Genomic DNA, 57,671 nt, shown 5'->3' with positions numbered 1-57,671 from the left:
ACCTTCAGCATGCCGCTGCGGTTTGGTTCCAAGCTTGGAAATAAGGGAAAAGTATCAGCAGTCATAGGTTAAAGATGTAAGTTTGTCTAGATTAGGTTGATTATACCCACAACGGCCCTGATGACATCAATTTGCTATTTGTTTCATGGTTTGCGATCATATTTCTTTTTTTACCAGTATTCGCCATGCCCCTGTCCGACACCAGTACAAATCCAAACTACCCGGATGCTACAGTTCGCATCGGGGTGCCACATCTGAAAGATTACTGGTCACGCATGATGGCTGCACGTCGGGGAGAAAAAATCGACCATGACACGAACTTTCACACGGACCGGCTGATGCTCCACGCCTTGGGCGTGGGTTTGGAACAGGTTACGCAGTTCATCCTGAACGAAACACCTGATTTTGCCCACTTCGAAGCATGGCTGATAGCCACTGCAGGCATGCCTTTGGCAGACAACATGGCACGCATTAACGCCCTGACCCATCAATCTGCTATACCTGTGGGCATCTCGGCGTGGCAAGAGCAACTGGCCAGCATGCCGGATGTGCTGTCCAAGGACGATTTGCAACATTGGGATGAACAGGGTTTTGTGATATTACGAGAAGCCGTGTCTACCCAAGATAGTGCTGCCGCAGCACAAGTGATCTGGGATACCTTGAACGCCAGGGAAGATGATGTTGAATCCTGGTATCACGGCGAACATGCAAACATCATGGTGCAGTTATTTCAGTCTCCGGCATTTGATACCAACCGTCACTCGTTACGTATTCATAAAGCATTTACGCAATTGTGGCAGACAACAGATCTATGGGTCAGCACTGACCGCTGCGGCTTCAATGTTCCAGACAGGCCAGGACACAGCTTTCGCGGGCCAGACTTGCATTGGGATGTGAGCCTGTATCAACCCGTTCCATTTGCCACACAGGGGATTTTGTATTTGACTGATACACCGCCAGAACAAGGCGCACTGACGCTGGTACCCGGCTTTCATCACAGGCTGGATACGTGGCTGTCCAGCCTGCCGGCTGATGCCGACCCACGTGAACAGGACTTGCATGCGCTTGGCTCCATGCCAATTGGGGGTAAGGCTGGTGATTTGGTGATATGGAACCAGTTATTGCCACATGGTAGTCGCCCCAACCGGGGGCTTAAACCACGTCTGGTGCAATACATCAATATGTTGCCCAGCAAACTGCTTATTCAACACATCTGGCGCTGAGCTGACGCTGACTAAGTGAGTCCACCAACAGGTCCTATGCAAACAATGCGCGGTAAGTAGCAAAACCAGCAAAACAGCAAATAATGGAACCGATCAGGTGCACTCCGCTATGCATGAGTGCCCAGCCATAGTCGCCACGATGCAACAAGCTCATGGCTTCGGCTGAAAATGTGGAAAAAGTAGTCAAGCCGCCGAGAAAACCTGTCACCAGAAAAAGGCGCCACTCAGGCGACAACTGTGGATAGGCAGAAAAAAATGCGACGCAAAAACCGATAATGTAACCACCGCCAAGATTGGCTACCAGTGTGCCCAATGGCAATAAGGGATAGGTGGCATTCAGCCATAAACCTAGAACCCAGCGCAACCAGGCACCAAAAGCAGCCCCCAGCCCTACCGCCAATGTCCCCAGCCATGTCATACCTTGTCTCCTATAAGCGTTGCAGTTCCTTGCGTCCATTTTTGTAGAGCCTGGTCGTCGGTTTCCCTGGCATCTACCCAACGTGCACCTTCGGGTGTCTGTTCTTTCTTCCAGAAAGGTGCCTGGGTTTTAAGGTAATCCATGATGAATTCACAAGCGGCAAAAGCCTCGCCACGATGGCGTGACGCTACGATCACCAAAACAATCTGGTCCAGTGGCATCAGCGGCCCCACCCTGTGGATGACCAGTACGTCCATCAATTCCCAGCGTTGCTGTGCCTGTTGAACGATTTGCTCCAGCGATTTTTCCGTCATGCCAGGATAATGTTCAAGCTCCATGGCTTGAACAGGCTGTCCCTCATTCATGTCACGCACGACACCGACAAAACTGACCAGAGCACCGATGGCTGGCTTGCCATGACGCATTTGTGCCATCTCGGCATTCAAATCAAAGTCGTCTGCTTGTACGCGTATTGTCATTTGTCAGCCCCCGGTCACGGGTGGAAAAAAAGCAACCTCTGCCCCTTCGCTGACACGTTGATCAGGTTCACACATTTGCTGGTTGAAGGCCATGCGTAAAGCACGACCAGGTGCCAGCACCTCTGCCCAAACGTCGCCACGCTGTATCAGCCATTGCCGGACATCGCCCACGGTCTGCACTTCTGGCGGTACGTCAACCTGCTGTGAAGACAAACCCAGTTTCTCGCGCACGCTGGCAAAAAATCGTAATTGAATATGCATAATAAACCCGAAAAAGCTTAACCCATCAGGCTGCTGAAAGGAATATAGTTAACCATATCACCAGAGCGTATGCCTTGACCTGGTGCAAGGTCGATTAATCCATCACCCCATACCGTTGAAGTCAGAACGGCAGAACCCTGATTGGCAAACAAATCCAGTCCTCCTTCTGCATTCATGCGGGCGCGTAAAAATTCGTTGCGGCGGTCAGGTTTCAGCCAATCGAAATCAGCACGTACAGAATATGCCTGCGGGCTGACGTTTTGCACACCCTGCATGCGCAACAGGAAAGGACGCACGAATAACAGAAAGGTCACGAAACTGGATACCGGATTGCCAGGAAGGCCAATAAAGAATGCCTTGCCCACTTCGCCAAATGCCAGCGGCTTGCCGGGTTTGATGGCGATCTGCCACATATTCAAGCGACCTTCTGCCTCGACAGCCGGTCTGACATGGTCTTCTTCACCGACAGACACACCGCCTGAAGTGATGATGACATCATGTTCCTGACTGGCTAAACGCAATGTGGAACGAGTGGCGTCCAGTTTGTCCGGCACGATGCCATAATCGGTGACATCGCAGCCCAGGTCTTGCAATAGTGCTGTGAGGGTAAAACGGTTGGAGTTATAAATCGCCCCCGGCTTCAAGGGGTCACCTGGCATGGCCAGTTCATCACCGGTAAAAAACACGGCCACTCTGGGGCGGCGTAATACAGGCAATTGTGCCAGCCCGACCGATGCAACCAAGCCCAGTTCCTGCGCCCTCAGCCGGGTTCCCGCAGTCAAAATAGTGGCCCCGGCAGCGATATCTTCACCTTGCCTGCGTATCCATTCGCCCGCTTTAGGCTGATGCTTAATGGTCACAAATTCACCGTCAGCCACACATTGCTCTTGCATGATGACGGCATCGGCGCCTGCCGGGATGATAGCGCCGGTAAATATGCGTGCAGCTGTACCCGCTTCCAGCGCGTCGCCAATATAACCGGCAGGGATACGCTGACTGACGCGCAGGCGTGTTTCCGCATTGATACAATCAGCAGCGCGCACAGCATAGCCATCCATCTGAGTATTATCCAGCGGTGGCACATTCAGCAGGGAAGTCTGGGGCAGCGCCAACACGCGGCCATTGGCAGACAGTGTAGTGACCGTCTCCGTTTCCTGAATCGGGCGGACAGCGGACAATAAAAATTCCAGCGCCTCAGCCACACTGAGCATAGGTTTCGACATGAAGTATTCCCGGATTGAGCAAATTTGTTATCAGGCGATATTGTAGCCTGTATGCTCACATCCGGTTACCTATGCTGCAGGGCAAAAGCTGAGTCAGGCCCGGCAAAGAATATCTCTCCGGGGAAATTACTCAAGGCGGCATGGATTTAAAGCAATCAGTGCATTACCTAAAAACCAACGTCGTAGCTGGGCTCAAGGTGCAGGCACCAATTGTCCGTTCTGGAAAGTCACCCGGATTCTGTCACCTGTACGGTAGTAATTATTCGGTTCCACCAGCATGGTACGCTGCTCACCATTTTGCAGACGTACTGTCAGTTCCAGCTTGTTTTTAGGTGTTGACGAACGCTCCATTTCATTTCCGACTACACCACCAGCAATCGCACCGCCTATCGTGGCTAAATCGCGGCCACTGCCTTTACCGACCTGATGCCCCAACACACCGCCAATCAGCGCGCCTACCGCTGCACCGGCACCAGAAGAACCGCCACTGCCGACATTGACTTCACGTATGCCGACGATAACAGCAGTATCAACATACACATTTTGATATTGATTCGGATAAGGTGCCTGATTTTGCCCATATGCCGGATACTGGGTCGGATATTGTGTTGGATATTGGTTTTGGGTGTGATCAGGATAACGCTGCACCGCACATCCTGCCATCGAGAAAATGAGGGCGACTGAGGTCAGGATAGTAAGCTTACGCATGATGTGCTCCGAAAAAAAGTAATATGTTCAGTTAACGCGACAACCTGTTGTTTGTTGACGCAGCAAGCGCAAAAACATGGTCTCGTAACAATCCCTTGCATTTTCGAACAATGCCTTTACCAGGCTTTACCAATTTGACGAAATTTCTTTTCACATCACGTTTGATACAAAAAAACCAAAGACCTATATCCGGTCTTTGGTTTTTTTTAAAGATGGCAAGGACTTAATGTTAAGGTTTGCTCAAAGCCCACTGCTGATTAGTAGCACCAGTAGGATTCCACTGTATGATCTGGGCATTTTCTGCTGTGCTGACATTCAATACATCCAGCACCAGGCTGCTCAATGAATTTTTGATCACATAGTAGCCAGCACCGTTACCGGTGAGATTCCATTTTTGCCCCTTGCCCGCCCAATATCCCCACTGCGCAATATTGGTACCGGCAGTTGTGGAATTATTAAAGTTATCCAGACTTAGCAAACTATTGGCATTGATCAGACTATAGTAAGTATCACCATGTCCTATCACATACCATTGCTGATGTTTGCCTGATGCATAGGTTTGCTGCTGTACCAATGCGCCATTGTTGCCAGATGCACCGGCGACTGCCATGACTTTTCCGCTCAATCGGGATTTCAGCGTATACAAGCCATCACTGACACCACCACAACTAGTGATACTGGTGAAATTTCGGGTCATCACGGGCCAGCCACCGCTGTAAGTCATTTTCAGTATATCAAGCTTGGGATTGCCGTTATCTGTCAAATCATAATAATGGGTAGAAACATAGTTGCAGCCATCCTGTTTCAAGACACCGATATGCCCAGGGCCTTTATATTTACCATCGACATTGGGCAATATGGTTCTGGTTCCGGTGTATGGCCCAGTGACGCTGGTTGCCCTTTGTACTTCGATGTAATAAGTGCTGTTGACCCCCTGACAGCATTTGCCACGGTTCACGAACAGGTAGTAGAAATCTCCATCCCGGGTAATATACGGCGCTTCCATATCCTTGCCACCACCGCCCAGTATAGAAGTCACATTACCTGCCAGCTTGCCACTACTCTGGTTGATTTCGGCTACACCTATGCCACCAAAAAAAGAACCATATGACATATAAACTTTACCGTCATGGTCCCTGAATACTGCTGGATCAATCGCATTGATTTCGCCAGCACCGCCAAAGGATTCAACGACGATACCAAGATCAGTCCAGTTCGGATTTGTCAGCGAAGCCGAACGAGCTACACCTATCGCTGACACCGATGTACCAAAAGTTGATACAGAATAGTAGAGATAGTAATTTCCATTCATGTGTATGACATCAGGTGCCCAAAACGAGCCGCTAAAATTGGGGACTTTGTTGGCTATCCATGCCGGGTACGTCGTGAACACTGGCTTGGGACCAGCCTGCCACGTCGTCAAATCTGTAGATGTTGAATACCAGATACCGGTACCAGTCGTAAAATTAAAATAGGTATTGCCGTCTTTGGTGATAGTCCCAGGGTCATGTGCATTTTGCACACCAGAGAGAGTAAATGCCGACGCAGTGATACTACAAACCATCAGGCAGATGGCAGCCAGGAATTGAAACAAGATAATCTCCTTTTGTCGTTATATGGCAGGAGAAGTTTGAAGAGTGGTATTTTTTACCGCTGATATCACCGTCATCAGACTTGTCCTGATTCGCGCATCTGCAGTCTTCATGCTGCATTTTTCGCTTCCTGCCAGCTTAGGGCTTGCAGGAAATTTGACTAATGATTTTTTTTGAGCGACAGATATCGAGGTTGATATCAAGGGAGATAACAAAACCAGGAACACGGCAGGCAGGCTGATTGCCTGACCCGCTTTCGACAAGGCATTTTAATGGGAATGCATCTTTTTATGCATATGTCGCAGACTCAGCCAGACCACTCCCACCACCAGTGGCACCATGATTCCAGTAAACAGGTCCGTATTCAGATTGACACCTGTCTGTTTGATGGCTTTGCCGACATAGGCAAATAATCCGGTCACATAATATGAAATTGCAGCGACCGACAAACCCTCTACCGCCTGTTGCAAACGCAATTGCTGTGCAGCGCGGGCATTCATGGATTGCAGGATCTGGCGGTTTTGTGCTTCCTGCACTATCCCGACACGGGTGCGCAAAAGATCATTGGTATTCGCAATTCTTTGCGCCAGCGCTTCTTGCCGGTTAAGCATGGCAACACAGGTATTCATGGCTGGAGTCAATCTTCTTTCCATGAATTCTTCTATGGTTGGAATGCCCTCTATCCTGACTTCGCGTAATTCTTCTATGCGTGCTTCGACTATTCTGAAATAGGCTTGTGAAGCAGAAAAACGATAGCTATTATCCAGAGCCAGTTTTTCTATACGAGCAGCCAGCCGCATGATCTGGTCCAGCAGATCATGTACTGATACACCATTCTGTTCCGGCTCTTTTCCGTTGCGATGCTCCCCTGCCCTGACCATGGCGGCCGACAAGGCAACCAACTCATTTTCTATGGAGTTCAAAGATGTTGCTGCCTGCTGCGCATAGGGCAATCCCAGCAAGGCCATCATGCGGTAGGTTTCGATTTCCAGTATGCGCTGCACTAACCGCCCCGCCTGCATGGCACGCATGTCTATATCACGGATCACAAAGCGACTGAAACCGTCTGCCTGGATGGCGAAATCCGACCACAATTCGCCACCTTGCATGACATGGCTGCCAGCCAGCACATTGCCTTCAAAAACACGCGTCAAGCCGCGTGAAAATTGCTCTGTACTATCATTGCTGCGACACAAGACAACGTGTGCCGCCACCAGCATTTTCCCCTGCAAACGCAATAACCACTCACCCGGCAACTGGGTGACCGGCATATGCTCAAACATCTCACCCAGACCAGGTACTTCCGTCAAACTTTCAGCAAAGGTATAGGTGGCAAATTCGGCATGGCATTCCCACTTCAGGCGAAATCGCCCAAAGTCGTGATAAAAATATTTGGCAGTTCCAGCTGGCGCAGCCACGGCAAAATGGGCACACAATGCAGCCAGCAAGGCGTGTTGTTCGTGTGCTATTGAAGTAGCCGCCTTGCTTTCAGCCCCCGAATAGACGGCAAAATGCGATATGCGTTCTGGTGCCTGCAATTTCAAAAAGGGGCGCGAATGGATTTCCGAAGCTAAGGGAACCCGCAATTGATGATTAAGTGTGGAATAGATGATGGACATGGACGTCGAAAAAGTAAGCGTCAGTAATGACTGCAGATAAGCATGGAGTATGCCAGATCAATACAATTCTGTGGCTACCGTACGTACTGCCCGCAACAACAAATCGGCGCCCGGTGACAGTAAATGATCACGCTGGCGGATTATACCGAAAGCATCCATTTTGCACGGCAATTCTATTGGCAAGATACTCAATACATTCAGGGACGCATAATAACGCGCGACATCCACAGGCATGACATGCAGGGTATCAGTTTGTTGCAACAACGCTGTAATCAATAGCAAGGCCGTTGTATCCACAACGTTGACTGGAGGTTCAAGTCCAGCTCGCCTGAACATCATGTCAAAGCGATGACGCAGGACGCTGCCTTGCAACGGCAATATCCAGGGACAGGTATTAATGTCCTGCAATTGCAGATCCGGATGTTCAAGCAGTGGATGACCGTTGCGTGCCACGGCGCAGGCGGGCTCTTCGGTCAGTTCTTCATAGATCAGACTGGAACTATTTTCCTGATCAAGGATACGGCCTATCATGAAATCCAGAGTGCCGCGTTGTAGTCGTTCGAGCAAAATATTGCTTTGCTCCATATGTACACCTATTCGTAGCAACGGTGCCTGCTGCTTGATGCGTGCAATTGCCTTGGGCAGTAAGGCCATGCCCGGTGTCATGATGACACCCACCTCAACCTGACCAACCAGGCCAGAGCGTAAAGCCACAATATCATCATGCGCAAGCGCCAGACTGGTCAGGGCCATGCGCGCGTGGCGTATCATGGTTTCACCAAAGATGGTCGGTTCCATCCCGCGTGGCAAGCGATCAAACAACTGCACATCCAGCATTTCTTCCAGATCCTTCAATTGCTTGGACGCCGCCGGTTGCGTCATGTGCAAGGCTTCAGATGCGCGATGGATATTGCGGTGCTCATCAAGCGCAATCAACAACAATAATTGCCTGGTCTTCAGACGTGCGCGTAAAAACCAGTTGGGATTGGGTGTATCCATAAATAAGCAATGCCGTAATCAATATTGAATTCGTTAGGTCTTACCGACACATATTTTGGTCTTTGGTATGCTTAAACCGCGTACCAATAAGCCCCAAACGATTTTATCGATATTTCATGAGGTCGTATGCTTTGTTTCAACTTGTCGCGTTTATGTAACAGGGGCAAGCTTTTTTCACCCCCGTCTGTGGAATCAAGATTTACTTGCCATTGTTGACGGCGATACTTTTCTGGCAATGCTGATCGCCATAATCCTTTGCACCAGGCAAAAAACAAATAACAAGCCGCCTATCACGATTTTTGTCCACCACGAACTTAAGGTACCGTCAAAGGCAATCAGGGTTTGTATGGTTCCCAATACCAGCACACCAGTCAATGCGCCTGCTACATAACCAACACCACCAGTCAGCAAGGTTCCACCTATGACCACGGCTGCAATGGCGTCTAACTCCGTTCCCTGCGCATGCAAACCATAGCCAGACAACATGTAAAATGAAAACAAGAGTCCGGCCAATGCTGCACAAAATCCGCTAAAGGCATAAATCATGATCTTGGTTTTGGCAACCGGCAAGCCCATCATCAAGGCTGACTGTTCATTCCCACCTATCGCATAGACCGCACGGCCAAATTCACTGTAATGCGCAAGATAAATGGCTACAACCAGCATCAGCAAAGCAATCACCACACCAGGAGAGACAAATACATCAAGAAACGCCAGCTGACTTTGCGACATGCTGACAAACCACGGATCATCAATCGTGATGGAGTTGATACTGATCAGATAACATAAGCCACGTGCCAGGAACATGCCAGCCAAGGTAACGATGAAAGCCTGTAGCTTAAAGAAATGGATCATTGCCCCCATTGCGGCGCCAAATAAACCACCCAACACCAACACCAACGGCACCACTACCAAAGGCGGCCAGTGCCACATCTGTAACATCCAGGCCGTGATCATGGTGGTCAGAGCCAATACCGATCCGACGGACAAATCGATCCCGCCCGACAAAATGACAAAACTCATGCCGATGGCGATCACCAGTAAAAAGGCATTATCGATGAGTAAATTACAGATCACCTGCAAGGACAAAAAGCCGGGATAAGCGATGCCCCCCAACACCAGCATCAACAACAACAGGCCCACCGTCACCAGGGAAATAAAATATGCGCCATGCGTCAATTTGCGCAATGTATGAAAAAAGGAATTCATGTCGGGGAAGTCGTCTTAGGCTTGGATGGGTGTTTGACACGTGCCACGGCACGCTGCCAAATGACTTTAAATTCGGCTGATTGCGACAGGCAAACCATGAATACGACGATGGATTTGACCACCATATTCACTTCTGGCGGCACACCCATGGCATAAATTGTGTAGGTCAGGGTCTGTATGATGAGTGCACCGATCACACTGCCTATCAGGCTGAACTTGCCTCCATTCAGCGACGTGCCGCCCAGGGTCACCGCCAGAATGGCATCGAGTTCCAGCAAGAGCCCTGCATTATTTGCGTCAGCACTTTTGATATTGGCACTGATCATCAGACCGGCAACACCAGCGCACAGGCTGCAGAATACATAGACGAAAAATATCAGGGCAGCGGTTCTGATGCCAGCCAATCTGGCCGCCACAGGGTTAATGCCTATAGTCTGTATGAACAAGCCCAGTGCCGTTTTGCGCATGATCAGCGCGGTCAACAAAAACACCAGTGCAACAATTGTCAAAGAAAATGGCAAGCCGAACAAATAGCCACTGCCTATGAAAAAGTAAGGTTGGTAATACACGGTAACGATTTGCCCGTCTGTCAGCAACTGCGCCAGCCCGCGACCAGCTACCATCAATATCAGCGTTGCCACAATAGGTTGCAGCCCCAGCAAGGCCACTAGCGCACCATTCCACACACCGCACAGCAAGGCGGCACCCAAAGCAGCACACAATGCCCATACCATGGGGGTGTTACTGACATATTCAGGTGTGCCGTTTTTCATGCTCAGCGTGCCACCTATCAACATGGCGGCGACGGTTCCGGACAGCGCCACCACAGCACCTACAGAAATATCAATGCCGCGCGTAGCGATCACCAATGTCATTCCCACCGCTGTCAACATCAGTGGCGCAGCACGATTCAGGATATCAATCACACTGCCATACAAATGGCCACCCTGCAGCCTCAAATGAAAGAAACCAGGGATCAACAACAAATCGATAATGCACAGAACCAGCAAGGCCAGTATCGGTCTGGATAAAGGATGATGTAAGGACATGGATAATCTGTTTTTCATGGACAAAGCCTGTATTGCATCAGCCTGACCAGATGCAGAAAGCGCATCTGCCTTTAGTGGCATATTCATCACGCGCCCCCTGCTATGACTTCCAGAACGGATGTTTCGTCCAGTTCACCTTTTGCATACTCACCGCAAATCTTGCGATCACGCAGCACCAGCATACGATCACTGCAACGCAAGACTTCCGGCAGTTCAGACGATATGAACAAGACTGCCAGGCCCTTGCGGCACAGGCTTGAAACAAAATCCATGATCTCCTGCTTGGCTTTCACATCAATGCCACGGGTAGGTTCATCCAGTATCAGCAAACCTGGTGTAGTCAGCAGCCAGCGCGCCAGCAATACCTTTTGCTGGTTACCGCCAGAAAGTGTGCCTATAGGAGTGTCAATGTCGGCAGTCTTGATGCCAAGACTTTTCACATAGTCTATTGCCAGCGCCTGCTGTTCTTTTATAGGAATGGCGCGCAAAATACCAGTCCGTGCCTGTAAAGCCAGCATCATGTTTTCACGTACTGACAAAGACAATATTGCGCCTTCGTGTTTGCGATCTTCAGAACAAAAAGCAATACCGGCAGCAATAGCATCTCTGGGAGATGAAAAATGTCTATCCCTGCCGTCGATACGGATATGGCCACTATCAGCCTTGTCTGCACCAAACAACAGGCGCGCAGCTTCGGTACGACCAGCCCCAAGCAGTCCACAAAAACCGAGTATTTGACCAGCATGAATCTTCAAATCCATGGGCAGAATGGCTCCCTTGCGTCCCAGACCATGCGCTTCCAGGAATATCGCTGGTTGGGCATCGACAGAAACAGCAACATTTTTTTCATCCGTATTCGACTGCAGTTGTTCAGCTTCGTCGGGCGCACCGATCATCTTGTTCACCAATGCCAGACGCGAAAGATCCTTGCACAGGTATTCCCCTTCCAGCATGCCATTGCGCATCACGGTAATGCGATCAGAAATCGCATAGGTCTGTTCCAGGAAATGGGTAACGAACAGGATAGCCATACCCTGTTCACGCAGACGATGCAATACGCTGAACAGTAGCTGCACTTCGGCTTCATCAAGACTGGAAGTAGGCTCATCCAGAATAAGCACTCTGGCCGACACGCTGATAGCCCGCGATATCGCCACCATTTGTTGTATTGCCAAAGAATAATGGGCCAACGGTACCGTCACATCAATATCGATGTGTAATTGTGCCAGTATGGATGTAGCCTGGCTACGCATGGTGCGCCAGTCTATGCGACCAAAACGCCTGGGGTAACGGCCTATGAAAATATTTTCAGCGACTGACAGATTGGTACAGAGATTAACTTCCTGATAAACCGTACTGATACCCAAATCTTGTGCATCTGACGTGGATTGGGGCTGCACGGCCTTGCCATCCAGCAAAATACTGCCACTATCTGGTGTATATACACCAGTCAACACCTTAATCAGGCTGGATTTTCCTGCCCCATTCTGCCCCATCAGGGTATGTACTTCGCCGGCAAACAGGCGTAAGCCAGCCTGACTCAGCGCTTTTACGCCAGGGAAACTCTTGTCTATGCCACGCAATTCAAGCACAGGCGTGGTGGATGCTCCGCTATCGGATACGCTCATAATCATCTACAGGTTGGGATACTGCAATGTACTGTTCAGTTATTGCAGGCAAAGTATGCCATTGGCAGGAGAAGACATAAATATCTTCCCCGATACCATTTTCAGCGATGGCCTGCAGATTTCAGTATTTGCGATTAGGGAATTCTTTGGCAGCGACTTCAGCCGGGAATACGCCTTCTTCTGTTGTAATCCGCTTCGGCACAGGTTTACCCGCCAACACGTCACGCGCCACCTGCATCAGTTGTGGCCCAAGCAGAGGGCTGCATTCCACTGTAACATTGAGCTTACCAGCGATCATGGCTTCAAAAGCACCCTTCACACCATCAATCGAAATGATGATGATGTCGGTTCCAGGCTTGAGTCCAGCTTCTTCTATCGCCTGTATGGCACCAATCGCCATGTCGTCATTATGCGCATACACCACGTTGATATTTTTCCCCTGGGATTTGAGGAAGGCTTCCATGACTTCCTTACCCTTGGCGCGGGTAAAGTCACCCGTCTGGGAACGGATGATCTTCAGTTTGGGATTGCCAGCTATCGCTTGTTCGAAACCATTCTTGCGGTCTATCGCTGGCGCTGACCCAACAGTCCCCTGAAGTTCGACGATATTCAGTGTGCGATCCGGGGTTTTCTTGGCGCGTTCCAGCAACCAGCGACCAGCACGACGGCCTTCTTCGACGAAATCAGAACCCAGGAAGGTCACATACAGCGAAGTATCAGTGACATTGACAGCCCTGTCAGTCAAAATAACCGGTATTTTTGCAGCTTTAGCTTCGCGTAATACAGTATCCCAGCCAGTTTCAACGACTGGGGAGAAAGCAATCACGTCGACTTTCTGGGCAATGAAGGAACGGATTGCCTTGACCTGGTTTTCCTGTTTTTGCTGGGCATCGGCAAATTTCAGGTTGACACCTTCTTTTTTGGCCGCATCTTTGATGGACAGGGTATTGGCTGTACGCCATTCACTCTCTGCACCCACTTGCGAAAAACCCATGACCAAAGGTTTGGCTGCCATGGCAGACACGCCCCCCAGTCCGGCTGTGGCAATAATGGCAAGCTGAATTGCGTTGCCCAAAAACGATCTACGGCTAAATGTCATGCTGGTCTCCTGAGTATTTGCTGTACCCTGCTATGAACCCTGCTTACGAATGCGCTTGAGCACACTCAGCGGGCCTATCTTATCTGCATAGTGTAAAAGAAACAGGCATAGCCATCCAATGACTTATTTTTTGGTTGCGATATTGTTTTTGATATCTCAGCAATAAAGGACCTGACTGGAAGGTCCATCAGAAAACGGAGGAAATGAGACGCCAAATAAGCCCTGGCACCCAATCCTGATAAGATCATCATGTTAAAAAGTTAAAATTCCGCCCCTGGGTCGGGGCATGGTGGTGGCCGACCAATATGGTCAATCTCAATCATCAGTCTTGATGACTGTGGCATGAAAATCATTAATCTCGTCAAGATCAGGTGCTTCCCACATGTTGCTGGCCAGCTCAAAGATATGATCCGGTACCACCATTGAAAATGTCGCCCCACGCCGTTCGTTACGAAACCTTACTCGCTGCCGACGAACTTCCAAAGCTGTATCCAGGATGTATAACTCAAGCTTGACACCTGCCTCTTGCGCCCTGGCATAGAGCTCGTACCTTGCTTGCCGCTGTATCAGTCCAAGTTCAAGTATAGGCACCTGACCGGCATTGGACATGGTTAGCGCATGATTCCAAATGACATTCAAAAGCCTGTCCTTACGCTGCAAATACCAGGGAATGAAGTCTCCGTCCGGGCGATCTGGGCTGAACAGCCTGGAAAACCACTCGTCGAGTGCAATATGCGTGCCTCTCAATTCGTTTGCCAGCGACTTGGCAAAGGTCGATTTGCCCGCGCCAACCGGACCTTCGATGAGATAGATGGAAGACATATTTGGACACTGTTCCTTATCGAAATTCATTAAAGTAACAAAAGATCAATAATATCACTTAAAGAACAATTTCCGGCGTTCGCAGCACTACAGTTTCATGTGCCATGCCTGGTCTTTTTTACTCTATTTACGACTGATCAAAGGGCGCAATCAGGTTACCAATGCATTTTTTCGCGGATAAATGCGGTGAGTTTGTTGGCATTACTGATGTGCTGCTGCACCCGTGGATGGCCAGCAAAGCCAGTAAATTCGAAGAATAAGGTATCGATCTTTTCATCCGGATTAGCCTGTTTGAGGCGGGCTACAGCGCTACTGATATAGCTCGGCCATTTCGAGCCCTGCTTTACCGCTTCCATGCTGCCCAGCGCACAGACGAGGTAAGCAGACGGATAGGTGGCGCGGATAGTCTTCACAAAATCAATATATGCCTGCACCCGTTGCTCGTCATTGGGTTCTGGCTGCAAGCGATGCTCACGATCAATTATCCACGCATCATTCTGGAACAGATTGATAACAACCACGTCAGGTGTCCAGCTTGAAAAATCCCAACGGCTGTCATTTTTTCCCACGGCATTTAACTGATTGTAAAACTGCGGCATCGTGAACGGGAACCAACTGATCATCAATCCTATGCCGCTTTGCGAGGTGACGTGCATCTCTGCGTTTAAATTGCGCGCGGTTATCGCGTCATAGGCCATGAAATTATTTTTATCTTTAGCAAGATGGTCTGGTCCATCCTCAGGCGACTCATTGCCCATCCCGCTGGTAATTGAGTCACCAAAAAATTCGATACGTCTTGTGGGTCGTGCAGAGGGCGTCAGAAGCGTCCCGGACGTTTCCAATTCAAGCCCCTTGAATGCAGTGGCACCATCTTCGCCTTCAGTGCGCTTGGTAAGCAGAAACTTATGCTGACCATTCTTTAAGTTAGTAGCGACGACATATTTCCGCTCCCCTTGTTCAGCGTGAATGACCAGGGGGTGTGCATAGTCATCGTCAATAAAGACATTGAAATAATTATTACCAAGCTGATCGTCCAGTGTCACGGCGATCGATGGGCCGGTAAAGTTGGCAGCGATGCTGGTGCCTGGCCAACTAAGTTGTGGTGCTTCGCGGTTACTGAAATCGACCCGCCCCGTATATTGCAGTTTAGGATCTGAGGCTGGAATGACCGTTCCAGCCCAAAGAATGGGCGTACTCAACACACCAAGGAAAAACAATGACGATATTTTTAGTGCAGGCAGTAGTTTCATATAAGACCATTTTGCTTTTTATTAGAGGATTAGGGTACAGCAAAGAAAATTCTATATCATTACCTTCGATTACCCTCTATGAAAATATTATTTTCGTAATAGCCTTAAGCCGTACAAACCGCCCGCAATTGAGTCTGGCTGCGCAACAAAACGTACTGTCAGTTTGCCTGCTGCCTTAGCCACAACATCTGCCGGAAGTGCTACGTCCAGATCATAAATATCTTCGGCATGGTCTGCAGTCAAGATCAACTTTGATAACAAGTGGTCATTGACATAAATATCAAATGTGCGTCCCGCATCAGCCTTTGCGAAACTAAGGCGCAAGCTGCCTGCCTTGCCGTCCTTGTCATTCAATTCGTAACTGAACCAGCCACTGGCATGACGCCAGTGGCGGTCCAAAAATATACCTGCGTCAGCACCCTCACCCTTAAAAAAATGATCCGATTCTGGCTGCTGCTCTCCCGGGGCGACCTGGTCTATAGTCTGCGCATCCAGTGCCAGACGCACGGTTTCGGCAGCTGCAGCTTCTGAGCGACGGCTGGCCAGATTCTCTGCACTGGCTTGCGGCCAATAAATTGTGTATCGCGCTTCGTGCAGGCGGAAAAATGGAATCAGCGTGACTGTCTGCATACCCTGCGCACCTTGCCCTGTCATCATCACTGGTGCAGTAAATTGCAATGGCTTGCCTTTGACCGCTTTGATCTTGTGCATAAAATTACTCACGTCATCCACCAGTACAGGTGCAGCTTCCAGCGGACACACCGGCCCTTTTGCAATATGGCCCATGCGGCTATCATCAGCAAAGAAGTTCAGGTTTTCATTGGAAAACATACTGGTTCTGGCAGCCAGCACAATAGGGCCATGCAGAATCGCATAATAATTGCTGGCGTCAGGCATGCGTTCCAACGTGGTATTCATAGGAAAACTGATATCAACCTGATCACCCTTTTTCCATATTCGTTTTATTTCGATATAACTGCCTGGCTTGGCGGTGACCTTGACGGGTACGTGATTGACAAGCAGTTGCAGCTTGCCCGCTGCTACCCATGCCGGATAGCGAATTTTCATCGTAAAGTCTTGCCCCTTCTGAATGACAATGCGTGTACGCCCCTGATCCGGGAAATCTGTGCTTTGCGTCAGCTCCACCTTCTTTTCACGCCAATTCAAGGTCGAGGGAATGAACAGATTAACGTACAGGCTGTCAGCATCATGGGCATAAATGAATTCCCCATACTTGGCATGGCTTTCTATGCCGGACCCGACACAACACCACATCGCCTGATCCACCTGCGAATATACGCGGTAATGATTTGGGCGCATGGGTGTGAAATATACCAAACCACCAGTGTCCGGATGCTGCGATGACAAGATATGGTTATACAGCGCACGCTCGTAATAATCACTGTAACTGGCTTGCGGATCACTCAAGAACAGCAATTCCGTCAGCTTCAGCATATTGTAGGTATTGCAGGTCTCTGGCCCCTCTACCTCATTGAGCATGGGTGAAAAGTCTTTATCGTCATGAAAATGTTCTTTGACGCTGTTACCACCGATAGCCACCGTGCGATGATCATGCACTATCTGCCAAAAAAATGCCGCTGCTTGTTGCCAGTCCTGCTGTCCACTCAGATCACCTATGCGTTTAAACCCTATGACTTTGGGAATTTGGGTATTGGCATGCAAACCATTGAGTTTATCTTCCTTGCGCAATAGTGGTTGCAAAATCGCCTGATGAGAAAACCGGATAGCAAGATCCAGGTACTTCTTGTCACCCGTCATCTCAGCCACATCAACGAACACTTCATTCATGCCACCATGTTCACTGCGCAGCATGGTTTGCATTTGTTCCTGGTTCAGGTGCGTGGCCAGGTCGCCAGCCCAGTCTGCCAGTGCGATCAGCATCTGGCGCGCGTCCTGGCTACCAGCGTAACGATATGCGTCGCGCAAACCAGCATAGGTTTTATGCAGGTTATACCAGGGTACCCATTTGCCATTCACAGAAAAATTATCTGCCTTTAGCTTGCCATTTGCGATAGCCTGCCATGCCTCGTTGCCACCAGGTATGCCACCCAGATAACCATTGTGCTGCGCCTGCTGGCATTTCTTCAATTCAGCGACAAAATAATTTAGCCTATCAAGCACCTGCGTGTCACCAGTGGACGCATACATCAATGCCAGGGCAGACATATAGTGCCCGCCCATATGCCCATCCAGTCCGCTTGATTCCCAGTTACCATAGCTGGCAACCGGCACAGGCAAACCAGCTTCACGTCTGAAAGGAGCCAGCAGCTTATCCGGGTCCAACGCCATCAGATAATGTAAATTGGTAGTTTGCGCCTTTAGAAAAGGACTGTCCGTCAGCCTCACATCAGCCAATGGGAACAACTGCGCAGCCGATACTTTGCCAAACACCAGCACCAACAGCAGAGCGAGAAACACTAAAACAGAGTTTCGGCGTGGGCGCAATCGGAACAAGTCAGTCAATTCCAGATTATTCATATTATTTGGCAGGCAGTTGTACACTGCGATAAGTGTTGAGCTGGCTCGCATCTACGAATGGCCATTGTTCGGCATCCCAATGTATGTCGAGTATTTTCAGTTTTTGTAGATATTTGTCGGCTGTTTCATAGGCATGCAATACCAGATAATCTTTACCATTCATGTGATAAGCACTATTGTGTCCGAGTGCTTTCCAGTCCTGGTTACCAGTCAAGAATAACGAACCGCCACCTTTCAGCATATCTTTACCACCCTTGTCCAGATATGGTCCTGTCACAGTTTTTGAGCGCCCGACAACCAGATGATAAGTGCTTTTTTCTTTTTGGCAGCAAAGCCCCCATGAAACAAACAGGTAGTAGTAATCCCCATTTTTAAAAATGAATGGTGCTTCTATTTCTGCCGGCCCACCTGACTCATCCGGAGTAAATGCCGGGCGCGCGCGCTGGGCTATGGCATGCCATTCCTGCGGCTCAGCCAACCCTGTCCAGGCTTCGTTTAATTTCACCAGCTTGATGCCTGACCAGAACGAGCCAAAGCTCATCCAGGCCTGGCCCTTGTCATCTGTAATGATATTTGGATCGATGGCATTCCATAAATCACGACCTGGTATTGACTGCAGGATCATGCCCTGATCTTCCCAGTGATATTCCGGCGAACGCGGGTTAAGCGTCTTGTTGACAGTAACGCCAATGCCTGAAGTCACTTTGCCAAAACCAGATACCGAATAATACAGATAATATTTACCATCATGAAACTGTATATCCGGTGCCCAGATATGGTCATTAAAACTGGGAGCAGCCTTGCGTGCCCATACTGGCTCACCTGCGAACACCCGCCCTTCCGGACGCCAGTCTTTCATATTAGCCGAGCTATAGAAAGTTATACCTGGTCCGGTACTGAACAGGTAATACGTATCCCCCTCTTTCGCCATCGCGGGGTCATGCACACTGACCTCTGCAGCCATCATCTGGCTTTGCACCAGAACACTGAAGAGGCTCACCATGAGCCAGCAGCAGATACGTTTCATCCTGTTCATCCTTAAGCTCATCTAACTACCGGTACGCGCACCCCAGATTGATACTCCGTCCACCGATTGTGCAGTAAAACTGATGACAAAGGCAGAGGCATTGGTATTCCATTGTCGGGAGAGAACACCACTGAACACACCAGAACCGTCCAGGCTAATCTGGATATTATTATTGCCCCGATATTTCCAGCTACCGCCCACCGCGCCAGAAATACTGCCATCACTATTAAGTTTGATATTTTGCGACAATTTCAAAGTCGTGGAAATATCTTTGCCATGATTGATCATCTTGTAGCTGCCTTCGGCATCTTTGCTGCTGACATCTGCAGCCACGACGGGAACACTTTTACTCAGTGATGCATATCGGAAAGGCGCTACCACCAGCCAACCATCTTCATTGATAAACATCTCATGCACACGCACTTCGTGATACTCACCCGTATTCGGGAAACGTGTATGAAAAATCAAAAAATATTGATTGGTGGACGCTTCATAATAGGCTGAATTATGTCCAGGTGATACATAGCCCAGCGGCGTGCCAGTTTCCCCCGTCGCCAGCGCAAATTGATAATTACCCATCAATTTTTGTCCATAAGGTGCAATGCTTGCATCGTCAAACAAGGGCAATGCCGGATTGGCTTTAACCTTATCCATGTCATTCCCCTTGGCATCCAGATACGGGCCATCTGGTGCCAGCGAACGTGCCACGCGCAAATTGTAGGCACCGTTCGCATCCAACCCTCCAAAGGAAGTGAACATATAGTAATACTTCGATTGTGGGCTATACATGACATATGCCCCCTCGATCCGGCTATGGTTTCCACCCATCAGGTGTTTGCCGTAACCCTGATTGGATTTGGGCAGTCCTGTCGTTTTATCCATGGCCAGGATAAAAATCCCGCCTGAATAAGAACCATAGATCATCCAAAGATTGCCATCCTTATCGCGAAACACATTTGGGTCAACCGTGTTAGGCTGAGTCAGTGCATCATAGATCGTCTTGCCATCTTCACTTATCTGCCCCCACATGCCGGATTTCAGAAAAATCTGTTTGTTGACATATGGCCCTTCTATCTTGTCAGCAACCGCCACACCCAAGGCCGAACGAGGCGAATCGCCCTTGCAGGAGTTGTAGTAAAAATAGAATTTACCGTCATCAAGCTGGACCACATCCGGCGCCCACAAATCCACCACCTGCGACCATGAAAACAGATCAGACAACACCTTCGTCACATCAGCAAACAAAGGATTCGCTGCATTGACCCCATCGGCAACTTTGGTCCAGTTCATCAGATCAGTTGATTTGGCCGCAGCAAGGTGTGAACCAAAAATATAGTAAGTACCATTGGTCTTCACTATGGATGGATCATGCACCGACACATTATTAAAACTCAATGCCGCTTGCGTGGCATTACCAGTGCTGCCACTGCTTGTGCTGGTACTGCCAGAGCTAGCAGTTGAGGTACTACTACCCGTACTGACGGCTGCAGCAGAACCACCACCACCTCCACCACAGGCGGCCAGCGTCAGCAAGCCGGCCAATGCCATGGCTTGCATCAATTTTGATGACAACATCATCTACTCCCGTATGATTTTCACTATTTGCAGATATTGCAAATACAAAATTGCAATAATTATTCGAGTGAAACCACAACGACAGCCTTGGCAGGAATGTTCAGTGTCAGCTTGCCTGCTTTTGCAGTAGTACTGAAGCTGGCTGGCTGTACCGCCTGGGGTTGAGCAAACGTATTGTGGGCATCCATGGCCTTGGCCGTCAGAACGCGACCTTTGGCGGTTTTGATTTTTTCGCCGGCAACATCAATATCAACGTCAATGTTCTTGTTGGGATTGGTATTCACCAGTGACAAATACAGCTTGCCATCCAGACCACGTGCAGCGGAAGCGCTGACTTCAGGGATACTGGTTTTGCCAAAGCTGTATTCAGGGTTATTTGCAATCGTCAAAGGCAAAGCCGTCGCATTTTGAAATGGCACATACATCTCAAATGCATGATAGGTTGGCGTCAGCAGCATCTTGTCTTTCTCTGTCAAAATCATAGCTTGCAAGACATTCACCATCTGGGCAATATTGGTCATGCGTACACGGTCAGCATGTGCATGGAAAATATTAAAATTCAATGCCGCAACCAAGGCATCACGCAGACTGTTTTGCTGATACAAAAAGCCGGGATTGGTGCCTGGTTCCACGTCGTACCAGGTACCCCATTCATCGACATTGAACGAAATCAGGTTTTTCGGATCGTTCTTGTCCATCTTGGCGACATTGTTCTTGATCAGGCTATCCATATGCAGCGTATTTTTTAGTGTGGATATCCACTGATCTTCACCAAAACCAAGTGCCATGCCTTTCTTTTCCCACACGCCGGTAGGTAAGGTGTAATAGTGGAAGCTGACGCCATCAATGCGCATATTCCATGAACCACGAATATGTTTGGTCAGGTAATCAGTCCAGGTCGTGTCTTCATCGTTCCCGCCACTTGCCAGAATCTTGGGCATGTAGTCCTTGGGGGCTTTCAAGAAACTTGCGTACTGGTTGAACAGATTGGTGTAATGTTCCACCGTCATATTGCCACCGCAACCCCAGGCTTCATTGCCTATGCCAAAAAATGCTACTTTGAACGGTTTGTCATGTCCATTCTTGCGACGTAATTCTGCCAATGTAGATTTGCCATCGCCCGTCATGTACTCCACCCATTCCGCCATTTCCTGTGGTGTACCAGAGCCAAGATTGCCGTTGACGTAAGCATCCGCACCAAGCATGTCAACCAGATCAAAAAACTCATGCGTGCCGACGGCATTGCGCTCTTCCACATTGCCCCAGTTGGTATTCATCTTGACTGGACGGCTTTCACGCGCACCGATACCGTCGCGCCAATGGTATTCATCAGCAAAACAACCGCCTGGCCAACGTACCAGAGGTACGTGCATTTTTTTCAACGCACCGATGACATCATTGCGCCAGCCTTTGGTATTCGGAATGGGTGAATCCGGACCAACCCACATGCCTTCATATATACCTGTACCCAGATGTTCGGCAAATTGTCCGTAAATATTCTTGTTGATGACAGGCCCGGCTTTTTTTGCATCAATACTGATGGTAATTTCATTCGCAGCATAGCTTGGTGCGGTAATCGCGGCAAATGCGAGGACTACTGCAGAAAATGCACCCGCTTTAAAACCGGTTTTTAATGTTTTCATTTTTTTGTCTCCTGATTTCTATAAAATCTTGCTGATACCTATTTATTTAAAAACTGCGACAAAGCCGCCTTGTGGTTTGATCGTGAAACTGGTTTGTTTACCTGCCTGTACAAGCTGTTGTACAAACGCCCTGCTACCATCACCATCGGTAATCAATTGCGCTTTCTTGTCACCGATAAAGGACAGATCCAGACTCAATTGTTTGTCTTGGTCGGTCGCATTCATGCCTGCCACATACCAGATGTTGCCAGCACGACGGGCGATCACCACATACTGTCCTGGATAACCATCAACAAAACTGCTGTCGTCCCATGACACCGGCAAAGTCTGTAAAAAACTTTTGACATACGCAGGTACCGTTGCCATGCCTTCGGGTATTTCGGCAAAATGCTGGATGCCAGACAAAAACAACACTGACTCAGCCAATTCAAAGCCATTGCGTGTTTTGCGTTGTATATTGGGGATATCGGCAAATACCATGGGTGTGAAATCCATGGGGTCAAACAGATTACGCGCAAAAGGCAGCATGGCTGCATGGGTAGCGACGGCATCCTGATCTTTTTGGTCAAACGTCGTGAATTCAAGCCCCTTGACCGCTTCCATACTCATCAGATTGGGATAAGTGCGCGCCCAGCCGCGTGGCAAGGTGGCTCCATGAAAGTTAACCAGTAAACCAGCATCAGCCGCATCCTTGAGAATGGCGAGGTAATAGGCAATCATGGACTGGCCGTCACCTGCAAAGAAATCTACTTTGACACCCTTGACGCCGATGTCGCGCAAACGGGCAAATTCCTGCTTACGTTGTGCAGCAGTCAGCAATTGCCCTTTAGGGCTATATTTGGTCGTGTTCCAGGCACCAGAAGAGTTGTACCAGACCAGTACACCTACATTTTTTGCTGCGCCATACTCAACCAGTTGCCTGAGTTTTTCATAGCCTATTTTTTTATCCCAGTCAGCATCGATTAACGTGTATTCCCAATGCATGTCGGCGGCATAATCAATGAATTTTTTCTGTACATCAAAAACCGTGAAATCGTCCTTGAGCAAAGCCCAGCTCCACGACGCATGACCAGGCTTGACGATGCCGGCATCCAGCTTGATGGCAGGCGCTGCCAGGTCGGTACCAAGACTCGAATTCATGACAGCTGCCAGACTACCTATACCAATAATGCGCCAGGGCGAACGCAATATATCGCTGCTTTCTGCCAGCAAGGTGCCGGCATTCTTGCCATCAGTGAATACTTCTGCTGCCATAGGCATACCAAGCTGATAAACACCGCCAGGCGATGCTGCCTGCAAGCGCGATGCATGCCAGCTGCCATCCATATTTGCTTCCGTCAGTACCACCCAGTTATCCCGGCTATTGAACAAGGCGGGAAACACCCAGCCTGCCTTGGACGGCGAGACAGTTCCCACCGGGATATTCATCAGGTAATGTTCTTCGTAAGAGGGATTGGTATTACTCCAGCCTGTTTGTGCGACAGCAATAGGCTGCAGCCATGCCCTGGCCTGGCTATCAAAAGAAAATGTGCTTGTTTCTTTGATGAATTTCTTGAATTTGATACCGGAATCGCTGACTACGTAACGAAAGGCCACACCATCGTTCGATACACGAAACACCACATCCATTTTTTGATGATTAGCATTTTCTACCGTCAGCACCTGCTCATTTGCTGCATAGTGGTTGATACGACGTTTACCAACCAACATTTCATAGGTGTCCGTCACTAGTTTTGGAGATGAAATATGTCCTATTTTCAAATGCTGCGTAAAATCAGCTGCATCCAGTTGCAAGCCCAGACCGGAAGGTAAAATCACCGCCTGACCGTCACGCATCACGCTATACGTCAATTGCTGCTGCGCCGACAATTCCACTTTCAAGTACAAATGCTGATCCGGACTGGACAAGGTGGTCGCCGCAAAAGCGGTCGTTGCCAAAGAATTGAGCAATACGCTGAACAGCATAACAACGCTACATCTGATTATCATATTCATTCCCATCTGAAGATAAGGCATGCATTGACCCTGCCGCCTGTTTTTCCACAGGCGGGTCACATGATTCGGGGACAACAGGTATTGCAGTATTGCTATGTGGCCTGACAGCCGCCGGGATCAGACCCAGCCACCATCAACAATAAATTCCTGTGCGGTACACATGGCACCGTCATCTGCCGCCAGAAACAGCACCATAGAGGCAATATGGGCTGGCATCAGCTTGTTGGGCAGGCATTGATTGCGTTTGATTTCCTGTTCACCAGCTTCATCCACCCACAAATCGATTTGACGTTGCGTCATCACCCAGCCGGGTGACACCGTATTGACCCGTATGCCATGCGCGCCGAATTCACGCGCCAGACCACGCGTCAGCCCGACCACCGCAGCCTTGGCCGTGGCATATACAGGGTAACCCGCTCCCTTGATATGCCAGGAAATGGAGCTGACATTGATGATAGAGCCAGCCCCTTTCTTCTTCATACCGGGCAATACAGACTGGCAGGTAAAAAACATGGGGCGCTGGTTGATGGCAATACGCTCATCCCAGTATTCGACACTGACTTCTTCAGTCTGATGGCGCTGATCATTGGCCGCATTATTGACCAGCACATCAAAGTCCCCCATCTCGGCAGCCAGTTCAGCCATGGTTTTTTGCAGAGCCTGAATGTCAGTGATATCACAGTAGCGGAACAAGGGAGCAGGCAAACCAGCGGCAACCAGCTTGCTACACAACGCTTCGCTAGCGTCTTTGGCGATATCTACAAACGCCACCCTTGCACCCTGTTGGGCAAAAGCTGTTACCAGTTCTTCACCGATGCCGGTGCCGCCACCAGTAATAAACACTGTCCGCCCCTTCAGACTGGCATAGTGTGCCAATTGATTCATGCTATCTCCTGCTCGTTGTTTTATGGTTCTGCTATTTTAGATCGACTGCTACGCTTATTAAATCAACTGCTGCGCTTATTGCATTTTTCTTTTTATTTCTTCCCCAACTCACCGTCATGACGACGCCATATATTTGCTGCATTTTCATCACGCAGACTGGCAGGCAACAAAGCCTGCGGCAAATTTTGGTAACAGACAGGACGTAAAAAACGATGTATGGCTGCCGTGCCTACTGAAGTGCTACGACCATCTGAAGTTGCCGGAAACGGGCCACCATGCACCATGGCAGAGGCAACCTCAACACCGGTTGGAAACCCATTAGCTAGTATCCGCCCAACCTTGCGTTCCAGTACAGGCAGCAATACGCTGACCTGTTCAAAATCAGCTTCTTCTATCTGTACGGTGGCAGTCAGTTGTCCTTCCAGTGCTTCAGTGACTGTACGCATCTGCTCCACGTCGCGGCAAACGACCAGCAACGATGTTGGGCCAAACACTTCATTCTGCAGCGCATGCTGGCTCAAGAAGGTATCTGCACTGGTCACAAACATAGCCGGGTTGGCCTTACCCTCTTCTACATCAAGCTTGATCAGTGTGTTGACTCCTTCCGCCCCGGCCAAGGCATCTACACCACGCTGATAATTGGCTGCGATTCCAGGCGTCAACATGGTTGCGGGCTGCACATCAGATACAGACTGGGTTGCCTGTTTCACGAACCGGTCCAGATCAGATCCATTAATCGCCAACACCAGGCCAGGATTGGTGCAAAACTGGCCAGCCCCCAGGGTCAGTGAAGTAACAAAATCTTTGGCAATCTGCTCTGCCCTTTGTGCCAATGCCTGTGGAAACAGAAAGAGCGGATTGATACTGCTCATTTCCGCATACACGGGTATAGGTTGCGGGCGAGCTGCTGCCACAGCCATCAGGGCCAAGCCGCCAAAACGTGAACCAGTAAAACCCACAGCCTGTATGGCAGGATGGCGCACCAGTTCCTGGCCGATTTCATTGCCTGTACCTGTCAGCAGGGAAAACACACCCACAGGCAAACCACACAATTGCAATGCCTTGACGACGGCACGACCTACCAGCTCAGATGTACCCGGATGAGCAGGATGCACTTTCAATACCACAGGACAGCCGGCTGCAAAAGCCGCCGCCGTGTCACCACCGGCAACTGAAAATGCCAAAGGAAAATTACTGGCTGCGAATACCGCAACCGGCCCCAGGCCTATCAATTGCATGCGCAAATCCGGGCGCGGTGGCTGGCGATCAGGTAAGGCACTGTCGATACGGATATCCGGCCACGAACCTTCGCGCAAGAGATCAGCAAACAATTGCAATTGATTGACGGTCCGGCCTCGTTCACCTTCAAGGCGGGCGCGCGGCAAACCGGTTTCGGCCATCGCACGCTCGATCAGACGGTCACCCAGCGCCATGATTTGCTGACCTATGGTCTCCAGAAAAACCGCCCTTTGCTCACCCGTGCAGGCACGAAACGGGTCAAATGCCGCCTGCGCCATACTGCAGGCGGCGTCAATCTGCTGCTTGTCCACCGTATAAAAAGCGGGCGCCATGCCGAGCATTTTGGTGGGATCAAACGCCAGGAAAGAGCTACCACGCCCCTTTTCAGCAACACCGCCTATCAAGGCCTCGCCAGTGATGTTCATAAAGCTTTGACCTTGGTAAATTCAGTATGTTTGACAGTCAGGCGATTGCGCAATGCAGGTCCAAATGCAGGCGCTTCAATTTCAAAGGTTTCACCCGGCTTGACGCTGACTCCATCTGCAAAGCTCAGCGTTGCTGTACCAAAGAAATGGATATGCACATCACCTGGACGATTAAACAATGAATATTTGAAATGATGGTATTCAAGATTGGCAATGGTATGCGACATATTTTGCTCACCACTGACGAAACTCTTTTCCCATCGTGGTCGTCCTTCCACGTCATAAATACGAGAAGTCCCGGCGATGTGTTGAGGCAGATCACCAATCAACAGTGCTGGCCCCAGGCCACATACACGCAGTTTGGAATGAGCAAGATACAAATAGTTTTGACGCTCAGTCACATGGTCAGAAAATTCATTACCGATTGAAAAACCAACGCGATATGGCAAACCATTGTCACCAATCACATACAGGCCGGCAATTTCTGGCTCTTCGCCGCCATCCAGCGCGAAATCAGGCATATCCAGGTTTTGTCCACTGGCACGCACGACAGAGCCATCGCCTTTGTAAAACCATTCTGGCTGCACACCAGTTGCACCTTCTGCTGGCTTGCCACCTTCCACACCCAGGCGGAACATCTTCATGCTGTCACTCAGGTTTTCAACATCGCCACCAATTTTCTTGTGCATGGCATCACGTGCATCGGCACTGCCCAGATGCGTCAAACCGGTACCAGTAACATAGCAATGAGCATTATCGCGATGATCCAGTGGCGGCAGCAGGCGCCCTTCTTTGGCGACATCTTCATAGTCATAGACTGTATTACCCAAAGCTGAAGTTGCCAGCTTTTCAATACCGGCCTGCAACCTGATTGCAGTCTGCGCCAGCACATAAGTACTGGAGTAGCCATCGATAACGCGAATCTTATCTTGCTCCAGCGCACCCAACAGACGTGTACCGGATGAATTGGTGAATTGTACGAGTAACATATTTTCTCCTGAAGCTGGTTGCCTGCTCAGACTGATAACATCGATGAATTAGTGAGAATGTTTGGGTACCGCTGAGCCACGACTACCCACCAGGAAATCAAAATCACATCCCTGATCAGCCTGCAGTACATGGTCAATATAGAGCTGCTGGTAACCACTTCTGGTAGATGGCTGCTGTTTTTCTGCCCGACTTGCCAGGCGTTGCTGCATTTCTTCGTCAGTAATATCCAAGTTCAGGCTGCCATTGCGGCAATCCAGGGCGATCCAGTCGCCATCCTGCACAATACCTAAAGGGCCACCAGCCATGGCTTCTGGTGCCACATGCAATACCACGGTACCATAAGCGGTACCACTCATGCGGGCATCCGAAATCCTGACCATATCCTTGACACCCTGCGCCAGCAATTTCGGTGGCAAGCCCATATTGCCCACTTCCGCCATGCCGGGATAGCCTTTGGGGCCGCAATTCTTCATGACCAATACAGAATCTGCATCCACATCCAGATCAGGGTCAAGGATACGCTGCTTGTAATGTTCAAAATCTTCAAACACCACGGCCTTGCCGCGATGCTGCATCAGTGCCGGTGTTGCGGCAGACGGCTTCAACACAGCACCACGTGGCGCCAGATTGCCACGCAAGATACAGATACCACCGTCAGCCAGCAAAGGATTATCCAGTTGCCGTATGACTTCATCGTTATAAACTGGCGCTTCCTGGCAATTTTCCCAAAAACTTTTGCCGTTCACAGTCAATGCATCCTTATGCGGCAACAAGCCACCGTCGCCAAGGCGGCGCACGACACCAGGCAAACCACCAGCATAATAAAATTCTTCCATCAAAAAGCGACCCGAAGGCATCAAATCCACGATGGTTGGCGTACCGCGACCAATATTGGTCCAGTCTTCCAATTCCAGTGGAACACCGATACGACCCGCAATCGCTTTCAAGTGAATAACAGCATTGGTGGAGCCACCAATCGCTGCGTTCACACGTATGGCATTTTCAAATGCCTCGCGGGTCAACACTTTAGACAGACGCAAATCTTCACGCACCATTTCAACTATGCGTATACCAGACATGTGTGCCAGCACATAGCGCCGGGAATCTACTGCTGGAATGGCTGCATTATGCGGTAACGATGTACCCAATGCCTCCGCCATACAGGCCATGGTAGATGCTGTGCCCATGGTATTGCAGGTACCTGCAGAACGTGACATGCCGGATTCTGCTGCCATGAACTGATGCATGGTAATTGAGCCTGCCTTGACAGCTTCATGCAATTGCCAGACCGCTGTACCAGAACCAATATCCTTGCCATCCAGCTTGCCGTTCAGCATAGGGCCACCGCTGACGACGATAGTAGGGATATCACAACTTGCAGCACCCATCAGCAAGGCAGGCGTAGTCTTGTCGCAGCCAACCAGGAGCACCACAGCATCCATAGGGTTGCCACGAATCGACTCTTCCACATCCATACTGGCCAGATTGCGTGTCAACATCGCTGTTGGGCGCAAGTTTGATTCACCATTTGAAAACACCGGAAACTCGACCGGGAAGCCACCCGCTTCCAGAATGCCGCGCTTAACATGTTCCGCCAGTTTACGAAAATGGGCGTTGCACGGTGTCAGTTCCGACCAGGTATTGCAGATGCCGATAATAGGCTTGCCTTCAAACTCATGATCAGGTATGCCCTGGTTCTTCATCCAGCTACGATACATGAAGCCGTTTTTATCCTGGGTTCCAAACCATTGCGCCGAGCGTAATGCCACTTTTTTCTTTGCTTCAGACATGCAGTATCTCCTTGTTTTTATGGCGCGAGGTCGCAGCTTGCTCATGGACCTGCATTGATGTAGAGATACTAAAGACTCCAACGATGTCTTTCCAATGACTTTTTATTTGCAACTGATACTACAATTGATATCACCAGAAAATATATCCCTTTCCACAAATGAAAACCCCGGGATTTACCCGGGGTTAAATATTATTGATCGCGTTTTGTCGGCTTTAGCACGTAATTTCATACTTAGTTTAATACTTAAAACGATACGAAAATGTCATAGCTCTGCAGAAAATAATCAGGCTTATGATCATTTTTGCTTGCAAAAGCATCCTTTTACGTCTTCCTACATCAACTGATCAGCTCTGTACCGAGAAGCGATAAATTGAAGCAGAGCGATATTCATCACCCGGTCGCAATATCGTCGAAGGAAAATCTGATTGATTCGGCGAATCCGGGAAGTGTTGCGGTTCTATGCAAAAACCGCTGTATTTTTCATAAGTCAGGCCCTTGCCCTTGAGACTGCCATCCAGGAAATTCCCGCTATAGAACTGCAGACCTGGTTCATCCGTCAATAATTCCAGTACCCGACCAGACACAGGTTCATGAATACGCACGGCAAGAATGAATTCTTTTGCTGCTTTCTTGTTCAGGACAAAGTTATGGTCATAACCCTGACCATAAGCTAATTGCTGATCCCTATCAGTTATCTGTGCACCGATTTTTTTTGCTTTGCGAAAATCAAATGCAGTACCAGCCACTGGTGCTAACACCCCAGTTGGTATCAGACCGGCGTCCACTGGTGTATAAGTATCAGCATTGATCGTCACTTCATGATTCAGCACTGAACCTTGCCCCGCCAGGTTGAAATAGGCATGCTGGGTCAAATTGACCGGTGTTGCCTTGTCGGTGGCCGCGTGATAGCGGATGTGGAACTGATTGTCATCGTCCAGTTCATAAGTTACGGTCACATGCAGGTTGCCAGGATAACCCTGCTCACCATCTGGGCTGAAATAACGCAGGCTGAGCCCGACACTATTACGTTTCTGAAATGGCGTGGCATCCCACTTCACCTTATGAAAACCTGCACTACCGCCGTGCAAGTGGTTTTCACCATTATTGCGATCTAGCCGATAAGTCCTGCCATCCAGATCAAACCGCCCTTGCGCAATGCGATTGCCGTAACGTCCTATCAGCGCCCCAAAAAAAGAAGATTCGCCTGTGTAGGGTTGAAAATCAGCAAAGCCAGTCGTTACATCGGTCAATTCCCCATGCCGGTCAGGCGCGTGCAGTTCGGTAATGATGCCACCAAAATCCGTTACCTTGATCAGCATGCCTTTGCGATTGCGCAGCGTATACAAATGAATGGCCTGACCATCGGGAAAATAGCCAAAAACGTTTTGTTGCAGGCTCAGCTCGTGGATTTCATTAGTGAATTGTTCAGCAGACATCATGAGGATTTTTACGCATTACGTGAACTAAAAATCAGGTTGCCAGTGATGGCCGACCAAATTGCGGCATGCCTTGCGCATCCCAGGCCAGTGCCTTGACAAAGGTATGGCGATCAGGATTCCACAAGGGATCACCTATGATTTCTGTATAGGTGCGCGCATGATATACCAACATCACACCATCGCCATCTTCTGCATAAGTGAAACTATTGTGCCCCGGCCCGTAAATACCATGTTCGTAGCAGGTCTGGAAAACAGGTACTGGTGACTTTGCCCAAGAGGTTGGGTCAAGCAGATCAGCGTTTTCATCAGCCCACAACAAGCCCATGGCATAGTTCTCATCCGTCGCACTGGCGGAATACGAGATAAACAACTTGCCGTTACGCTTCAATACCGATGGCCCTTCGTTGACCCAGAAACCACGGATTTCCCAATCAAATTCGGGTTTACTCAACATCACAGGCGGCCCTGCCAGTTGCCACGGTGTTTTCATGGGGGCGATGTACAGGTTGGAATTTCCTTCTATGGCATTGTCCTTTTGCGCCCACAGATAGTACAGCACACCATTATGCGTGAAGGTAGTGGCATCCAGGCAGAAGGTATCGATACCTGTGTCTATTTGCCCCATGAATTCCCATTCGCCCTCCAGCGGATTGGCATTCGCATTGCGAATTGCATACATCCTGTGCTGAAACAGTTTGTTTTTGATTTCACGACTGGGTGCGGCAGCAAAATAGACATACCACGCACCCTGATTGAAATGCAATTCTGGTGCCCACAGCAACTCACTATAAGATCCTGTTTCTGGCTTATGCCACACATTGACCGCAGGCGCTGCCGCCAAACCTGTAATTGTGGTGGCACGACGGATTTCTACCCTGTCGTATTCTGGAACTGAGGCGGTGAAATAATAGTACCCGTCGTTGTGCTTATAAATATAAGGATCTGCACGCTGCAGTATTAAAGGTTTTAAGATGTCTGTCACTTGAGATTCTCCAAATTCAGGCTTGCGCAACGATATAACCTTTGTTACGCATTTCTTCTTTCACTTCACCATAGTAATGATCGCTGATGCGATATTTGAACATCAGCATCCCCATGATGAAATGAAAAACACCCGGGATAAGCGATAACATCAGTGCAATACCTGTCAGGGCAAACTGGGTTTGTTCGTGATTCGGCTGGTAATCAAAATACGTCAGCAAAATCCCCACCAGACCACCCGCCACGGCCATACCGGCTTTCTGACAAACAGAAATACCACCAAAAGCAAAACCCGATACTCGTTTGCCGGTCTTTACCTGACCATAATCAATAGTTTCCGCAATCGCAGACCAAAACACCGGCGCGTGCAAATCAACCACAAACGACAGTAAAAAATACAGGGCAAAACCCAGCACCATGTCACCTGGCTTGACCAGGAAATAAATCAACACACTAATTCCGGCTACTGCAATCTGGGTGTAGCGAAATAATTTAACCTTGCAATAAAATTTGGTAATCCATGTGGACGCCACCATGGACAAAATGGCTGCAGCTACACCGGCAGACAAGAATGCTGACACCGTTGCTGTATTCCCACCCAGGTAATATTTGGCATAGTAAATCGCCACCGAACCACGCACGACATAGCCCACCGTCCCAGTCACACAAACGCCACACAATATCAGCCACTGGTCATTGCGCAACAACACTTTCAGCTGAGCCGAAAGGGATTGTTTTTCCACTACATGCGTCACTCTTTCAGTGGTGGTGAAATAACAAAACAAAAACAAGGCCACACCCATGAATGCCATCACCGCCATCGCTGACTGATAACCAGTTGCGGCATTACCACCACCCCATTTTTGCGCCAATATGGGGACGATAATAGTCACCATAAAAGCCCCAATTTTTGCAAAAAACAAGCGATAACCATTAGCCGACAAACGTTCTTTAGGATCATTCGTCAAGGCGCTAACCAAAGAGATATAGGGAATGCCGACACCCGCCGTCATCACCGTCATCAGGATATAAGTTGAATATGCCCATACCAGCTTGGCGTCATATGCCCATCCCGGCGTGCTGAACACAAAGAAGACACTGACACCATAAGGTATAGCCAGCCATAATAAATAAGGACGATAACGCCCGGTACTGCGCGTAAACCGATCCGTCATTTGCCCCATGATCAGGTCAGCGATTGCACCTATTATTTTTACGGCGACAAACAGTAGTGCCAAATCTGTTGTTTTCAATCCGTAGATATCGGTATAGAAAAAAGTGATGATCAGCATCATGGATGAGATCACGACATTAAGCGCCATGTCCCCTGCCCCGAAGCCGACTTTTTCCAGGGTCGATAATTGTTGAGTCTCCATTTTTTTATCCGCTGTAGTCTGACATTTTTTCACGCGCCATATGGATCGCATGCTCTCTGGCTCAGGCATTTTTATTGCATGGGAAACCATGCATACCACGAGCCATTCTTAACAAAACAGGGAGTCTTGTCACGACAGCGTGAACAAAACCCCCAAGATCAAAACATAGCATTGCAAGATTTACCCCCGATACTTCGTGCCACAGCGTCAAACACCGGGAACAGTATCTATCGGAGTTATTTCATGCAATCAAACTTTCCAGCGCAAAGACAGGCCGATGGTACGATCATAACGACGTATATCACGTGGATTACTTGGTATGGCATGGTAATCATGATAAGCACGGTCCAGCATATTTTCCATATCCAGGGTGACATTCAAACTGTCACTGATCTTGTAAGAGATGGAACCATCCAGGGTCTTGATAGGTGCCACGATCAGATCAAAACCCAAACCACGATAATTGAAGGTATCAACAAATTTGTCGCGCCAGCTATAAGCCAGGCGAGCAGATATACCATTCTTTTCATACAGGCCGACCACGTTATATGACAGTTTGGACATACCAGCAAACGGACTGCTGACGCCAGTCGCATCTGTCAGATCACCCTGCATGTAAGTAACATTTGCCTGCAGCCCGAAACCACTCATCCAGCCTGGCAATTTGTCATAAAATTGCTGATACGAGAATTCAGCACCTTGCAAACGACCGGTGGACAAATTGCGCGGACGATTGACATCATAGACAATGTTGTTATAAGTTTCCTTGGTTGTACCCCAGACGATATAGTTCTTGAAATCATGCCTGAACAAGGTCGCTGTAACAGAACCGGTCGGTGCAAAATACCATTCCAGGGCTGCGTCAAAATTATGCCCTTCTATTGGCTTCAGGTCCGGGTTACCACCAGAGCCTGTGGCCATCACCGTCGTGCTTGGCACGTTGTAGGACACACCGGGATTGAATTGATCAAAGGCAGGACGCTGTATCGATTTGCCTGCAGTAAAGCGGGCAATCAGGTCTGATCTCAAACTGCCTTTGAGAGTAAAATTCGGCAACACATCGGTGGAAGAAGGTTCACTGGTGACAGCATTCAACACTCCATTTGTTTGCGAAAAACCATGCAATGAAGATTCTGTTTTAACCACACGCAAACCGGCAGTACCTTCAAATGGAACCGTACCCAGGTTAAAACCATAACGCATCTTGCCGTACGCAGCATAGGTATTTTCCTGGTTGTTATAGTAAGACAAAGGGTCTTCAACAGTTGCTGCGCCAGTGCCGTTAAACATCTTGCGAACGGCAGTGATATTGTCATGCAAATAGCTGGCGCAAGGTGTCAACCATTGCGTGAGACCATAGTCGCCCGCCATGGGTGATGACGCACAAGCAAGACCAGGAACCGAACTGGCATTGATGTTCGATGGTGCCGGGATAAAACCATTCAACTCATGTGCGTAAGATGCAGTACGCTTGGCGATACGCACACCAGTACTCAGTTCCTTAAAAAAGCCTTCATTCTCTGGATTGTAAATTGCATCGGCACGCCAGTCTGTCGAACGGCCTTCCGAATGACTATGATTATCAAACAAAGTCGCAACCCGGTAATTTTTCGGGTCCATCATGTTATAACCCGGGTAATAGAATTGCGCCCCGCCATTTACATAAGTATTACCTATCACGCTGGGTGGTGATGCAATAAAATCCATGATAGGAAATTCTTGTCGCCAGTTGCTGATAGTACGGGCCAACTCTGTCGTGACACGCAGTTGCGGTGTTGCATCCCAGCGTGCACCTATCGCCCCCTGAGTACCAATGGAATAATCACGTGGCGCCTGGGTTGATGCCAATGTAAATGGATTTGTATTGATCGACGTAACCGTAGCTGCCTGATTGGTACCTGGTATCAGCGACACTGCAGGGTTACCGCCCCAGCCCAGATCAGCCACAAAGAACTGCCTTTGCGCATCATGATCAATACGGGTGGACATTCCTTCTGCATACAATTCAAATTCAGAATTCGGACGCCATTGTGCGGCGAAATTACCTGCAAGGCGTTTGCGATCACCGGTATACAAGACGTGACCCAATGAATCTGGACCGCTAATGCCATTTGCACGATTGACTGGTGGAGAATTCCAGGTCACTTCATCACTGTAATGACCATCCTGATAGGATAAACCTACCAGCGCACCAATTTCACCATAACCGGTTTTCCAGCGATTTGACACCATGCCACTGACATTAGGGTCATTGGTTTTTGCCTTGTCACGATTTTCTATACGGGCAGACACATTAGAAGAGAAATCCTTGAAATCAAAAGGACGGCTAGTGCGTACGTCAATCACACCGGCAGTACCACCTTCCACCATATCTGCACCTTGTGTTTTGTAGACATCCACACGTGACAACATGGCAGTAGGAATATCCGCCAAATACAGGCTACGACCGGAAGACGTATACATTTCACGCCCATTAAGCAAGGTCACCAGGCCAGGCAAACCACGCACGATGACAGTATTAGCCTCGCCAAATTGACGCAGGATCTGCACACCAGTCACACGACCTAAAATTTCTGCCACATTTTTATCGGGAAATTTACCAGCTTCATCGGCTACAATAGAATCAACCACTTCATCTGATTTCATTTTGATCATCTGTGCGCTTTGTGCAGATTTGCGCACACCAGTGACCGTTACAGTAGCTTCATCCGATTTGGCTGCAGGGGCAGCGTCTTGTGCCCAGACTGAAGCGCCGCTGAGGATGCCTGCACTGGCAAGCGTTGCTACGGTAGCCTTCAAAGTAAATTGACGGCAAGTCATGGCCTTACCCTGGCCAGGTAATTGAGATTTCATATGTCTCCAGTATAATTTTAGTTTTTCGTTTCGGGGTCTGGCACTTGAATTACATGCTCTGACTTCATCTTAAGCTGCCCCTAAAAATCTCTCCAATCATATTTTCGGCATTTTCGATATCGTTTTTGGTATTGCACTTTACATATTTTCATTCCCTTTACAGAGAGTATTGACCCCGCACGCCACCTACACAAAAGTCACTTGCTGCATTAAGAAATAATCCAGGTAGCTTTTGTATGTGTACAAATTAAGACAGCAAAAACATCACGCATCACCCAGCTTGCAAAATCGCCACCAACAGCTTTGAATTGGCAACCACCTCGCAAAAAACACAGGCATTTTGATTTAGGCAATTTTCTTGCTATAATTGAGAGCTTCGCTTTCAAAGCGAACAACCAAGCCGGAGAGGTGGCAGAGTGGTTGAATGTACCTGACTCGAAATCAGGCGTAGTAGCAATACTATCGGGGGTTCGAATCCCCCCCTCTCCGCCAGAAATGCGAAAAAGCCCTTGAAAATCAAGGGCTTTTTCTTTTTAATTTAATTTTCTGTGAAACTGCTTGGCGTGTATGCGTACGAGTATTTCGCACACATCCTAAAAATTCATCAGTAATGTTTAATGGATTAGCTTCAACCTGATATTACTTTTGGAAATCATGGATCCAAGTTTACCTGCCCAGAAAATCCTTCAGCTTGCCCGTGACGAACGACATAGCCTGGCCTGCGTTTTTGTGGTCTGGGACTTCAGGCAAAATGCCGTTGACAAGATTCTCGATGTGACACTCGATTGATTCGCATACACCCTCAATATGTCTGACCGCGTCCAATGGTGGCAAATGCGTTGCGGCTTCGTGCAGCGCCTTCTGAAATCCGTTAAGAGGCGCATCAAGTGCTGCCTGTAGTTCCGTTGGCGTAACGATGTATGACAAAGGTGTAACTGCTTCTGGTCCGTTGTTGCTTGGCGAATCCAAATTCAGAACGTTTTCCAAATCTGGTGCCACTGCATCGCGATTGGTTAAGGAGCCTCCTAAACTAAAACACTTCCGTATCGTTGCAATAATCGACGTATGATCGAAAGGATAATTCTGATCGGCATTCGGAAAGATACCATCTGAAACACTGCGCAAAACTGTTCCTGGTTTAATGTAAGGCGAAACGATGACAGCGGGAACGCGTACCCCGTATCGGTCGAAACCAAATGGTTGAGGGTTAGCACTATCTGGCGCAACAGCTGGTGGCGGTGCCACATGATCGAAACAGCCGCCGTGCTCATCGTAAGTGATGATTAGGAGTGTTTTTTTCCATGTAGGGGCACTCCGTACTGCGTTGTACACGTCGGCAATAAGCTCTTCCCCCAATCCCACATGATGCGGCGGATGTTGATCATTAGGTAGTTTCAGATCTGGAAAATAACGCGGCTCAATGAACGAGTAAGCTGGCAGCGCGCCGCTTTTTGCATCGCCTTTGAATGTATCAAATTGCTGGAAACGTTCCATATGAGGCCACAAATTACTCAGTGTGAGCGCATGTGGGAAATCGTGAAAATAAATTTTCCACAACTTCCCGAACTCATTTAGCCGGTTGAATATAGTGTTAGCTAAATATGGGAAATGGGCAGGTGAATTATTTTGATATCCTCCTGCGGTCGCCGTATGCGCAAAAAAGCGGTTAGGCCAAGTCTGACATGGCGCAGACGCAAACCATTGGTCGCACACGGCAAAACTTTTTGCCAACCGACTAATAACGGGCACTTGCATCTCATTGTAATAATGCATTATGGATTCCGGTTTGTAGTCTGCAGCCGACTGCTCGTGCTGCCGAACATAATTGTTCACGAACCCATTCATTGCCGGAGGCAAGTTTCCTGGTTTGCTATCCAGGCCAAACAACTGCATATTGATATCGTCCCACAATTCACCTGGATCGGGATTGGGGTTTGACATGGCGGCGGAGTCCAATGTGCCACTGTTCCAGACCGGGATATCCCCCCCGCCATGAAGTGGATTGGTTTCCGACTTGGTCAGACCATTGAAATTGGGACTGTGAGGATAGAGGTCGCCAAGCATGCTATCAAACGAACGGTTTTCGAGCATAAGAACGACGATGTGTTCAATGTTGCCGGCCAGACTAGTCATGTTTCCCCCTGTTGATACGTTATGAACGTTTGTATTCGAGGTGCCTGATGGCATATCATCGGACAGACATTTTCCGATTATTGCATTTTATGAATCGAATAAATTATAGGTGTAACACTTCGTTATATACAATGTTAAATTGTCTTTAGTAATGATCAATCTTCACGATAATGTTGTTTTTTAATCAAATGTCGCTATATAAGGGCGCAAGCACTCCGCATCACCCAAGTCAGTAGAAAGAAAGAGCCGACCGTGCGGATTTTGCGCAGCGCTTAGTTGCCCTGAATGTTGCCCCAACCCCGCTGGCGCAGGCTCGTTACTGGTCTTAAGGTTCTGAAGCGTTTGAGGCGACTTGTTCTATTGCTCCAATGAGTAATTTTCTTGACCAACGTCAGCACTTGCTTAAATAAAAGTTATAAAAATGCCCCCAATACGGGTTCTTCCCTAGCATTGATTTTTATTGGTCGCCTTCATTACTCATGCAAATTTAACTCGTTTAGATTGCCACCCATCAAACACCCTGACATGAACATGTCACAAAGCAACATTATATTTAGGTAGTGTGAGGTATCGTGCGCCGGTTGTGGCTGCGGTGCTGGTTGTTTGCTTGCTTTTGCTTGTTTAATGGGAATTCGCATCAATGGAAAGTTGTTTAGCGGGAGATAATGTGGATTATTTGCCTCAGCATATGCATCAACCTGAATTTCAGGTGGTGCCACCTGTCAGTCAATTAGGCTCCCATACCGATGCGCTGATGCTGACGCAATTGCAGCGTATTATTGAGCAGCGTTTGCTGACTGCGCGTTTCCAGCCCATCGTGCAAATGCAGCATGGTGATATTCTGGGATATGAAGGTTTGATACGTGGGCCGTCTGATAGCCCTTTGCATTCGCCGGTTAACTTATTCAAAGCAGCCTGGGAAAATAATCTGACAGTAACGGTGGAGCATTTGTGCCGCCGCATAGTGCTTGAGCAGTTTGCAGCCCAAAATTTACCAGGCAAACTATTTTTAAATGTCAGCCCTGAATGTCTGTTGCAAAGAGATGTGCGTTATGGCGAAACGCTGGATTACATCCATGAACTTGGCATCAACCCAGAACGCGTCATCATAGAACTGACGGAATACCAACCCACCCACGATTATGCCTTGCTGTGTGAGGCGGTCGTCCATTATCGTGAAATGGGTTTTGAAATTGCCATTGATGATCTGGGCGAAGGATTTTCCAGTCTGCGTTTATGGTCAGAACTGAAGCCGGAATATGTCAAGATCGACATGCACTTCATTCAGGGCATAGACCATGATCCGGTGAAGGCACAGTTTGTACGGTCCATACAAAGCATTGCTGAAAAATCTGGCACACGTGTCATTGCTGAAGGTATAGAAACACAGGCTGAATTAATGGCGGTGCGTGATCTGGGTGTGGCTTGCGGCCAGGGTTATCATATCGCCCGCCCACATCCAACACCTGCACGCGCCGTATCTGCCGAAGTTGCACGCATATTGACAACAAACCAGTACCAGGCAGGACGCCGCTCTCCTAACACATTTGAACAGTCAGCCACTGTAGAGAAAATACTGAAGACGCCGCCGACGATTTCTTCACGCATGCTGAACAATCAGGTGGACGATATTTTTTTGCAAAACCCAAAACTGCAAATTGTGCCGGTGGTGGATGATGGTTTGCCAGTAGGCCTGATCAATCGTTACCACATGATTGATCGTTTTGCCCGCCCCTATCAGCGCGAGCTGTATGGCAAAAAGCCCTGCACGGTGTTTATGGATGCACACCCTATTATCGTCGATAAAAATACCAGCATGCAGGATGTCAGCCACATCATTGTGGAAGCCAATCCAGATCACCTGATCAACGGCATCATCATCACCGATCAGGGGCGTTACATAGGTCTGGGCACCGGCCCGGACCTGATGCGCGAGATTACGCAAATGCAGATCAATGCAGCACGCTATGCCAATCCCCTGACGCAATTACCTGGCAACGTACCCATTAACGAACACATTGATCAGTTGCTGCAAAAGGAACAGGCATTCTGCGCTTGCTATTGCGACCTGGATCACTTCAAACCCTTCAACGATGTATACGGTTATCGTCGCGGTGACGACATCATTCAGATGACGAGCGAAGTGCTGAAGCAGCATTGTGACCCGCAGATGGATTTTATCGGCCACATCGGTGGTGATGATTTTATTATCCTGTTCCGCAGTGAAGACTGGGAAGCACGCTGCCAGGACATACTGCATAGCTTTGCCCAGGCCATTCGTGATTTTTACAGCAATGAAGACCGGGAAAGAGGCGGTTATCTCAGTGAAGACCGTCAAGGTAAAAAAGTATTTTATCCACTGGTCAGCCTGTCGCTGGGCGTAGTGAAATCACGCGCAAACAAATACTATTCGCACCACCAGATTTCGATAGCGGCATCAGATGCCAAGAAGCAGGCGAAAAAGATACACGGTAACAGCCTGTTTGTTGACCGCCGCTCCGAGATGGAATTATTGCTGGTACAAGCCTGATTCAACATATCGCCCAATAAAAAACCCTGCATGACCAAGAAGCCATGCAGGGTTTTTAACGATTAGCAGAATCAGCCAGCGATTTGCAATTTTTCTATGCCGCCCATGTAAGGGCGCAAGGCTGTCGGGATGACGACAGAACCGTCAGCTTGCTGATAATTTTCCAGCACAGCGACCAGGGTGCGGCCCACTGCCAGAGCAGAACCATTCAAGGTATGCACCAGTTCCGGCTTGCCCTGAGCATTGCGGAAACGTGCTTGCATGCGGCGTGCCTGGAAATCAAACATATTCGATATGGATGAAATTTCGCGATAGGTGTTTTGTGCCGGCAACCAAACTTCCAGATCGAAGGTCTTGCAGGCACCAAAACCCATGTCGCCAGTACACAGACTGAGCACGCGGTAAGGCAGTTCCAGTTTTTGCAGAACAGCTTCGGCATGGCCTACCATTTCATCCAGGGCTTCCATGGATTTTTCTGGGTGGACAATCTGTACCATTTCGACTTTATCGAATTGATGCTGACGGATCATGCCGCGTGTATCACGGCCATAGCTGCCGGCTTCAGAACGGAAACACGGTGTATGTGCAGTCAGTTTCAATGGCAACACATCAGCCGCCAGAATTTCATCACGCACGGTATTGGTCAAGGTCACTTCGGACGTAGGGATCAGGTACAGGGTTTCGCCCTCACCTTCCTGGCCACCTTTTTTAACCGCAAACAGGTCTTCTTCAAACTTTGGCAACTGGCCGGTACCGCGCATGGAATCGGCATTCACCATGTAGGGTGTATAGACTTCGGTGTAACCATGTTCCTGCGTCTGCATGTCGAGCATGAACTGGGCCAGTGCCCGGTGCAGGCGAGCCATGCCACCCTTCATGACAGAAAAACGGGAACCCGTCAACTTGACGGCGGTATCAAAATCCAGACCCAGGGCAGAACCGATATCTACATGGTCTTTGATTTCAAAATCAAAGCTGCGTGGCGTACCAAACTTACGCACTTCGACATTGCCGCTTTCGTCATTACCGACAGGCACGGATTCGTGTGGCACATTGGGTATGGTCTGCAAAAAAGCCGTCATTTTTATCTGAATTTCAGACAGGCGTACTTCTGATGCTTTCAACTCTTCGGGGATGCTGGCGACTTCAGCCATGACTGCGGAAGCGTCTTCGCCTTTGCTTTTGAGATTGCCGATCTGTTTGGACAAGGTATTGCGCTTGCCTTGCAGTTCTTCAGTGCGGGACTGGATTTGCTTGCGTTCTGCTTCGAGGGCGTTAAAGCTGTCCACATCCAGCTGAAATTTACGGGTAGCCAGGCGTGCTGCCACGTTGGCGATGTCTTTGCGCAGGAGTTGAATATCTATCATGATCTAAAATACAGGTTAAATGCTGATTGAATGCCGGTCAGCCGATAATGCCGACATATAAGCGAATCGGGTATTGTATCAAGGGACGGGCGTTTTCCCTAAAATTAGCCCATGGCAAAATAGGAAACTATACGTTTACCGTATGTAAAAGGTCAATAAAACAATTAAATGGCCGAGGTACAAGCTGGTATTTTTTCCCTGTCACAGAGCTGTTGCAGCCAAATTTTTGCCTGTTTATTATTATTTTTAACAGCTTTTTTATACCATTCAACAGCGGTTGAAGTCTGCATGCTCACACCACCCAAGCCTTGCTCATAAGCACGTCCATACAGTCCCTGTGCAGGACCATTACCCTTTTGTGCGGCCCTGGATAACCACAACACTGCCTTGTCTTCGTCTTTTTTCAAGCCGTATTGACCGAACCAGTATAGTTGACCCAGGGTACTTTCTGCCCCTACCTGTCCCTGCTCAGCCGACAAGGTCAGCCATTTGACAGCTTCGGCCTTGTTGGCTTTCACGCCTATACCTTTTTCATACAAGGCAGCCAATTTAAGCTGTGCAACACCACTACCTTTTTCGGCTGCTTTTTTATACCAGTTGAAAGCTTCTATGGGGTTTTTATCTACACCCTCACCATTAAGCAAATCGTCACCTACCAGGACAATTGCACTATCCTTGCCCTGCTCAGCTGCCAGAGCAAACCAGCGATGTGCTTCCTTGGTATTTTTTTCGACCTTATTGCCGACAAAATACAACCAGCCAAGCTGGTAAGAGGCATCTTTGTCGCCTTTATCTGAGGCTTGCTTCCATAGTTTTAGCGCCTCACCGACGTTCACCTGCTGGCCATTTCTTCCCAGGAAATAATCATTGGCATGGAGTGACAGCCCAGCTGCCTTGGTATGATCATAGACTGGCTTCTGCGGTTGAAATTGCGCATAATTATTGGTCGATGAAGTCCCACCTAATCCCAGCAACAGTTTCAGGATCGTAATCGCAATAATCAATGAAAATACCTTATTGTTCAAAATCCAGTTGGATGCAGGGGCTGGCGGTTTGCCGATGACACTGCCTATGCTTTTTGGCTGTCCATCGTCTGACGCGGCAGACACGTCACGGTACTGTGTCATTTCATTGTAGGTCTTACGCCATTCGCGTATATTGCTGACCTTGGTCACCAGCGACATCCAGCTTGGGAACAGGTTCATCATCTGTTCCATTTGTGGCAAATTAACTTCCAGGTAATCAACGCCAGGAAATTCGTCAGACCTGGCCTTGCGGATCAAGGCTAGTTGTTTGTTTTGGATTTTTTTGCTTTTTTCATTAAAGACGGCCAATTCTGTCAAGGCGCGATCCAGAATAAACGCACGAGTATCCAGACTTAACAGGCGCTGCTTGTCTTTGTTCCAGTCAAACAAACGCAAGGCAGCATCAAACAATTCGCCATCACCAGTGTGCCAACCTGAAAGAAGATAACGGGCCACGCCACATTCAAACAAATGACGCGCTTCGACCTGTATCAGGCGCTCATCATTAAGCGCTGCTTCCAGTGCGATGCTGGCATGGTTTGCTGCATCTGCGGTATCACGCAATTGCAGACGCATTTGTTCAAATACGGCTTGTGCTATTGCTTCAGGGCTGGGCAAGGAAGGTACATCAGCTTGCGCGGCAAATTTTATACGCACCGGCGTCTCAGCATCTGGCTGTGGTTTTACGTCAACATCAGGCTCATCCGGCTCCGGCGCATTTTCTTCGGGCAGATGCTTGGCGACAGGTTCACTTTCCTGCTCTGGCGACATTAGTGCTGGAGTCGGGGCCGGAGTCAGCGAAGGAACCTGATCTGATATCGGCGCTGCTGGTTGCTCATGAATGATTGCCTCTGCGGTTTCGTCCGCAGCGGCATCTGGAGCTTCATTCTCAGCTTCGTCTTCTGCTTCAGTTTTCTCCCAGCGTTCATACAGGCTTTTATTTTGCAGCCACTGCAAGGCATGTTCATAGGATTCGCGCAGAGCCTGAAAACCACCTGGGTCATTTTCCTGGTCGATTTTTTTTAGCGCTTTGGCATAGGCGCGTTTGACATCACGCTCAATCGCGTCACGGGTAAGCTCATGTTCTTTGAAAAAAAGTGGCAGATACGACATGGCTTAATTGGGTTGCGGGTCAAAGTCAGTATGCAAATGTGTATCTTTTTCGATCTGGTGTAAGAGTTCGGAGAATTTTTTCAAGGCTGGATTGATCAGGCGTGTATTCTGGCTTTCGACCACAGCTTCAAATTCACTGATCTGTACCGCCAGCCAGCTACGTGCATTACCACGCAAGGTTTCGTAAATGCGATCGGCGCGTGCCAGCGCGGTGCGTACTTCCAGCGTATCACGCGGGTGCATCTTGATTTTTTCCAGCTCGGCAAAACGTTGCTTGATTTCTTCATCAGTCAACATGCCGGGATTGCCCTGAATGACGATGGAATGCGTTTCCTGGGTCTTGACCAGTGTCGCCTGCACTTCCAGCAAGCCATTGACATCATAGGTAAAACGCACGTCAACACCATTTTCGTCGCGCGGCAATGGTGCCAGCTTCAGGTTCAGGGTACCCAGATGGATATTGTCTTTCACCAGACGAGATTCGCCCTGATAAATTTCCAGCATCAACTTGACCTGTCTGTCTTCGACAGGAAAGAAGCGTTGCACACGGCTGACTGGCACTGCCGTATTGCGCTCAATCACCGGAGAAAAATGGCCTTTGGCATTGCGGCCATCAGCCAAAGAAATTGCCACTTCTACACCCAGGGAATAAGGTGAAACATCCGTCATCACCACTTCATCCAGCGCAGCATCTTTCATCTTCAGGCCAGCCTGCACGGCGGCACCCATGGCCACAACCTCATCCGGATTAATGTCACTGGCAGGGAAACGGCCAAACATCAGTGTTACCAGGCGCTTGATCAGAGGCATGCGTGTAGCGCCACCGGCCAGCACGATACTGTCCAGTTGGTTACTGCGTAGATTGGTGTCTCGCAAAGCGCGTTCTACCGGATCACGCATGCGCTTGAGTAAGGGGGCGCAGATTTTATCTAGCGCAGTTTCATCCAGATCCAGTTCCAGGTCGCGCTCGCCTACATGCATTTTGACTTGTGCAGTCTGCGCCGTGGTCATGACGCGCTTGGCGTTTTCAGCTGCTGCAGTCAGGCGCTGCATGAACGCGGCGTCATTGCGTTTTTCCACATTCAAATCATGGCGCTGGAAAAACAGGTCAACGATGGCATTGGTGATATCTTCGCCACCCAAGTAATTGTCACCAGCAGACGCCCTGACTTCCATGACGCCTTCAAACAGCTCAAGAATAGAAACGTCAAAGGTACCGCCACCCAAATCAAATACCAGGAAACGTGACTCACCATCAATCTGGTGCATGCCATAGGCGAGTGCCGCAGCTGTTGGTTCGTTGAGCAGGCGATCAACTTTTAAGCCGGCAAGCTGCCCTGCTGCCCGGGTCGCCTTGCGTTGTGCATCAGAAAAATAGGCGGGGACGGTAATGATGGCTTCGGTGACTGGTTCCCCCAGAAAGGCTTCTGCATCGGCCTTCAGAGCCTTTAAAACAAAGGCAGACAGTTCTTCAGCCCGAAACTCGCGTTTGCCCAGTTGTATTTTCTTGTCGCTACCCATATAACGTTTAAACACAGCCACCGATTTATCGGGATGTGTTTGCAGGCGTTCTCTTGCGGCCTTGCCGACCAGGATAGTTCCGTCCTGATCCAGACTGACGCAGGAAGGTGTCAGGGTGTCGCCCAAACCATTTGGTATTAATTGTGCCTTGCCATCACGCCAGACAGCGACCAGGCTGTTGGTGGTTCCCAAATCGATACCAATGATCATACGCAATCAACTCCAAACTGATGTGTAGGACTTATTCATACCAAAGCAAAACGGTCTGAACAACTCGCCAAAGCTTCATAAAATAAACCAGATTGCCTGTTTGTGGCAAACAAAACAAGCAAACAGGGTCCGTTTCTACCTTGTCATAAGGCAAAAACGGACCCTGCGAAACAACAAAAACTGACGATGATCAATAACAGTTCAATGCCAAATCAGTAACGGACTACGCTACGATAGACCAGCTTGGTACTGCCTTCTGCCGGTACGCTGATCTTCCAGACTGCCGTATTGCTGGCACCTTTGATATAAGGATGGCTGCTGCTCAGCACTTGCCAGTCACCTGGCATAGGCTCTTGCACGGTCACGACAACGGCTTCTTTCTTGGCATTTTTCAGCACCAGTTCATAGGCACTTTCGAATACATAATTGTATTTACCTGTGCCAGAAAGCTTTTTGAAATCCGTCTGTTTCTTGTCTGCCGTCACATCAAAAGCCTCACCCAGTTTCAGGCGTACTTTTTCATTCTTGGGTGTGTGATCAACACTGTCTTCACCAATGAACTGGGCATTGCCTGATACATCTTTTTTATACACGCGCACTATGCCTTTTGGTAAGGGCATGCCTAAATGCGAGGCTTCTTTATTATCGAATTCGACAAAGACGCCTATCTTCATTTTCTGGCCAAGATCGCCGTAGCTGCTTTGGTAGTAATAGTCGCTGCCGGCCAATAGCAATTCCTTGCGTGCCGGGACACCAGATGCGGTCAGCAAGGCCACTTGCTTGGTCTGGTTTTCTGCAATTGTGGTTGGCCTGTCCAGGGTATACAAGTGATACTCAAACAAAGACTCTTCAGCCATCGCCTTTCTCGCCAACAATGGCTTGGCGCTTTCCATTCTGACCGCACTACCAGTTACTTCCACCCTTTGCGTCACTTGATGCACATCACCAGCCACCAGTTGCAATTTGGCATTGCTGTATGTCGTGCCACTGGTGTTACCCAGTGTCACCCAGCCAGAGATATCCAGTTTGTCATCAGCGGGATTGAGTTCAACCACATAATCAGCTTTCCATGACAGGCCACCGGTCAGGTAACTCAATTCCACATCCTGCTGCTGTGCACCGGTGTTATCCAGCGCCATGACCAAGGTTGGCCGGTCACGCAGATTGGCGGGTACATCGGGGTAAATGATACGACCGCCTGGCAAACCGGTTTCTATGCGGTCACCTATTTTCAATACCACACCACTATTGGCAGACAAGACCTGGGCCGTCTCTGTGGTCTCAACACCAGTTGCCGGATTAGTGCGGACGATATTGACATTGCGCCCTACATATTTTTCCAACAATTTTTGCGGTGTCAGCAAGTCAAAATTAAAATTCTGTTCAACGACGGACAAACTGCCGGGCGCTGTCAGGCTGCGCAGCAAGGCAGTTTCTGGACGCATCCTGGCACTAACATCGCGAAACGCCAGCGCCGTAGCACCGCGCTTCAACTGCAGTTTGCGCTGGTCTTTGACCAGGGCCAGGTTTTCATTGTAAATCGTGACAGCAACCTCTTTCTGGTCTGCCAGCGTACTGCGCTGCTCTTCTGTCTGGGCATACGCACTTCCAACCAAAGACAATAACAACAGGCTTGCTGTAAATGAACGCACAACAACTGGTTTATGCATGACAAATCCTTGATAAAAAGTTGGCACAGCGAATATAGCTATCGACAGATGTAACGTGCACTACTTGGCCTGATCATCCAGGCTGCGCAGATAGGCAAGTTTTTCTGCAATCTTGATTTCCAGCCCACGCGGTACCGGGTGGTACCATGATTCATTCTCCAAACCTTCGGGCAGATAGGTTTCACCGGCGGCGTAAGCGTCTGGTTCGTCGTGGGCATAGCGATACAATTTGCCATAACCCAGTTCCTTCATGAGCTTGGTCGGCGCATTGCGTAAATGTTCGGGTACCACGCGAGATTTGTCTTTGGCAATCATGGCGCGCACAGCATTGTAGGCTTTATAGACGGCATTCGATTTCGCCGCGCAGGCCAAATAAATGACTGCTTCTGCCAATGCCAGTTCACCTTCGGGCGAACCCAGTCTTTCATAGGTTTCTGCTGCATCCAGACAAATGCGCAAGGCACGTGGATCAGCCAAACCAATATCTTCAGACGCCATGCGTACGATGCGTCTGGCCATATAGCGTGGGTCGGCACCGCCATCGAGCATGCGTACCAGCCAATACAAGGCAGCGTCAGGATTAGAACCACGCACCGATTTATGCAGGGCAGAAATCTGGTCATAAAAGGCGTCGCCACCTTTGTCAAAGCGGCGCAGGGCATCGCCCAGGCATTCACCCAGCAAGCCCTGGTCTACTGTATCCAGATGTTTGGCGACCGCTGCGTGCGCAACGATGTCGAGGTTGTTGAGTAATTTGCGCCCATCGCCGTCCGCACTGGACACCAGGCTGGCCATGGCTTCTGGTGTCAGTGACAAGCCATCCAGTTCACGCTCGCAGGCCCGCGCGACCATGGCGGCCAGGTCTTCATCCGTCAATGATTTCAGTACATAGACTGAAGCACGCGATAGCAAGGCGCTATTGACTTCAAACGAGGGGTTTTCTGTGGTGGCACCGATGAAGGTGAAGAGACCACTTTCCACATGCGGCAAAAAAGCGTCTTGCTGGCTCTTGTTGAAGCGATGCACTTCATCGACAAACAGGATGGTTCTGCGGTGTGAGGTCGCCTGCAAGATCTGGGCGCGCTCCACCGCTTCACGGATGTCCTTGATGCCGGATAATACTGCTGACAAGGCGATGAATTCACACAGGAAAGCATCTGCCATCAGGCGTGCCAGTGTGGTCTTACCCACGCCTGGCGGGCCCCACAGTATCATCGAATGCGGCTCACCCGACTGGAAGGCCACGCGCAGCGGCTTGCCTTCACCCAGAATATGCTGCTGGCCGATGACATCATCCAGCGTAGCCGGACGCATGCGTTCAGCCAGTGGTGCGGGTTTCTTGCGCGGATTGTTGTGTAGCGTATTCATTTACTGGCGGAATACGTCAGCACCGGCGGGTACGACAAACTTGAACTGATCAGGCTTCAGCGTTGGATTTTTTTCCAGGTTCTTCAAGGTCAGCACAGAGAACTGACCAAAGTTGTCGCGCAATTCCAGTGCTACAGGCAAGCCATCTTTCATGCCTATGCCTATGTGTTCAAATTGTGAATCCTTGGCCTTGGGTGTGGCTTCCAGCCATTCCAGGCCCTGTTTGTTACCGACTTCCTTGAAGCTGAAGTTTTTGTCCAGGTCTGCTGCACCGGCGCTACCGAACAGAATGGCGGCAGGGCTGGAACCCAGGGCATTGCCCAAGGGGCGTATGGTGACCTGATTCAAATCTTTGTCGTAGATGTAGAGCTTGTCGCCATCGGCCTGCAACACTTGTTCATACGGTTTGACATAAGCCCAAATAAATTTACCTGGACGGGCAAAGACGAAATTACCCGTGGCGGTCTTGCTTATTTTGGAAACACCGTCGACCACTTTGACTTGCTGCTGGGTAAATTCACCCTTGGCGCTTTTGTTGTTGGTAACAAATGCCTTGAACTGTTCAACGGCGGCTGCCGATGCCAATGCAGGCATCAGTGCCAGTGCCATTGCACCTGCCGCCAGTTTTGCCATCATGCTAGTTTGTTTCTTCACTGAATATCCTGTTCTACTATTCGGTTGCTATTCTGTATTCCCTGCTGGTACCAGGATTTCGCGGTTACCATTCGACTGCATGGTAGATACGACACCGCTTTGTTCCATTTGTTCCAGCAAACGGGCGGCGCGATTGTAACCGATACGTAAATGTCTTTGCACCAGCGAAATGGAAGCGCGGCGGTTCTTGAGCACCACGGCCACTGCCTGATCATACAGGGCATCGGCTTCACCACCGCCAGCACCAGCACTCTCACCACCTGCCTCACCGCCCTCTTCCAGCGTACCGCCTTCGAGTATGCCTTCTATATAATTCGGTTCACCCTGTGATTTCAAATATTCAACCACGCGATGCACTTCTTCATCTGACACAAAAGCACCGTGGACGCGGATAGGCAAGCCTGTGCCTGGCGGCATGTAGAGCATATCGCCCATACCAAGCAAGGCTTCTGCCCCCATCTGGTCAAGAATCGTGCGCGAGTCTATCTTGCTGCTGACCTGGAAGGCGATACGGGTAGGAATATTCGCCTTGATCAGGCCGGTAATCACGTCCACTGACGGCCTTTGTGTCGCCAGAATCAAATGCAGACCGGCAGCGCGGGCTTTTTGGGCAATACGGGCAATCAGTTCTTCCACCTTTTTACCAACGACCATCATCAGATCAGCCAATTCGTCGATGATGATGACGATGGTAGGTAGTTTTTCCAGCGGTTCCGGCGCATCTGGCGTCAAACTGAAGGGATTGGGAATATGCACCTCTTTGCGTGCTGCTTCGGCAATCTTGGTGTTATAACCTGCCAGATTACGCACACCAAGCTTGGACATCAGCTTGTAGCGGCGTTCCATCTCACCCACCGCCCAGTTCAGGGCATGGCCGGCCTGGCGCATGTCGGTGACCACTGGTGCCAGCAAATGCGGTATGCCTTCGTACACCGACATTTCCAGCATTTTTGGATCGATCAGTATCATGCGTACATCATTGGGATCTGACTTGTATAACAATGACAGGATGGTCGCATTGATACCCACAGACTTACCGGAACCGGTCGTACCCGCCACCAGCAAATGCGGCATCTTGGCAAGATCAGCACAGATAGGGTGACCGCCAATATCCTTACCCAAAGCGACAGTCAGGCTGGATGTACTGTCGTTATAGACTTTGGAACCCAGGATTTCAGTCAGGCGTACAATCTGGCGTTTTGGATTGGGCAATTCCAGGCCCATGTAATTTTTACCGGGTATGGTTTCAACCACGCGTATCGATGTCAGCGACAGGGAACGCGCCAGATCACGCGCCAGGTTGACGATCTGGCTACCTTTGACGCCGGTAGCCGGTTCAATTTCATAGCGGGTAACCACAGGGCCCGGATAAGCTGCCACCACCTTGGCATCGACACCAAAATCCGAGAGTTTTTTCTCTATCAGGCGGCTGGTGAATTCCAGCGTCTGTATGCTGACTGTTTCCTGTACCGGGGGTGGTTCATCCAGCAAGGATAATGGCGGCAAATTGGTATCTGGCAGTTCGTTGAACAAGGATACCTGTTTTTCTTTTTCTACCCGTTCAGAACGCTGTACGGCAACCACTTGCGGTTCTATGCGTATCGGTGCAGCTTCCACGATCTTGGCACGTTCTTGCACTACAACCTCTTCGCGCTTGACGGCGGCAGTCTGACCGACGCGGCGGTCTTCTGCATCTGCATGTTTGTTTTGCACAAAGACAAACACAAATTCTATGCCACTGCCTATGCGTTCAGCAATCGTCAACCACGATACGTGGAAATACAGGCTGATACCCAGTGCAATCATTAACAACAGCAGCAGCGTCGCACCAGTAAAACCTAAAGCAGCAAATGCTGCATTGCCTATCAATTCACCCAGTACGCCTCCGGGTGCCAACGGCAAGGCAATCTTCAGACTATGCATGCGCAAATATTCCAGGCCCATACTGCCAGCCAGCAGCAAAGCAAAACCTATCGCTTCTGCTAGGATTTGTGGAAAACCAACTTCCGCTTCAGGTTCTGGGTTCAACTTCACTTTTTGCGATAGCTTGTGGTATGACTTCCAAACCTGGCGGCAGGCCCCAACGCACCACCACCACGCTGACGCACCAAATACATAAAACAGGACGTCAGACAGCCAGGCACCGAACTTGCCGGCGATATTGTGTACCTTAGGTATGTCGATAGACCTGGACCAGCCTGGATCACGTGTTGAATAAGTGGCCAGTATCAGTACCAGACACACGCAGAACGCGGCCAGCGCTATCCACCTGGCTTCCATCAACAACACGACAAAGCGATTGGGCGGTGCTGCAGGCGCTGCGGCTTTATTGCTTCGCGTATAAGCTTCGTTACTTGTAGTCATAAAACTGGGAAAACCTCATACAGTCAGCTATCAAAAACTGACAAGATAGCATGATAGCCCGTCTGCGCCAAACAAGTGGGCTGTAACAGTTGAAACAAAGTCACTCCTCCAGAACCACGCCATCCCGCCAAAGCTGCCTGACGACCCTGCCATGGATAGTCTATAATTTACGCTTATCACAGAATAGCGATGCAAAATCGGCAAAAATACTTGAAATTCGCCTGAAAATCGCCATCTCTACCGCATATTGATCACTTAACCATCCAGCCTTTCGCTTAACTCGCTTAACTTTTTTTCAGGTCAGCTATGTCCACACCCAAACACGCTCACGTATTAATTCTTGGCTCTGGCCCTGCCGGCTATTCTGCTGCCGTATATGCAGCCCGCGCCAACCTGAACCCGGTGCTGATCACCGGTGTCGAGCAAGGCGGCCAATTGATGACCACCACCGACGTGGAAAACTGGCCCGCCGACCCCATGGGTGTGCAGGGGCCGGAATTGATGCAACGCTTCCTGCAACATGCAGAGCGCTTCAATACCGAAATCATTTTTGATTACATCCATACCGCCAAGCTGGATGAAAAACCGATACGCCTGATCGGTGACCAGGCGCAATATACTTGTGATTCATTGATCATCGCTACTGGCGCGTCTGCCCAATACCTGGGTCTGCCGTCTGAACAGGCTTTCATGGGTAAAGGCGTTTCAGCTTGCGCCACCTGTGATGGTTTCTTTTATCGTGGCAAAGAAGTGGCTGTGGTGGGTGGTGGCAATACAGCGGTGGAAGAAGCGCTGTACCTGTCAAATATCGCCAGCAAGGTCACTGTTATCCATAGGCGCGACAAGTTCCGTGCCGAAGCCATCCTGATCGACCGACTGATGGCCAAAGTGGCTGAAGGCAAGATCGAAGTCAAATGGAACCACACCCTGGATGAAGTTGTCGGTGATGAATCAGGCGTGACCGGCATCAAGGTCAGGGCAGCAGATGGTACAGTGACACCTGTCACCGTACACGGTGTTTTCATCGCAATTGGTCATAAGCCCAATACCAGCATTTTTGAAGGCCAGCTGGAAATGCATAATGGTTACATCAAAACCCGCACCGGTACTGAAGGCATGGCAACTGCCACCAACGTACCTGGCGTGTTTGCTGCAGGTGACGTGCAAGACCATGTGTACCGTCAAGCCATCACCAGTGCCGGCACAGGTTGCATGGCAGCGCTGGATGCCCAGCGCTTTTTGGAAGAATAAGACCAGCCAGGTCAGGAAAGTATCACATGTCGTCTTTTAAAAGCCTTGCTGACCTGAAATCACTCAGTCAGCAATTAAAACAGCAAGAAGAAAGCCGGCAACGTGCAGAAGCATTGCGTCTTGAGCGGGAAAAGAAAGCCAGGGAAGAGGCAGACATTTTCCGCTCCAGCGTGGGTACGATAGCACCTCTGAAAATTGCGGCAAAACACAATCCGGTACCGGCGCGCCCTGAGCCTCTGCCCTTCCAGCATTTGGCAGATGAGCAGGCGGCATTGCAGGAATCGCTGTCTGATGAATTCGATGCCGACTCCCTGCTAGAAACGGATGAAAATCTCAGTTATACCCGCACTGGCGTCGGCCAGGATGTCGTCAGAAAACTCAGAAAAGGTCATTGGGTGATACAGGCGCAACTTGATCTGCACGGCCTGCGCCGCGATGAAGCACGGGATAGTCTGGGAGAATTTTTACGCAAATGTATGCGTAATGGCACACGTTGCGTACGCATCATCCACGGCAAGGGCTTAGGGTCTGTCAACAAGGAACCCGTACTCAAGCAAAAGGTCAGGAACTGGCTGATACAGAAAGATGAAGTATTGGCGTTTAGCCAGGCGACTGCTGCGGATGGCGGTTCTGGTGCCCTGATCGTGCTATTGAAAGCATAGTCAAGGCACTTAGAACATAAGTTCTATTGCTACCTTACTTAATTGCGGAACTTCTTGTCTTTTGAAATAACGGTCATATCAACATATTTTGAACCGTTATGATTGGAAGGCGAGAAGTTAACATCAAAACCGCCAACGTCATAGCTACTACGATTGATGGTCTCCAGTGCAGTAAGAAATTTCTCTCTGGTTAGTGCTGGTCCGGCCCGTTTCAAGCCTTCAACAAAAACCTTTGCCGCAACATATCCCTCAAGGCTGGAAAAATTCAAATTCTTGACCCCAGCCTTTTCAAGATTTTTTGCATACTCACCAACAACCGGGACAGAGGATGACCAAGGGAAAGGAACTACTTGAGAAATCACTACCCCTACCCCATCCTTATCCAGAACATCTGCCAACGCCTGACTACCCACAAATGAAACATTGTAGAACATCCCTGTGTACGAAGCCTTATGCATTTCCCTGATCAACGCGCTGCTGGCAGCATAGGTACTGATTTGTATGATGGCATCGGGACGCTTGGGTAATAATTTGCTGACTGCTGCCGCCACGTCCACGCTGTTTCTTTCAACCGTTGCGGTTTCGGTAATCTGCAAATTTCTTTTCTTCATCGCAAGCTCAACACCAGCAAGACCTGTCTTGCCATAAGCATCGTTTTGATAGAAGACTGCAATATTTTTTTGACCAAGATTGGCGAGACGATCTACCAAATATTCGGTCTCATCAAAATAACTTGCCCGGATATTGAAAATTTGCCGGTTGAATGGTTCACGCAGAGATAGCGCACCACTGAAGGGGGCAAAAAACGGTACTTTTGCATGCGTAAAAATCGGCAAGGCAGCATTACTGGTTGGCGTACCTACATATCCAAACAAGGCAAATACACCGTCATTTTCGATCAGGGCCTTGGTATTGGCAGCAGCAGCGTCCGCCTCATATTTATCATCCTTCTGGATGATTTCAATCTTGCGTCCGTACACACCACCTGTCGCATTGATCTGGTCAAAATAAGTCTTTGCACCCAGGTTCAACTGTATGCCAAGTTGTGCAGCAGGCCCACTAAAGGCAGCAGATTGACCAAGCAAAATTTTCTTGTCAGTGACACCGGTTTCAGCATGAACATGTGTCATCGCCATTACTGCCAATGCCATCCCCATCGTGGACTTGGCCTTTGCTTTTACAAAGCCTGCAAATCCAGCTTTCACAAGCTGCTTTAATTTATCCAGCCTCTTCATATTAAACCGCGTCAGATCCCGTCTCGCCCGTACGAATTCGTATTACTTGCTCGACATTTTGAACAAAAATTTTCCCGTCACCGATCTTGCCGGTGTGGGCTGCCTTGATAATCGCGTCGACTACATTATCAGCAATATTGTCATCGACCACAACTTCCACCTTGATCTTGGGCAAAAAATCGACAACATATTCTGCACCGCGATACAGCTCTGTATGCCCCTTTTGCCGACCAAATCCTTTTACTTCAACCACGGTCAAACCAGTGACTCCGACATCTGCAAGGGCTTCACGTACTTCGTCGAGTTTGAAGGGTTTGATAATGGCGGTAATTTGTTTCATTTCGCTCTCCTTAAATATGGCGATGTTAATTACTAGTCTCTAAACTTCGAGGTAATAGGATAACGCCAGTCACGCCCAAAGGCACGATGGGTAATCCTGATACCTATGGGCGCTTGACGCCGCTTGTATTCATTAATCTTGATCAGACGGGTGATGCGTTCTACATCTTCCGTCTTGTATCCGGCTGCAACGATCTCTGCACGGGCCTTATTTTCTTCCATATACATGGACATGATGCCATCCAGGACGTCATACGGCGGCAAAGAATCCTGATCCTTTTGATCAGGTCGCAATTCAGCCGACGGTGCTCTGGTCAATATCCGTTCGGGTATCACCGCGGACAGGGTATTGCGATAAGCGCACAGGCGATACACCAGGGTTTTAGCAATATCCTTGATGACCGCAAAGCCACCTGCCATATCTCCATACAAAGTACAGTAACCAACTGCCATTTCACTCTTGTTACCGGTCGTCAAAACGATGGAACCATATTTATTCGACAAGGCCATCAACAAGGTACCGCGTATCCTGGCCTGAATATTTTCCTCGGTCGTGTCTTCTTTCAACCCGGCAAATTCCTGGCTGAGTGTAGAGCGGAAGGCGTCAAAACAATCACTGATGGCAATTTCATCATAGCGCACGCCTATGCGTGCCACCATGTCGCGTGAATCTATCCAGGAGATATCGGCAGTATAAGGTGATGGCATCATGATGGCCCTGACCTTGTCTGCTCCCAGCGCATCAACAGCAATTGCCAATACCAGGGCAGAATCCACACCGCCCGACAAACCTAGCAAGATACTGGGAAACCCATTCTTGCCCACATAATCGCGCACTCCCATCACCAGCGCTTGATACACTTCGGCTTCGAGCGACAAAGCAGGTTCAATATGTGCTGGCAAGGGTTGGGCACCATCAAATTCAATGACTTGCAAATCAGCTTCGCAATGCCTCAATTGAGCACATATCTGACCTTGCGCATCCATAACAAAAGAATTGCCGTCAAAGATCAGTTCGTCCTGCCCACCCACCAGGTTCGCATACACCAGCGACAAACCTTGCGAGATCACATTACTGCGCATCACGTCGTAACGCTGATGCTGCTTGCCCATGTGATACGGCGAACCATTAGGCACCAGCAAAACTTGTGCACCAGCCTGTCTTGCCAATGCAGGCGCATCAGGCAGCCAGGTATCTTCGCAGATGTTGACGCCAAAATTGACGCCTTTTACCTCAAATACACAAGCCTGAACAGAAGATGAAAAATAACGCTTTTCATCAAACACCATGTCATTTGGCAAATCGCGCTTGAAATACACTGCTTTTACGACACCATCTTGCAACACGGAAACAGCATTATACCGCCTGCCATCTGATTCCGCCGGATGTCCGACCAAAACAGCAAGTCCCGGAAATAGCGTAAGCTGCTTGCCAAGCGCTGTTAATGCCTGTGCAGTTTCAAGGTAAAACGCCTGTCGCAGCAACAAATCTTCAGGCGGATAACCAACCAGGGATAACTCCGGGGTCACAAGTATGTCTGCACCCTGCTCCGCAGCGCGGCGGGCATACTCTACAATCTGTACAGCATTACCGGCAAGATCACCGACAACACTATTCATCTGGGCAATGGCAACTTTTACTGTCATAGTGGCAAATCTGTTTTAAATCGAAAATGAAATTTGAATCTATTGCACCGCATTATCGCATGCGCATCGTCACTTCACTGTCTGACATAGCGCAGTTTCAATGGGATACACTGATTGCCGCGCAATCACATCCCAATCCGTTTTTATCTTATGCTTTTTTACACGCCCTGCATGAATCCGGCTCGGCGTGCGCCCAAAGCGGCTGGCAACCCAGCTTCATCACCCTATGGGAAGGCGAGCAACTGATTGCCGCCCTGCCTCTGTACGAAAAAAACCATTCCTAT

At 49.3% G+C, this 57,671-nt stretch carries 44 protein-coding genes and 1 tRNA gene (2 of these 45 running past the window's edge); 6 read left to right on the top strand and 39 right to left on the bottom strand.

Annotated elements, in window-relative coordinates; all coding sequences use genetic code 11:
* Nucleotides 1-65, bottom strand: partial view of a prolyl aminopeptidase gene (pip, locus tag AC1RVX_RS16520; protein WP_493217692.1) — the start only. Its footprint begins 901 nt before the window's first position; only the first 65 of its 966 coding nucleotides appear in the window; the start codon lies at nucleotides 63-65; its stop codon lies off the left edge, out of view.
* A 120-nt stretch (nucleotides 66-185) separates the two neighbouring features.
* Here pip and AC1RVX_RS16515 point away from each other — a divergent pair, with 120 nt between their 5' ends.
* Nucleotides 186-1,223, top strand: a complete 1,038-nt coding sequence (locus AC1RVX_RS16515; RefSeq protein WP_493217691.1) for a phytanoyl-CoA dioxygenase family protein — start codon at nucleotides 186-188, stop codon at nucleotides 1,221-1,223.
* A gap of 34 nt (nucleotides 1,224-1,257) precedes the next feature.
* Here AC1RVX_RS16515 and crcB read toward each other — a convergent pair whose 3' ends face one another.
* From crcB to AC1RVX_RS16380, 27 genes are all read right to left on the bottom strand, one after another.
* Nucleotides 1,258-1,641, bottom strand: a complete 384-nt coding sequence (gene crcB / locus AC1RVX_RS16510; RefSeq protein WP_493217690.1) for a fluoride efflux transporter CrcB — start codon at nucleotides 1,639-1,641, stop codon at nucleotides 1,258-1,260.
* On the bottom strand, nucleotides 1,638-2,120 hold the full coding sequence (gene moaE, locus AC1RVX_RS16505) for a molybdopterin synthase catalytic subunit MoaE (RefSeq protein WP_493217689.1): 483 nt from the start codon (nucleotides 2,118-2,120) through the stop codon (nucleotides 1,638-1,640). The genes crcB and moaE overlap by 4 nt, the downstream gene beginning before the upstream one ends.
* A gap of 3 nt (nucleotides 2,121-2,123) precedes the next feature.
* A complete protein-coding gene (gene moaD, locus AC1RVX_RS16500) occupies nucleotides 2,124-2,381 on the bottom strand; it encodes a molybdopterin converting factor subunit 1 (protein WP_493217688.1) in 258 nt (85 codons plus the stop codon).
* Nucleotides 2,382-2,398: 17 nt separating this feature from the next.
* Nucleotides 2,399-3,592 (bottom strand): molybdopterin molybdotransferase MoeA, encoded by a 1,194-nt coding sequence (locus tag AC1RVX_RS16495; RefSeq protein WP_493217948.1) that lies wholly within the window; start codon nucleotides 3,590-3,592, stop codon nucleotides 2,399-2,401.
* A 204-nt stretch (nucleotides 3,593-3,796) separates the two neighbouring features.
* A complete protein-coding gene (locus AC1RVX_RS16490; RefSeq protein WP_493217687.1) occupies nucleotides 3,797-4,312 on the bottom strand; it encodes an outer membrane lipoprotein in 516 nt (171 codons plus the stop codon).
* Between the two features lie 229 nt (nucleotides 4,313-4,541).
* Nucleotides 4,542-5,906, bottom strand: a complete 1,365-nt coding sequence (locus AC1RVX_RS16485) for a family 43 glycosylhydrolase (RefSeq protein WP_493217686.1) — start codon at nucleotides 5,904-5,906, stop codon at nucleotides 4,542-4,544.
* A 267-nt stretch (nucleotides 5,907-6,173) separates the two neighbouring features.
* Nucleotides 6,174-7,523, bottom strand: coding sequence for a DUF3422 family protein (locus tag AC1RVX_RS16480; protein WP_493217685.1), 1,350 nt, complete (start codon nucleotides 7,521-7,523; stop codon nucleotides 6,174-6,176).
* 57 nt (nucleotides 7,524-7,580) lie between these two features.
* A complete protein-coding gene (locus tag AC1RVX_RS16475; RefSeq protein WP_493217684.1) occupies nucleotides 7,581-8,522 on the bottom strand; it encodes a LysR family transcriptional regulator in 942 nt (313 codons plus the stop codon).
* Nucleotides 8,523-8,714: 192 nt separating this feature from the next.
* The gene (gene yjfF / locus AC1RVX_RS16470) at nucleotides 8,715-9,731 is read right to left on the bottom strand and encodes a galactofuranose ABC transporter, permease protein YjfF (RefSeq protein ID WP_493217683.1); all 1,017 of its coding nucleotides are present in this window, start codon (nucleotides 9,729-9,731) and stop codon (nucleotides 8,715-8,717) included.
* Nucleotides 9,728-10,780, bottom strand: a complete 1,053-nt coding sequence (locus AC1RVX_RS16465; RefSeq protein ID WP_493217947.1) for an ABC transporter permease — start codon at nucleotides 10,778-10,780, stop codon at nucleotides 9,728-9,730. Before AC1RVX_RS16465 ends, yjfF begins: the two co-directional genes overlap by 4 nt.
* A gap of 86 nt (nucleotides 10,781-10,866) precedes the next feature.
* Nucleotides 10,867-12,414, bottom strand: a complete 1,548-nt coding sequence (locus tag AC1RVX_RS16460; RefSeq protein ID WP_493217682.1) for a sugar ABC transporter ATP-binding protein — start codon at nucleotides 12,412-12,414, stop codon at nucleotides 10,867-10,869.
* Between the two features lie 115 nt (nucleotides 12,415-12,529).
* Nucleotides 12,530-13,507, bottom strand: coding sequence for an ABC transporter substrate-binding protein (locus AC1RVX_RS16455; protein ID WP_493217681.1), 978 nt, complete (start codon nucleotides 13,505-13,507; stop codon nucleotides 12,530-12,532).
* A gap of 315 nt (nucleotides 13,508-13,822) precedes the next feature.
* Nucleotides 13,823-14,329, bottom strand: coding sequence for a P-loop nucleotide/nucleoside kinase family protein (locus AC1RVX_RS16450; RefSeq protein ID WP_493217680.1), 507 nt, complete (start codon nucleotides 14,327-14,329; stop codon nucleotides 13,823-13,825).
* A 155-nt stretch (nucleotides 14,330-14,484) separates the two neighbouring features.
* Nucleotides 14,485-15,579 carry an SGNH/GDSL hydrolase family protein gene (locus AC1RVX_RS16445; RefSeq protein WP_493217679.1) on the bottom strand — a complete coding sequence of 365 codons (1,095 nt, stop codon included), beginning with the start codon at nucleotides 15,577-15,579 and terminating at the stop codon, nucleotides 14,485-14,487.
* Nucleotides 15,580-15,666: 87 nt separating this feature from the next.
* A complete protein-coding gene (locus AC1RVX_RS16440; protein WP_493217678.1) occupies nucleotides 15,667-18,078 on the bottom strand; it encodes a beta-L-arabinofuranosidase domain-containing protein in 2,412 nt (803 codons plus the stop codon).
* Between the two features lies 1 nt (nucleotide 18,079).
* Nucleotides 18,080-19,105 carry an arabinan endo-1,5-alpha-L-arabinosidase gene (locus tag AC1RVX_RS16435; protein WP_493217677.1) on the bottom strand — a complete coding sequence of 342 codons (1,026 nt, stop codon included), beginning with the start codon at nucleotides 19,103-19,105 and terminating at the stop codon, nucleotides 18,080-18,082.
* A 21-nt stretch (nucleotides 19,106-19,126) separates the two neighbouring features.
* Nucleotides 19,127-20,683, bottom strand: coding sequence for a glycoside hydrolase family 43 protein (locus AC1RVX_RS16430; RefSeq protein WP_493217676.1), 1,557 nt, complete (start codon nucleotides 20,681-20,683; stop codon nucleotides 19,127-19,129).
* A 56-nt stretch (nucleotides 20,684-20,739) separates the two neighbouring features.
* Nucleotides 20,740-22,323 carry an alpha-N-arabinofuranosidase gene (locus AC1RVX_RS16425; protein WP_493217675.1) on the bottom strand — a complete coding sequence of 528 codons (1,584 nt, stop codon included), beginning with the start codon at nucleotides 22,321-22,323 and terminating at the stop codon, nucleotides 20,740-20,742.
* A 42-nt stretch (nucleotides 22,324-22,365) separates the two neighbouring features.
* Nucleotides 22,366-24,312: a glycoside hydrolase family 97 protein gene (locus AC1RVX_RS16420; protein ID WP_493217674.1), complete on the bottom strand. Its 1,947-nt coding sequence runs from the start codon at nucleotides 24,310-24,312 to the stop codon at nucleotides 22,366-22,368.
* Between the two features lie 123 nt (nucleotides 24,313-24,435).
* Nucleotides 24,436-25,203, bottom strand: coding sequence for an SDR family NAD(P)-dependent oxidoreductase (locus AC1RVX_RS16415; protein ID WP_493217673.1), 768 nt, complete (start codon nucleotides 25,201-25,203; stop codon nucleotides 24,436-24,438).
* A gap of 92 nt (nucleotides 25,204-25,295) precedes the next feature.
* The gene (locus AC1RVX_RS16410; RefSeq protein WP_493217672.1) at nucleotides 25,296-26,867 is read right to left on the bottom strand and encodes an aldehyde dehydrogenase (NADP(+)); all 1,572 of its coding nucleotides are present in this window, start codon (nucleotides 26,865-26,867) and stop codon (nucleotides 25,296-25,298) included.
* Nucleotides 26,864-27,856 carry an AraD1 family protein gene (araD1, locus tag AC1RVX_RS16405; RefSeq protein ID WP_493217671.1) on the bottom strand — a complete coding sequence of 331 codons (993 nt, stop codon included), beginning with the start codon at nucleotides 27,854-27,856 and terminating at the stop codon, nucleotides 26,864-26,866. Before araD1 ends, AC1RVX_RS16410 begins: the two co-directional genes overlap by 4 nt.
* Nucleotides 27,857-27,904: 48 nt before the next feature.
* The gene (locus tag AC1RVX_RS16400) at nucleotides 27,905-29,647 is read right to left on the bottom strand and encodes an IlvD/Edd family dehydratase (protein ID WP_493217670.1); all 1,743 of its coding nucleotides are present in this window, start codon (nucleotides 29,645-29,647) and stop codon (nucleotides 27,905-27,907) included.
* A gap of 346 nt (nucleotides 29,648-29,993) precedes the next feature.
* A complete protein-coding gene (locus tag AC1RVX_RS16395) occupies nucleotides 29,994-31,088 on the bottom strand; it encodes an aldose epimerase family protein (RefSeq protein ID WP_493217669.1) in 1,095 nt (364 codons plus the stop codon).
* A gap of 31 nt (nucleotides 31,089-31,119) precedes the next feature.
* Entirely contained in the window at nucleotides 31,120-32,070 is a 951-nt protein-coding gene (locus AC1RVX_RS16390; RefSeq protein WP_493217668.1) for a glycoside hydrolase family 43 protein, read from the bottom strand.
* A 16-nt stretch (nucleotides 32,071-32,086) separates the two neighbouring features.
* Nucleotides 32,087-33,445: an MFS transporter gene (locus tag AC1RVX_RS16385; RefSeq protein ID WP_493217667.1), complete on the bottom strand. Its 1,359-nt coding sequence runs from the start codon at nucleotides 33,443-33,445 to the stop codon at nucleotides 32,087-32,089.
* A 249-nt stretch (nucleotides 33,446-33,694) separates the two neighbouring features.
* Nucleotides 33,695-36,298, bottom strand: a complete 2,604-nt coding sequence (locus AC1RVX_RS16380) for a TonB-dependent receptor (protein WP_493217666.1) — start codon at nucleotides 36,296-36,298, stop codon at nucleotides 33,695-33,697.
* 402 nt (nucleotides 36,299-36,700) lie between these two features.
* On the opposite strand from AC1RVX_RS16380, the gene AC1RVX_RS16375 reads away from it, so the two are divergent.
* Nucleotides 36,701-36,790: transfer RNA gene (locus AC1RVX_RS16375), tRNA-Ser, on the top strand.
* A gap of 174 nt (nucleotides 36,791-36,964) precedes the next feature.
* Here AC1RVX_RS16375 and AC1RVX_RS16370 read toward each other — a convergent pair.
* The gene (locus AC1RVX_RS16370; RefSeq protein ID WP_493217665.1) at nucleotides 36,965-38,431 is read right to left on the bottom strand and encodes an alkaline phosphatase family protein; all 1,467 of its coding nucleotides are present in this window, start codon (nucleotides 38,429-38,431) and stop codon (nucleotides 36,965-36,967) included.
* A gap of 754 nt (nucleotides 38,432-39,185) precedes the next feature.
* Here AC1RVX_RS16370 and AC1RVX_RS16365 point away from each other — a divergent pair.
* Complete coding sequence (locus AC1RVX_RS16365; RefSeq protein WP_493217946.1) at nucleotides 39,186-40,961, top strand: GGDEF domain-containing protein; 1,776 nt, start codon at nucleotides 39,186-39,188, stop codon at nucleotides 40,959-40,961.
* 71 nt (nucleotides 40,962-41,032) lie between these two features.
* Here the strand turns inward: AC1RVX_RS16365 and serS are convergent, their stop codons facing one another.
* The 7 genes from serS to AC1RVX_RS16330 all read right to left on the bottom strand — a co-directional run bounded on the left by serS (nucleotide 41,033) and on the right by AC1RVX_RS16330 (nucleotide 52,253).
* Nucleotides 41,033-42,328: a serine--tRNA ligase gene (serS, locus tag AC1RVX_RS16360; RefSeq protein WP_493217664.1), complete on the bottom strand. Its 1,296-nt coding sequence runs from the start codon at nucleotides 42,326-42,328 to the stop codon at nucleotides 41,033-41,035.
* 164 nt (nucleotides 42,329-42,492) lie between these two features.
* Nucleotides 42,493-44,466 (bottom strand): hypothetical protein, encoded by a 1,974-nt coding sequence (locus tag AC1RVX_RS16355; RefSeq protein WP_493217663.1) that lies wholly within the window; start codon nucleotides 44,464-44,466, stop codon nucleotides 42,493-42,495.
* A gap of 3 nt (nucleotides 44,467-44,469) precedes the next feature.
* Nucleotides 44,470-46,197, bottom strand: a complete 1,728-nt coding sequence (locus tag AC1RVX_RS16350) for an Hsp70 family protein (RefSeq protein WP_493217662.1) — start codon at nucleotides 46,195-46,197, stop codon at nucleotides 44,470-44,472.
* 212 nt (nucleotides 46,198-46,409) lie between these two features.
* Nucleotides 46,410-47,867 (bottom strand): DUF4139 domain-containing protein, encoded by a 1,458-nt coding sequence (locus tag AC1RVX_RS16345; RefSeq protein WP_493217661.1) that lies wholly within the window; start codon nucleotides 47,865-47,867, stop codon nucleotides 46,410-46,412.
* Nucleotides 47,868-47,927: 60 nt separating this feature from the next.
* Nucleotides 47,928-49,235 carry a replication-associated recombination protein A gene (locus AC1RVX_RS16340; RefSeq protein ID WP_493217660.1) on the bottom strand — a complete coding sequence of 436 codons (1,308 nt, stop codon included), beginning with the start codon at nucleotides 49,233-49,235 and terminating at the stop codon, nucleotides 47,928-47,930.
* The gene (gene lolA / locus AC1RVX_RS16335) at nucleotides 49,236-49,889 is read right to left on the bottom strand and encodes an outer membrane lipoprotein chaperone LolA (protein ID WP_493217659.1); all 654 of its coding nucleotides are present in this window, start codon (nucleotides 49,887-49,889) and stop codon (nucleotides 49,236-49,238) included.
* Nucleotides 49,890-49,916: 27 nt separating this feature from the next.
* Entirely contained in the window at nucleotides 49,917-52,253 is a 2,337-nt protein-coding gene (locus tag AC1RVX_RS16330; RefSeq protein WP_493217658.1) for a DNA translocase FtsK, read from the bottom strand.
* A gap of 306 nt (nucleotides 52,254-52,559) precedes the next feature.
* Here AC1RVX_RS16330 and trxB point away from each other — a divergent pair, with 306 nt between their 5' ends.
* Both trxB and AC1RVX_RS16320 read left to right on the top strand, forming a co-directional pair.
* Nucleotides 52,560-53,504: a thioredoxin-disulfide reductase gene (gene trxB, locus AC1RVX_RS16325; protein ID WP_493217657.1), complete on the top strand. Its 945-nt coding sequence runs from the start codon at nucleotides 52,560-52,562 to the stop codon at nucleotides 53,502-53,504.
* Nucleotides 53,505-53,530: 26 nt separating this feature from the next.
* Entirely contained in the window at nucleotides 53,531-54,166 is a 636-nt protein-coding gene (locus AC1RVX_RS16320; RefSeq protein ID WP_493217656.1) for a Smr/MutS family protein, read from the top strand.
* A gap of 38 nt (nucleotides 54,167-54,204) precedes the next feature.
* On the opposite strand, the gene AC1RVX_RS16315 is transcribed toward AC1RVX_RS16320, so the two are convergent.
* From AC1RVX_RS16315 to AC1RVX_RS16305, 3 genes are all read right to left on the bottom strand, one after another.
* Complete coding sequence (locus tag AC1RVX_RS16315) at nucleotides 54,205-55,317, bottom strand: ABC transporter substrate-binding protein (protein WP_493217945.1); 1,113 nt, start codon at nucleotides 55,315-55,317, stop codon at nucleotides 54,205-54,207.
* A gap of 85 nt (nucleotides 55,318-55,402) precedes the next feature.
* Nucleotides 55,403-55,741: a P-II family nitrogen regulator gene (locus AC1RVX_RS16310; protein ID WP_186946701.1), complete on the bottom strand. Its 339-nt coding sequence runs from the start codon at nucleotides 55,739-55,741 to the stop codon at nucleotides 55,403-55,405.
* A 32-nt stretch (nucleotides 55,742-55,773) separates the two neighbouring features.
* The gene (locus AC1RVX_RS16305) at nucleotides 55,774-57,387 is read right to left on the bottom strand and encodes an NAD+ synthase (RefSeq protein WP_493217655.1); all 1,614 of its coding nucleotides are present in this window, start codon (nucleotides 57,385-57,387) and stop codon (nucleotides 55,774-55,776) included.
* A 26-nt stretch (nucleotides 57,388-57,413) separates the two neighbouring features.
* On the opposite strand from AC1RVX_RS16305, the gene AC1RVX_RS16300 reads away from it, so the two are divergent.
* Nucleotides 57,414-57,671: the start of a GNAT family N-acetyltransferase gene (locus AC1RVX_RS16300; RefSeq protein WP_493217654.1), read on the top strand. Its footprint extends 924 nt past the window's final position; the window shows 258 of its 1,182 coding nt (coding positions 1-258); the start codon lies at nucleotides 57,414-57,416; its stop codon lies off the right edge, out of view.

This window comes from Undibacterium sp. GW821-FHT11B02, assembly GCF_058808955.1.
This window is presented reverse-complemented; position numbering and strand designations above follow the sequence as displayed.

Excerpts from the sequence above, each read along its gene's own strand:
- crcB (WP_493217690.1), bottom strand. The coding sequence starts at position 1,641 with ATGACATGGCTGGGGACATTGGCGGTAGGGCTGGGGGCTGCTTTTGGT.
- AC1RVX_RS16490 (WP_493217687.1), bottom strand. The coding sequence starts at position 4,312 with ATGCGTAAGCTTACTATCCTGACCTCAGTCGCCCTCATTTTCTCGATG.
- AC1RVX_RS16440 (WP_493217678.1), bottom strand. The coding sequence starts at position 18,078 with ATGAATAATCTGGAATTGACTGACTTGTTCCGATTGCGCCCACGCCGA.
- AC1RVX_RS16415 (WP_493217673.1), bottom strand. The coding sequence starts at position 25,203 with ATGAATCAATTGGCACACTATGCCAGTCTGAAGGGGCGGACAGTGTTT.
- AC1RVX_RS16330 (WP_493217658.1), bottom strand. The coding sequence starts at position 52,253 with ATGACTACAAGTAACGAAGCTTATACGCGAAGCAATAAAGCCGCAGCG.
- AC1RVX_RS16380 (WP_493217666.1), bottom strand. The coding sequence starts at position 36,298 with ATGAAATCTCAATTACCTGGCCAGGGTAAGGCCATGACTTGCCGTCAA.
- AC1RVX_RS16310 (WP_186946701.1), bottom strand. The coding sequence starts at position 55,741 with ATGAAACAAATTACCGCCATTATCAAACCCTTCAAACTCGACGAAGTA.
- AC1RVX_RS16400 (WP_493217670.1), bottom strand. The coding sequence starts at position 29,647 with ATGTCTGAAGCAAAGAAAAAAGTGGCATTACGCTCGGCGCAATGGTTT.
- AC1RVX_RS16445 (WP_493217679.1), bottom strand. The coding sequence starts at position 15,579 with ATGAAACTACTGCCTGCACTAAAAATATCGTCATTGTTTTTCCTTGGT.
- yjfF (WP_493217683.1), bottom strand. The coding sequence starts at position 9,731 with ATGAATTCCTTTTTTCATACATTGCGCAAATTGACGCATGGCGCATAT.
- AC1RVX_RS16460 (WP_493217682.1), bottom strand. The coding sequence starts at position 12,414 with ATGATTATGAGCGTATCCGATAGCGGAGCATCCACCACGCCTGTGCTT.
- AC1RVX_RS16365 (WP_493217946.1), top strand. The coding sequence starts at position 39,186 with ATGCTGACGCAATTGCAGCGTATTATTGAGCAGCGTTTGCTGACTGCG.
- AC1RVX_RS16425 (WP_493217675.1), bottom strand. The coding sequence starts at position 22,323 with ATGAAAACATTAAAAACCGGTTTTAAAGCGGGTGCATTTTCTGCAGTA.
- AC1RVX_RS16315 (WP_493217945.1), bottom strand. The coding sequence starts at position 55,317 with ATGGCATTGGCAGTAATGGCGATGACACATGTTCATGCTGAAACCGGT.
- AC1RVX_RS16395 (WP_493217669.1), bottom strand. The coding sequence starts at position 31,088 with ATGATGTCTGCTGAACAATTCACTAATGAAATCCACGAGCTGAGCCTG.
- AC1RVX_RS16450 (WP_493217680.1), bottom strand. The coding sequence starts at position 14,329 with ATGTCTTCCATCTATCTCATCGAAGGTCCGGTTGGCGCGGGCAAATCG.
- AC1RVX_RS16410 (WP_493217672.1), bottom strand. The coding sequence starts at position 26,867 with ATGAACATCACTGGCGAGGCCTTGATAGGCGGTGTTGCTGAAAAGGGG.
- AC1RVX_RS16340 (WP_493217660.1), bottom strand. The coding sequence starts at position 49,235 with ATGAATACGCTACACAACAATCCGCGCAAGAAACCCGCACCACTGGCT.
- AC1RVX_RS16495 (WP_493217948.1), bottom strand. The coding sequence starts at position 3,592 with ATGCTCAGTGTGGCTGAGGCGCTGGAATTTTTATTGTCCGCTGTCCGC.
- AC1RVX_RS16475 (WP_493217684.1), bottom strand. The coding sequence starts at position 8,522 with ATGGATACACCCAATCCCAACTGGTTTTTACGCGCACGTCTGAAGACC.
- AC1RVX_RS16480 (WP_493217685.1), bottom strand. The coding sequence starts at position 7,523 with ATGTCCATCATCTATTCCACACTTAATCATCAATTGCGGGTTCCCTTA.
- AC1RVX_RS16355 (WP_493217663.1), bottom strand. The coding sequence starts at position 44,466 with ATGTCGTATCTGCCACTTTTTTTCAAAGAACATGAGCTTACCCGTGAC.
- moaE (WP_493217689.1), bottom strand. The coding sequence starts at position 2,120 with ATGACAATACGCGTACAAGCAGACGACTTTGATTTGAATGCCGAGATG.
- serS (WP_493217664.1), bottom strand. The coding sequence starts at position 42,328 with ATGATAGATATTCAACTCCTGCGCAAAGACATCGCCAACGTGGCAGCA.
- AC1RVX_RS16320 (WP_493217656.1), top strand. The coding sequence starts at position 53,531 with ATGTCGTCTTTTAAAAGCCTTGCTGACCTGAAATCACTCAGTCAGCAA.
- AC1RVX_RS16465 (WP_493217947.1), bottom strand. The coding sequence starts at position 10,780 with ATGTCCTTACATCATCCTTTATCCAGACCGATACTGGCCTTGCTGGTT.
- AC1RVX_RS16345 (WP_493217661.1), bottom strand. The coding sequence starts at position 47,867 with ATGCATAAACCAGTTGTTGTGCGTTCATTTACAGCAAGCCTGTTGTTA.
- AC1RVX_RS16385 (WP_493217667.1), bottom strand. The coding sequence starts at position 33,445 with ATGGAGACTCAACAATTATCGACCCTGGAAAAAGTCGGCTTCGGGGCA.
- trxB (WP_493217657.1), top strand. The coding sequence starts at position 52,560 with ATGTCCACACCCAAACACGCTCACGTATTAATTCTTGGCTCTGGCCCT.
- AC1RVX_RS16515 (WP_493217691.1), top strand. The coding sequence starts at position 186 with ATGCCCCTGTCCGACACCAGTACAAATCCAAACTACCCGGATGCTACA.
- AC1RVX_RS16430 (WP_493217676.1), bottom strand. The coding sequence starts at position 20,683 with ATGATGTTGTCATCAAAATTGATGCAAGCCATGGCATTGGCCGGCTTG.
- AC1RVX_RS16420 (WP_493217674.1), bottom strand. The coding sequence starts at position 24,312 with ATGATAATCAGATGTAGCGTTGTTATGCTGTTCAGCGTATTGCTCAAT.
- AC1RVX_RS16350 (WP_493217662.1), bottom strand. The coding sequence starts at position 46,197 with ATGATCATTGGTATCGATTTGGGAACCACCAACAGCCTGGTCGCTGTC.
- araD1 (WP_493217671.1), bottom strand. The coding sequence starts at position 27,856 with ATGTTACTCGTACAATTCACCAATTCATCCGGTACACGTCTGTTGGGT.
- moaD (WP_493217688.1), bottom strand. The coding sequence starts at position 2,381 with ATGCATATTCAATTACGATTTTTTGCCAGCGTGCGCGAGAAACTGGGT.
- AC1RVX_RS16370 (WP_493217665.1), bottom strand. The coding sequence starts at position 38,431 with ATGACTAGTCTGGCCGGCAACATTGAACACATCGTCGTTCTTATGCTC.
- AC1RVX_RS16305 (WP_493217655.1), bottom strand. The coding sequence starts at position 57,387 with ATGACAGTAAAAGTTGCCATTGCCCAGATGAATAGTGTTGTCGGTGAT.
- AC1RVX_RS16435 (WP_493217677.1), bottom strand. The coding sequence starts at position 19,105 with ATGAAACGTATCTGCTGCTGGCTCATGGTGAGCCTCTTCAGTGTTCTG.
- AC1RVX_RS16455 (WP_493217681.1), bottom strand. The coding sequence starts at position 13,507 with ATGACATTTAGCCGTAGATCGTTTTTGGGCAACGCAATTCAGCTTGCC.